Source organism: Nocardia sp. CS682 (genome assembly GCF_004634405.1).
Taxonomy (GTDB): Bacteria; Actinomycetota; Actinomycetes; order Mycobacteriales; family Mycobacteriaceae; genus Nocardia; species Nocardia ninae.
In genome coordinates this window covers 2,011,244-2,066,474 of record NZ_CP029710.1, presented here as the reverse complement: position 1 = coordinate 2,066,474, position 55,231 = coordinate 2,011,244, and the positions used below count along the sequence as shown (strand labels likewise).

Here is a 55,231-nt window from a genome sequence, read left to right as displayed (position 1 = left end):
AGCCCATATGAGCCAGGATCGACAGCGGCACACCATCTTTGCTACCGGTGGCGACGGCGAAGAACGGCGGCAGATTCCCCGGTGCGGCGAAGCGCCGGGACCGCGCCATCGAGCGCAGGCCACGCCACAGGGTGGGCGCGGCCAACTCAGCTGCTGCGGTTTCGTTGGTGAGCGCACCCTTGTCGATATCGGTACGCAGCACGTCCAGGAAGGCCGCGGTGCCGGGTGTGACGACCATCAGATTCGCCATGCGTCCGGCCGGATGCAGAGTCCAGTGCAGGGTGACCGGTTCGGGATGGCCGACGGTGTAGGCCGTGCCGATGCGGCCGCCGGGCAGCGTCAACGGCACGGGCTGCAACGGCGGTTCCTGGACCAGCTGTCCCGCCCGGACCACCGTGATCGCCCCGCTGATCTGCTGCATCCAGTGCACGGCCGCCGCGGTCGGCAACCCGTTCGGGCCTGTGAGCTCGAGCCCGTCCGAACTGCCGGCACCGGGCACGTCCACCGGCCAGGCGGTGTAGATGTCCTCGACGCGGTCGAGTTCGCGAGCGGCGCGGGCCGCCAGCAGGTTGCTCACCCCTGGACTCGCGCCGACTCCGACGATCGCGCAGACGCCTGCGGTGCGCGCGTCGGCGTCGTATTCGAGCATCTGCATCGTGGGTTCCCAGTCGTCGCAGATGTCGAGGTAGTGCGTCCCGGTGTCGATCGCCGCCCGCAGCACCGTCAGGCCGAAACGGTAATACGGGCCAACGGTATTGAGCACAACATCGACCTCGCCGAGTGCGTCGTAGAGCGCCGCGCGGTCGGTCACGTCGACCCGGCAGGCCCGCAGTTCGGTGCCTGAACCCGACGACCTGTCGACGACTTCTCGAGCCGCGACCACGTCGCGGTCGGCCACGATGATCTCCTGCACGCCGGGTAGGCCTGCCGCAGTCCGCACCGCCACCGACCCCATCGCTCCCGCGCCGCCCAATGCCAGAACCCGCATGCCCATCCTCCTTCGACTACGCAATATCGTTCATTGCGTCTACGATCGACGGTAACATGAACGATTATGCGACGAGGATGCTGCGCGAGACGCCCATCGGTCCGGTGCGGCGGCTCATCCTGATCGAGGCCGCGGGCGGCATCGCCTTCGCATCGGTCGCGCTGCCGCTCAGTGGGCCCGAGGTCGAGCTCCCGGACTGGATTCAGCTGCTCGGCTCAGGGCTGCTCATCGCGATGTGGTTCTTGACGCTGCACACCTGGCGCGGCCTGATAGCCCCGCGAGCATGGGCAGGCGCGACCGCGCTCCGGCAACAGATCTGCTGCGAGCGCCGCCTGCGCAGAGGTGCGGTGATCTACTCGGCGTTGCTGGTGCTGCTCACGCCGGTGCCGCCGACATGGACGCGATTCTGGTTCGTGACAACCGTGCTGACCGCCGTGGCGTCGGCACTCGCACTGACAGTTTCGATCACTACGAAATACCTGGGGGTGCAGCATGTTCCGCAACGTCGCTGATGACGTCGGCGTAGGCGCGGAAAAGCCGAGGCGGCGTGGACATCTCGGCCGCGAGCAGCAGCGCCCAGCACTCGGCGACCACGCCGCGGGCCTTGGTCCCGGCCCACGGTTGCGGCAGCAACTGCGGCGGCAGCAGCGGATCGGGTTCCGTCGCGCGCGTGAACTCGGCGGCCAGTTCGATGGTGACGGTCAGCAATTCGGTGTCGGACAACTCGGCAGCGCGCAACCGGCGCAGCGTGCGTTGCGCGAAATCCAGGAGTCGGCGCTGGCGCGCGGCGATCTCGTCCAGCGGCCACAGCCGGGCGGCGATGCGGCGCGGTGCCTCGGTCTGCCCCACGCGCAGGTCGGCCGTGGTGAAGGTACTGAGGTGGTCGGTGACGTCGAGCTCGGCGGCGAGCGCGTCCAGATGCGGCTCCCACGCGTTCGGGCTCACGTACAGCCCGCCCTGGATCGGTGCGCCGCCGAGCCGAACGATGCCGTCCCGCATGGCATCTCGGGCCGGCCGAGCGGTCTCGGGAATGGCGAAGGCGACCAGATGCCACCGCGCGTCCCACGCGGCCTCGCCGCGATCCTGCGCGAACATGTAGCGCACGAACTCCACGTCGGGCGCGAGCGCGCTCGCCGTCGCCGCGGTGGCATGCAGGATCGCCTTTCGTCCCCGCCCCTGCTGGGTGAACTGCCCGTCCGCGACCAGGCGGCGCACGCACAACCGGACCTGCTGGTCGGTCATGCCCAGTGCGTTCGCGACCGTGTACAGGGCACCGGCGTCGATGGTGGAGTCTTCGCGGACCATGCTTTCCACCAGGGTTCGCGTCGTCACCTCTACGCTGTGCGTCTCCACCATCCGCCCTCTCGATCCGGTCGATCCTGATGCGCTCAGCATACAAACGATGGTTTTCAGAACGAACAATTGGAGGGGATATGTCCTCGGAAAGGTCGCGTGCCCGGTTCGGCACACCGAGCGCCGAACCAGGCACGTCGCGCGTTGAGCCCGGTGCGCCCGGCGCTGGATCCGCGGCGTCGCGTGCCGAACCGGGTACCTCGCGCGTTCGACCCGGAACGTCGCGTGCCCAATCCGGCACATCGCGCGCGGAACTCGGCACATCGCGCGCTCGACGTATCTCGCGACGTCGCCGAATACTGTTGTCGCTCACCGTGGTCCTGGCGCTGATCGGGGCGGCCGGGGGCTGGGTCGTGTATCAGAACAGCTACGACCTGCGGGAACAACGCGTCACGATCCCGGGCAGCGCGCAGCCGCTGAACGGGGTGCTCGCGCTGCCCGAGGAGGGCGCGGCGCCGTTCGGGTTGGTGGTTTTCGTCCACGGCGACGGACCGATCGACGCGACGCACGACACGTTCTACCGGCCGATCTGGGAGGCGTTGGCGCGGGCGGGGTATGCATCACTGTCCTGGGACAAGCCAGGTGTGGCGGGAGCGCCCGGTGACTGGCTGAACCAGACGATGGCTGACCGGACCACCGAGACTCTCGACGCGATCGCCTGGGCCAGAACGCGTTCCGAGATCGATCCGGCGCGGGTCGGGCTGTGGGGTGCCAGCCAAGCGGGCTGGGTCCTGCCCGCGGTCGCCGCGCGAGATCCGGGCTTGCGGTTCATGATCGCCGTGTCGCCCGCCGTCAACTGGCTCCAACAGGGCCGCTACCACACGATCGCCAAGCTGACCGCTGAGCACGCCGGTCCGGCGCGCATCGACGCCGCGATCGCCGACAGCGAACGCACCCGCAAACTATTGCGCGAGGGCGCGACCTTCGAACAGGCCCGTGCGGCAGGCGCCGTCACCTCGGACATGACCGCACAGCGCTGGCGCTTCATCCAGCAGAACTACACCGCCGACGCCGCCGCCGATCTCGCCGCGGTCCGCATCCCCGTGCTGCTCACCCTGGCCGACTACGACATCAACGTCGACGTCGCCGACACCGAGGCCCGCTACCGCCAACTGATCCCCGCCGGTTTGCTGCGTATCGAGCACTACCGCAACGCGACGCACTCGCTGGTGCGCAAGGACATCGAAGACAGCACGATCAAGACGATCCTCTTTGCCGTCGCCGCACCCCGATCACTGTTCGCGACCAGCTTTCTGGACGATCAGCGCCGCTTCGTGCAGGACGTCGACCGAACCCGGTGATCACGAACCTGCTTGCCGCTCAGCGGCTTCGGCAGCCCCGGTGATATTGCGAACCATCCCCCCGAACACGATCTGATGGAACGGAGAGATCGCCTTCCAGTACGCATGCCCGGACAACCCGCGCGGTTCGAAGATGGCGCGCTGCCGATACATCGTCCCGCCACCGGCATCCGGCTCCGCCGACAGCTCCAGCCAGGCATCACCCGGGACCCGCATCTCGGCGCGCAGCCGAAGCAGCCGGGGTCGTTCGATGTGCTCGACGCGCCACCAGTCCAGCGCTTCCCCCGCCCGCAAACGGTGCGGATCGCGCCGCCCGCGCCGCAGTCCGGCACCGCCCGCCACCCGGTCGATCCATCCGCGCACCGACCAGGCCAGCGGGAACGAGTACCACCCGTGCTCACCGCCGATGGACTCGATGACCTGCCAGACGGTGGCGGGGTCGGCGTCGGTGTGGCGTTCGCGGACATCCTGGTACAGGGTGCCGCCGGACCAGTCCGGGTCGCTGGGCAGCGGGTCCGACGGTGCGCCCGGGGTGGCGGCGTCGGACCAGCGGGTCGGCACATCGAAGTCGCGGATCCGGGCCAGCGCGAGTTCCACCGCGCGCTCGAAACCGGTCAGGCCGTCCGGCGGGTCCGGGATGTGGTCGGCGATGTCGTGGTCGCCGCAGACGACCTCGTGCACCAGCGACTCGATCAATGGCACGGCGATCGCGCGCGGCACCGGGGTGACCAGGTTGACCCACTGGGCCGAGAGCCAGGGTGTCAACACCGGCACCGGCACCACCGCGCGTCGCGGCAGCTTGGCGATCACCGCGTATCTGCGGAGCATGTCGAGGTAGGTCAGGACGTCGGGTCCGCCGATGTCGAAGGACCGGTTCACCTCCGGGCCGAGGGCTCCGGCGTGGGTCAGGTAGTAGAGCACGTCGCGGATCGCGATCGGCTGGATGCGGTTGTGCACCCAGCGCGGCGTGATCATCGCGGGCAGCCGTTCGGACAGGTAGCGCAGCATTTCGAAGCTCGCCGACCCGGACCCGATGATCACCGCGGCCCGGAACTCGACGGTGGGCACGCCCGAGCCGAGCAGGATTTCACCGACCTCCGCCCGCGAGGACAGATGCGGTGACAGCTGCTCGCCCTGCGGAATGATGCCGCCGAGGTACACGATTCTGGACAGTCCAGCCGTGGCGGCCGCGCTCGCCACGATGCGTGCCGCCCGGCGATCGATGTCGACGAAGTCGCGCTGGGTCAACGAATGCACCAGGTAGTAGAGAATCTCCTGGTTCGCCAGGGCGGTGGCGACCGAGGCCGAATCGGTGACATCACCGGTGACGATCTCCACGTCGTCGTGCCACGGGGCCTCGTCGAGTTTGCCGGGTGTGCGCACCATCAGCCGCACCGAATGGCCCGCCGCCAAGAGCTCAGGGACCAGTCGTCCGCCGATGTAGCCGGTCGCGCCGAACACAACACATCTCATGGACAGCCTCCGAGTCGCGGTGCGAGGGATGGTCCGAGGCACGCCGGGTGCCGCACACCATGTCTACCGGACGTGGGTGACAGCGCGGGCGCGTCAGTCGGTGGGAGCTGCGGTTTCCTGCAATACGCGCCAGCTGTACCGGGGCGGGTTGCCCTCGGTGGTCAGCACCACGGTCGACCAGCGGTCGGCGTGCTTTCCGTCGCGATGATGGCGCTCCATGAAGCGGACCACCGTCACGTTTCCTTCGTTGAGCAGCACCTCCGCCTCGGAGATCTCGATATCGAGCCCGGGCGCGGAGTTGCGGGCGCGGCGCAGCCCCGACAGCAATTCGGAGCTACTCAGCCGGGTGCCGTCCATGGTCACCATGGAGAACGTGGCGTGCTGGGTCGCGGCGAAACGTTCCAGGACATCGGGCTCGGCGTCGGTTCCCAACCAGGTGGACAGCAGCGCGTGTACGGTCTCGACCTCGGCGATCGGATCCAGCGAATCGGAAGCGGACATGTCCGCAGAGTACTCGAGGAGCCCGGCCGATCAGTCCAACGACGCGGTTCGCACCTGTTGTCCGCGTTTGCCCGGCCGACGCAAGTGCGCCGTCGGCCGGTGACCTCGGTCGAGGGCGGCTCTCCACGATGTGCCCCGCATGGATAGAGGACATCTGAAAGATTTTGGGGCGCAGGGATAGCCGATCTTGTCCGGTAGTCGACGGGCGGCAATGCGGCTACCATGCGCTAATGCGATGGGGGCGGTTGGGCGACCGACTGCACCGTCAGGCGTTACTGCTTGCGGTGCTGGCGGCGGTCGTCTGCGGCCTCGGTATCGCGGTGCTCACCTGGTGGCTGCTCTGGCTGGCGATGGGCGCGGAGGCCGAGACGCCGAATCAGTTGGAGCTGACCAAGATCGCGTTGGCGGTGGTTGCCGGAGTCGGTGGCGCCGTCGCGCTCGTGGTTGCCTATCGGCGCCAGCGCGACCTCGAACGCGGACGCTTCGCCGAGCTGTTCGGCGCCGCCTCGCGGCAACTCGGCGATGCCGACGTGGCGGTGCGGATCGCCGGGGTCTACGCGATGGCCGGGGTCGCCGACGAGTTCCGTTCGCCGAGCAGGCGTCAGCAGTGCGTCGACGTCCTCTGCGGTTACCTCCGGCTGCCCTACGATCCGGTGGCCGGAGCGAACCATCTTGTGTCGCAAGCGGAAACGGTGGACGAGTCGGGTCTGAAGGTCGAACGCGTCTACCAGTTCCGGCAGAACGACCGGGAGGTGCGCCGCACCATCGTGCAGGTGATCGCCGCGCATCTGCAGCGGTCGGCCGAGATCTCCTGGTCGGACTGCGAGTTCACCTTCACCAACGCGGTCATCGAACGCGGCGACTTCCGGTACGCGGTCTTCCGGGGACGCAACATCTCCTTCGCCCGCGCGGTCTTCATCGGCCGCACCACGTTCGAGCACGCGCTCTTCGTCGGCCCGCACGTCACCTTCCGCGACGCGGTGTTCGAAGGCGGTCCCGTGCTGTTCGAGCACGCGCGGTTCGGCCCTGCTCGACCCGAGAAGGTCGAACGCGCTGGTTACGGCACCACCTTCGACGGCGCGATGTTCGACGGTTCGGTGTCGTTCGAGAACGCCGTCTTCACCGGCCCGCGCACGACGTTCAGTGGCATCCGCTGCACCGGCGCCCGAACCTCGTTCCAGGACACGAAGTTCCACGCCGACCTCACCTCGTTCGAACGCGCCGTCCTGGACGGGCAGCACCTCGCCTTCACCGGCGCGGATATCTCGAGCCCGCGAATCACCTTCGCGGGCGCTCAGTTCGAGGCGAACGCCGTGGCATTCGATGACACCCGCATCGGCGCTCCGGCTCGCATGCGCAACCGGGGTACCCGCGAAACCGACTTCAGCGGAGCCGAATTCCACGGCACGACCACGTTCGCGGGCACTACGTTCGCCGGACGCTCCGTCGATTTCACCGAGGGCGACTTCTTCGGCGACATCTCCTTCATCGATGCCCGCTTCACCGCCACCGAAGTCACCTTCGACCGGCCGAAGGCCTGGGTCGGCACCCACTTCGACTGGGACGACATCCCGACCCGCAAGCCGGCCAATATCAAACCCAACCCGTGGCCGCCGGAGCAGCCCGGCGAGTGAGGGTTGCGCGTAGGGAGCCTCCTGCGCGCACTTGATCAAGAAGTAGGGGCGGCGTCCGGGTGGACGCCGCCCCTAGATCTTTCAGCTCGGCCAGCCGCCGTACGGGACGGTGATCAATTCCATGAAGTGGCCGTTGGGATCCAGAAAGTAGACGCCGCGGCCGCCGTCATTGTGATTGATCTCGTTGACGCCCTGCTGACGCGGGTCGGCCCAATGGTCCAGTTTGTAGCGCTGGATCTTGGCGTAGGCCGCGTCGAATTCGGGCTCGGAGATCAGGAATGCGTAATGCTGGGGCTGAATTTCGGTGACATGCGGCGGCACATTCGCGAAATCGAAAGTGACCGAATTATCCAGTGGGAGCGGAATGAACGGGCCCCATTCGGCCCCGAGTTCCGCGCCCAGAATGTCTGCCCAGAATTCAGCGGTCACTCGGCTATCGAGGCAGCCGACAATGGTGTGATTGAACTGTACTGACAGTGGAATTTTCTCCTTGTGCGGTGACGGTCCCGACCCCGGGCTCGGTACAAGGCGGCCAACGGGAGCACCGTCACGGTCGAAGACGCTAGCAAACATCCCATGGATGTCGCCAGTATCGAGTGACCCAGACCATGTCTCGTTTCAGCGCGGCAGGCGTAGCGCGACGCGATAGCCGCGATCGCCGGTCGGGCCGGATTCGAAACTGCCGCCGAGGAGTTCGGCCCGCTCGGCCAGGCCGACCAATCCGTGCCGGGAGCTCGGCAGGGGCACCGCCGGCCTGGTCGGCTCGGTATTGCGGACCGTGACGCCGAAGTGGTCACCGTCGTGCCAGAGCTCGACGGTGGCGGTCGCGCCCGGTGCGTGCTTGCGGACGTTGGTGAGCGCCTCCTGCACCGTGCGATAGACGGTGCGCTGGCCAGGCGCGCTGAGCTCGTCGGGCAGATCGCCGCGCAGCTCGACCTGAATACCGCTGGCGTCGAGCAACTTTCGCAGATCCGCGAGCGTCGGCTGCGGTGTGAGCTCGGTGCTCTGGCCGCCGGCGGCGCGCAGCAGGGTGACCATGTGGCGCAGTTCGTCCAGTGTGTCGACGCTGAGCCTGCGGATGGTGCGCGCCGCCTCGGCCGCGTCGGCGTCGGTGGCCGCCACCTGGAGCGCGCCCGCGCGCACGGCGATCAAACTGACCTGATGGGCGACCACGTCGTGCATTTCGCGCCCGATCTGCGCGCGTTCCCGCGCCAGTACCGCCTGGGCGTGCAGTCGCCGTTCGTGGTCGCGCGCCTCCTCGATCTCGACCAATCGGGCGGACAGATCGCGGCGGGTCCGCACGAGTTGGCCGAGCAGCACCGGGGCACCCGCCCAGGCCAGCGCGTAGGCGAAGGCGGTGATGATGTCCCGCTGGCCGACGTACTCGCCGGGCGGCCACGGTATGGACACGGCAATCGAGGTGGCGAGTACGGACCCGAACAGCAGCGCGCGGTTGGTCGTGCGTTCGGCCAGCGAGTACAGCGCGATCGCGGGCGCGGCGAGAATGGCGAGCAGCAAGCTCGCGGGCAGCGTCAACGCGAAGACCACCAGGGGAAAGCGGCGGCGCAGCAGCAAGGCCGCGCAGGCGACAGCGGCCGCGACGAACTCGACGCGCGAGGTGACTTCGCCGTCGGCGAGGACGTCGGCCACCGCCACCGCGACCAGCGCGAGGTCGATCAGCCACGGCGGGGGCCGGTTCACGACAGGAGTCCCGCTCGTTGCGCGAGCAACGCCGCCTGCACGCGGCTGCTCACCCGCAACTTGGTGAAGATCGCGCTGACGTGATCCTTGATCGTGCCGACGCTCAGGTGGATCCGCTGACCGATCTCGGCGTTCGACAGCCCCTCGGCGATCAGCACGAGCACCGCGCGTTCCCGATCGGTGAGCCGTTCGACGCGCGCCGCGTCCGCGTCGATATCGGCGGCGGTGGCGGGTTCGGCGTTGCGCAACAACGCGGCCGAGACCTTCGGCGACAGCACGACCCCACCCGCGGCGAGGGTGCGGGTCAGCTGTGCCAATTGTTCGGGCTCGGTGTCTTTGAGGACGAAACCCGCTGCGCCGGAACGTAATGCGGACAGAATGTAGTCGTCGGTGTCGAAGGTCGTCAGCATCGCGACCGCCGGCGGGTCGGCCATGGCACGCAGCTGACGCAGCACCGTCAACCCGTCGACGTCGGGCATGCGGATGTCGAGCAATACGACATCCGGCCGCGCCGCCGTGACTGCCGCCACCGCCGCCGAGCCGGTCGCCGTCGCCACCACCTCGATGTCGGCGGCCGCATTCAGAATCAGCTCGAAACCGGACCGCACCAGCGCCTCGTCATCCACGACCACCACCCGAATCACCCGCCACACCTCCTCCGGTACCGCACCTGCCCGTGAGCCTAGATCCGGGCGCCGGGCACACCCGACCGGGAGGGGCTCGGGTAGCCGGTCGGCGGGTAGGTCCAGCCGGTCGGCGGGTGGCAGGGCCGTCGACCGGGGAGCTGGTCCGGACGCGTGCCGGATACTGAACGGGCGTGCGGTCCTCGACGCTGAAAGTCATGGAACACACCGTGATCCAGCAGACTCTGCTGCCTGCGCCGACTGGCCGGTCGGCCATGGGCCGCGGTGCGCGGTTGGTGGGGGTGGATCTCGCGCGGGGGCTGGCGGTGCTCGGGATGTATGCGGCGCACGTGGGGCCGGAGCCGGGGCGCGGTGGTGTCCTCGGGTTCGTCATGGAGGTGACGCACGGTCGGTCTTCGGCGTTGTTCGCGTTCTTGGCGGGGTTCTCGATTCTGCTGATCACCGGGCGCCGGGTGCCGAAGACGGGGCGGGCGGGCCGGCAGGCGCGGGTGAAGATACTGATCCGGGCGGTGATTCTGCTGGTGCTCGGTACCGTGCTGACCGCGTCGGGCACCAAGGTCGAGGTGATCCTGGCCTACTACGGGCTGTACTTCCTGCTGGCGCTGCCGCTGGCCCGGTTGCGCGCGGGCACGTTGGCGGTGCTGGCGGCGGTGAGCGCGCTGGTGCTCCCGCAGATTGTGGCAGTGGTGCTGGCCACGGACTCCGGCTGGACCGCCGCTGTCACCCGGTTCGATCCACTCGCCTGGGTGAGCGGGCGCGGTGACCCGAGCAGCAGCAATGACGGTGTGGTCGGGCTGCTGCTGACCGGCGGCTACCCGGCGCTCAGTTGGCTGCCGTTCGTCGTCGCGGGCATGGCAGTCGCTCGACTCGACCTGGCCGCCAAGGTGATTCGCGTTCGGCTCGCAGCCACCGGTCTCGGCTTGGCGACGCTCGGCTACGGCGGTTCCGCGGTGGCACTGCAAGTCGCGTCCGCGACAACGCCGCCGGGAATTATGCACGCGCCCTGGTGGTCCGACATGGCCGAGGATCCGGCAGGCTGGCGTTATCAGCTGAGCGCGATGCCGCACAGCGAAACCACCCTGTCGATCATCGGGAGCACCGGCGTTGCGCTCGCGGTGCTCATCGCCTGCCTGGCCGCGTGTGACGGGTCCCGCCGGTTCCTGCGGGTGGCCACGCCCTTGATCGCGGTCGGCAGCATGTCGTTGACCGCCTACGTATTCCACGTCGCCGCCATCGCCGCGCTCGGGTTCGAGGAGCTGCCCGCCGGTTCGCTCCCGGTGCTGCTCGGACTGAGTGCGATCATCATGATGTTCGCGTACTGCTGGTCCCGCTTCTTCCACCGCGGACCCCTGGAATGGTTGCTCTACCGCGCCACCAGGGTCGCCGAGCGGGTGCGATAGCTCGGCCCCTGTGCCTGGGACAGTGCGGACGGTAGCGTCGGCGGAATGAAGATTCGTGGGGCGGTCCTGGAGCGGATCGCGGCGCCCGTGCCGTTCGCCGAGTCGGCGCCGATCAGTGTGGGTGAGTTGGAGCTCGGCGAGCCGGCGGCGGGGGAGCTGCTGGTGCGGATCGAGGCGGCCGGGCTGTGCCATTCGGACCTGTCGGTGGTCGACGGTAATCGGGTGCGGCCGGTGCCGATGCTGCTCGGTCACGAGGCGGCGGGGCGGGTCGAGGCGATCGGTCCGGGCGGCAGCGATCTCGCGATCGGGCAGCGCGTGGTGATGACCTTCCTGCCGCGCTGCGGCGAATGCGCGGGGTGCGCGACCGACGGCCGGACGCCGTGCGTACCGGGCAGTGTCGCCAACAACGCTGGCGAACTGCTCGGCGGCGGGCGGCGGCTGAGCCGCGACGGTGCCGAGGTACACCATCATCTCGGGGTGTCCGCCTTCGCGACGCACGCGGTGGTGGACCGCAGGTCGGTGGTGCCGGTGGACGACGACGTGCCGCCCGAGGTGGCGGCCGTGCTCGGCTGTGCGGTGCTGACCGGCGGTGGCGCACTGTTGAATTCGGCGAAACCGGGGCCGGGGGACCGGATCATGGTGGTCGGGCTGGGTGGGGTCGGCATGGCGGCGGTGCTGGTCGCGCTGTCGTTGGCGGCCGACGGTCACGAGGTCATCGCGGTGGACACTGTTCCGGAAAAGCTGGCCCTGGCAAAGGAATTGGGTGCCACCGCGGCGTACACGCCTGCGCAGGTGGTCGAGTCGGGGGTGCAAGCGGAGATCGTGGTGGAGGCCGCGGGCAACATCCGGGCCTTCGAAACCGCCGTGGCCGCGACGGCTCCCGGCGGCACCACGGTGACCGTGGGTCTGCCCGCCCCGGACGCTCGGGCCAGCATCTCACCGCTGGGCCTTGTCGCGCAGGGGCGTTCGATCGTCGGGAGCTACTTGGGCTCGGCCGTCCCCGCCCGCGACATTCCGGCCTATGTCCGGATGTGGCGCGAAGGCCGCTTGCCCGTCGAACGTCTGGTGTCCGCGCACATCGGCCTCGACGAAATCAACCACGCCATGGACGAACTCGCCGCAGGTCATGCGCTGCGACAGGTCATCGTTTTCGACTGATGAGAACGCCGTTCGGTATGCGTCCACGGTGTCGATGAACCGACCGGCGAGTCGTCCACCATGACCACGCGGGGTGCTATAAAAAACGCCCTCCACCAGGTCTGGCGCCCCAGCGACCCGCTAGGTACGCTGAACTGACCAGAATAGTCAAAGTGGTCGAAACGGGTGATCAGATGGCACGAAAGCGGTCGGAGCGACCAGATGTCGCATGGCCTCTCGCCGACGCGAAGGCCAGGTTGTCCGAGTTGATCGACACGGTGGAACGGGAGGGACCGCAGGTGATCAGCAAGCATGGACGTGAAGTGGCCGTTGTCGTACCGATCGACGAATGGCGGCGCCGGAATGCGCGACAGGGCAGTCTGGCCGAGTTCTTCGCCGACTCCCCCCTACGCGACCCGGAGCTGGTCGTGACCCGGGACAGGACGGATCCGCAGCACCGCGACGTGACCCTGTGAGGGCCGTCGAGGACGAGCCGATGGGCTACCTCCTGGACACGAACGCCGTCTCGGAATGGATCAAGCCCCGCCCGGACCCCGGACTGATCGAATGGCTGCACGACGCCGACGAGGAACGAATGTTCCTGAGCGTCATCACGATCGGGGAGATCCGCCGCGGCGTCGATCGGATGTCCAACGGGCGGCGCAAGGCGCGCTTGACCACGTGGCTGTCCGACCAGGTCACCGACCGATTCGACGCGCGACTACTGCCGATCGACCTCGGTGTCGCGCAGGCGTGGGGTCGCATCCGCGCCAGAGCCGAAAGAGCCGGGCATCGGGTCGACGCCGTGGACGCGCTCATTGCGGCAACCGCGGAAGCACACGGACTCGCCGTCGTCACTCGCAACGAGAAGGACTTCCGTGGCACGGGAGTGCAGGTGTTGTGTCCATGGCGGGAATAGCTAGGTGCGGCTGAGGAATTCGGTCACCGTGGCGACGTAGTCCGCGGTTCGGCTGATCAGCAGGGAATGGCCACCCTCGGTGAAGGTGCGGAATTCACAGCCGGGGTGCAGGTCGCGTAAGCGTCCGGTGTGGGTGCCGGTGATCAGCGGATCGTCGTCCGCTCGGAAGATCAAGGTGGGCCCGGACCAAGCGGGACCGCGCATGAGCTCGTCCACCCCCTCGGCGAGCTCCAGCAACAGCCGATAGGAATTGGCGGCGCCCGCACTACCTGCCGCATCGGTGGCCGCCACCACCTGTTCGATCCAGAACTCGGCCTCATCGGAGTCCGCCCAGGTGTGGTGCAACGCGGTACGAATCGCTGCCTGCGTCTCCGGCCACGGTGTCGCCACGGTGGTTTCGACCCGCATCCGCAGCCGGTCCACATCCTCCGGCCCGTACAACCCGGTACTCGACAAGGTCAGCGACCGGACCCGATCCGGCGCCCGACGCGACAGGAGCTCTGCGAACATGCCACCCGCCGACTGCCCGACCACATGCGCCCGATCGACCCCCTCCGCATCGAGCACCGCGACCACGCCGTCGACCAGCTCGGCAACGGACCCGACACCCGAGGGGTAGTCGGGAGCGATGGTCCGCAACCGCGGAGTCAGTGCGCTCGCCACGTCGAGCCAGCTGATGCCGATTCCCGCGCCACCGCTGAGCAGCAGTACCGGATCCCCCGCGCCGCCGGTGTAGTACCGCCAATCATGCTGCCCGACACCGAGGTTCTTACTGTCGTGCGTCCGTAGGAAATCCGCTGCCCGCTGATGAATCGAAGTCACGCCCGCGACGGTAGGGCAGGGGTGCACCCCGTCGCAAACATGCGCATATAGCAATGTGAATCACAGAGGTCAGCGGACCGCCGCCGCGGCACGGTCGATAGGCTGACACCGACGAAAGCGGAAAGAGGAGGTGCGGTGACCACACGGGTCGGAGTGCTCGGAGCGCGCGGCAAAGTCGGACAGGCTATCTGTGCGGCCGTGGAAGCGGCGGCCGATCTGGAACTGGTCGCGGCCGTCGACAAGGACGATTCGCTCGACGCGTTCACCGCGGCGAACACCCAGGTTGTCGTCGACTTCACGCACCCGGACGTGGTGATGGCGAACCTGAAGTTCCTGGTGCAGCACGGCATCCACGCGGTAGTCGGCACCACCGGCTTCGACGCCGCCCGCCTCGACGAGGTGCGCGGCTGGCTGGCCGATCGCCCCGATACCGGCGTGCTGATCGCACCGAACTTCGCGATCGGCGCGGTGCTGTCCATGCGCTTCGCCGAACAAGCCGCCCGGTTCTTCGAATCGGTCGAGGTGATCGAGCTGCACCATCCGAACAAAGCCGACGCGCCGTCCGGCACCGCGTACCGCACCGCGGGCCTGATCGCCGCCGCCCGCGAGCAGGCAGGCGTCGGCCGCAGCCCCGACGCCACCAGCACCGAACTGGACGGCGCCCGCGGCGCCGACGTCGAGGGCATCCGGGTGCACTCGGTGCGCCTGGCCGGCCTGGTCGCCCACCAGGAGGTGCTGTTCGGCACGCAAGGGGAGACGCTCACCATCCGGCACGACTCCATCGACCGGTCGTCGTTCGCCCCCGGCGTCCTGCTCGGCGTCCGCGAGATCGCCAACCGCCCCGGCCTGACCGTCGGCCTCGACCCCTTCCTCGACCTGTGAACAAGTACGCGGCCCCCGCCGCAGGCGAGGTGCGCGCGTGAACGCCGCGGACTCCGCCACCGACGGCGGCGGACAGAACAGGGAAGTCGTCAAGGTCGTCGCGCTGCTCGCCGCGCTCGTCCTGGTGCTCGGCTTCTACTTCCTGCTCCTCGGCCGAATCTCGTTCAGCCTCATCGAGTCCGGTGATATCGCCGCGATCCTCATCGGCATCGGCGTGCTGATCCTGCCGTTCGTCGGCGTCTGGGTGGTCGTGGCCACCGTCCGCGCGGCCCTGGCCCACCAGCACCTGGCCCGCCGCATCCACGAGGAGGGCCGCGAACTGGACACCACCGACCTGCCCCGCCGCCCGTCCGGCCGGATCGAACGCGACGCCGCCGACGCGCTGTTCGCCCAGGTCAAAACCGAATGGGAAGCCGACCCCGACAACTGGCGCGTCTCCTATCGCCTGGCTCGTGCCTACGACTACGCGGGCGACCGCACTCGAGCCCGGGCCACCATGCGCCGCGCCGTCGCGCTGGAGAAACTCGAACGCGACCAAGGGCGGTAGATTCGCACCGCTCCTCAGCTCCCGTCCGCACGACCGCTCCCGCCCCTCGCGAAATTCGAGCGACGAGACGCTGCGTTCGGCGCATTAGCGGGTGTGGGCGCCAGCGGGTCCGGCGGAATTCGGCGCAACCCGCGGTACACCGATCGCCGAATTGTCCGGGTCAAGACCGGTGAACAGGTGAAATTTCTCTCACCCGAGGATGTTTCACGCAAGGCGTGCAACGGACGGCCGAGCCATCATGCGGGATTGCGAATACTTCGACCGCAATCCGCGCGCCACTCGACGCGCCGATTCGAGCAAAGATTGGCAGCCTGCCGCGGACCGGCCGCACCGACCGGCGCCCACCGGTGCACCGCATGGCGCGCACTAAGATCCTCGTGTGGCGCAGTTGCTGATCATCCATCACACGCCGTCCCCGTACATGCAGGCGATGTTCGAGGCGGTGGTGTCCGGCGCGACCGACCCGGAGATCGACGGCGTGACCGTCGTCCGTCGCGCGGCACTGTCCGTCACCGCGTCGGATGTGCTGGCAGCCAATGGTTTTCTGCTCGGCACCCCGGCGAATCTGGGCTACATGTCCGGCGCGCTGAAGCATGCGTTCGACACGTTCTACTACCCCTGCCTCGATTCCACCCGCGGCCGCCCGTTCGGTTGCTACCTGCACGGGAACGAGGGCACCGAAGGCGCTGAACGCGGCATCGAACGCGTCACCACGGGCCTCGGCTGGGAGCAGGCGGCCGCACCGGTTATCGTGTCCGGCGCGCCGAGCAAGGACGACATCCAACGCTGTTGGGAGCTGGGCGCGACCATTGCCGCACACGTGATGGGTACCTGACAGTTTTTGTCCCCGAAATAGCTGGCAGTGACAATCTCTGCCGAGGTCGAATGTGGAACGGCCCCGATTTCTGGTGTCTGACCATTCGGTGCTTCGGCCCGGCATACTGGCAGAACGTTGTTGCGGTGGGGATGTGACGAGTTTGCTCGGGAATGGAGATTTCAGGTGACGTTGGCCGAAGGGGGCAATAACGCACCGCGCCGGATCGGAGTGGTCGAAGACCACGAATCAGTAGCGATCGGACTGGCCGCAATGCTCGCGCCCGAACCCGATCTCGACCTGGTGCTGACCGCGGGCACGGTGCCGGAATTATTGGCCGCCGCTCAGGATCTACCGCAACTGGACCTGGTCGTCCTCGATCTGCGATTGGCCGATGGGTCGACACCCGAGGACAACGTGCGCGCACTGCGCGACCGTGGCATCGAGGTGCTGATCTTCACCGGCGCGGACAACGCGTTCCTCGTGCGCTCCGCCGCGCGGGCCGGTGTGCTCGGTGTGGTGCGCAAGTCCGAGGACGTGCAGACCGTGGTCGCGGCCGTGCGCCGCGCGGCGTCCGGTGAACAGGTGGTGACCACCGACTGGGCCGCCGCCATCGACGGCGACCCGCAGTTGTCCGACGTGGGCCTGAGCCCGCGTCAGGAAGAGGTACTCACGCTGTACGCGTCCGGCGAGAAAGCCTCTCGGGTCGCGCGATTGACCGGCCTGTCCGAACAGACGGTCAACGACTACCTCGGCCGCATCCGCCAGAAGTACGCCGACGCGGGACGCCCGGCGCCGACCAAGACCGACCTGTACAAGCGGGCAGTGGAGGACGGCTGGCTGCCCGTGCCTGAGCGGCATCCACGCGCATGAGCGCCGGCGAGGCACCATCGTGATCGCGTCCAGCATGCTGGACACCTCGAATGCTCCTGTGACACTCGACCGCATCGCGCCGAGTCGTTGGCGCAGGGGAGCGGCTCCGGTGCCGAAACGGAGCGCGTACGAGGGTGCGTCCGAACGAATTCTGCGCCGCTTCGGGCTGGCGATCGGCATCGCCGGGGTGATCGTCGCGGTGGTGGAACTGCCGGAGATCGCGGACCAGAGCCGGTTCATCGCGGGCGGCTGGACGATCCTGATGGTGGTGCTGGCGTTCGGGTTGTTCCCGGTGCTCGGCGCGGTATCGATCGCGTCGAGCAGGCAGCTCATCCAGCTGGTTTCGGGCGCGGCGGCGGTGAGCTTTCTCGCGGCGATGATCGTGATCCCGTTCGCCTATCCCGATCCGGCGCCGGCCACCGCCTCGGTGTGGCTGTATCGCGTGCTGGCACTCGGTGTGCTCGCGGCCGTGCTGGCGTGGCGGCCGCTGTTCGCGGTCGCCTACCTGGTGATCGGTGCGGCGCTGTCGGCGTTCGCCAAGTCGCTCGTGGTGACGGATGCGACGCCGGTGGTGACCTGGGCCGGCGACTTCGTGCGGGCGGCGGGCTTGTGCGCGCTGTTCCTGTGGTGCGCCATCTACGCCAAGGCGGCTGCGGACCGGGTGGACCGGGAATCGGCGATCGAGAGCAGGCGCGCCGCTGCCGTGGCAGGCGCCGCGGCGCGCGATCGCGAACGGGCCCGCTTCGCCGCGCTGATCCACGATGCGGTGCTGTCCACGCTGCTGGACGCGTCCCGGGCGGGCACCGACTCGCCGGTGCTGCGCAGGCAAGCCGAGCGAACGCTCGAACAACTCGATGAATGCCGAGTCGGCGAGGTGGAGCCGAATCGGCTCGACGCGCAGTCGGCCACCGGATTCCTGCGTTCGGCCGTGCACGAGGTCAATCCGGGGATCCGTTTCATCGCCCGGCGGTGGTCCGGTTTCGACGATCTCCGGCTGCCGGTGGACGCCGCGGGCACCATCGCCGCCGCGCTCACCGAGGCGGTGCGCAACAGTTTGCGCCACGCCACCGTGCCGGGCCGCGAGGTGCAGCGCACCGTCACGGTGACGATCAGCGCGGGCGGTATCCGGGTCGTATTCCGGGACGACGGTGCGGGTTTCGATCTCAGTCAGGTGCCCGCCGATCGCCTCGGCATCTCGGTGAGCATTCTCGGGCGGATGCGTCAGCTGGCCGGCGGCGCGGGCTTCGTGGAGTCGCAGCCGGGCGAGGGCACCACGGTGACATTGGTGTGGGGTAGCGATGGCTGATACGGATACCGAATTCGGGCTGCGCGATCTACTCGGCCTGCGGGATCCGGCAGCCGGGCTCTTCCTGCTCATCCTGCAGGCGACGATCGTGCTGTACATGGTGCGCAACTTCGGCGACACACCCCTGCTGGCCGCGGTGGCCGCCCTGGTGCTGCTGGCCGCGGCCGGGGTGCTGGTGCTGGTGGTGCCGATCGATCCGTTGCCGCTGCCCGCAACGATTTTCGTGGCCGCCTCCGGGCCGGTGGCGACCGCACTCACCTCGTTCGATGTCGAGAACGGGTGGTCGGAGCAGGTGTGGACGGCGTTCGCATCGTCCTACGTGCTCGCGGTGCTCGTGCTGCGCGGGCGGTTGGGCGCGGCGTGGCTCGGCGTCGGCGGTGTCGCGGCGGTGATCGCGACCGTCGGCGTGGTGAACGGGTTGCGCGGTGGCGTGGTCGCCGGATCGATCGTGCCGATCTCCACGGTGGCCGGTGTCTCGCTGTTCGCGGTGATCATGCGTCCTACCCAGCGGTCCCTGCGGCTGCTGCGCGAGGAGTCGACGATGCGCGCCGCCGCCGAGGCCACCATGGCCGCGGAGAACGGGGAGCGCGACCGTCAGCTGGCCCGCCTCGACAAGGTGGCCCGGCCCATCCTGGAGCGCATCGCGGACGGTGTCGAACTCACCGCGACCGAACGCGAACAGTGCAGGCTGCTCGAAGCCGAACTACGCGACGGACTACGCGCACCCCAACTCGTCACCGACGAGCTAAGCAGTGCCGCCCGCGGCGCCCGCTCGCGCGGCGTCGAGGTGGTCCTGCTCGACGACGGCGGCTTCGCCGGCGTCCCCCGCTGGGTCCGCCAACAGGTGATCGAAGCCGCGACAAAGGAATTGGACGCCGCCAACGCAGGCTCGGTCACCGTCCGCGTCCTCCCCATGGGCCGCCGCATCCTCGCCACCGTCCTCGCCAACGCCCCCGACCAAGACCGCCGTACCGAGATAGACGCAGCCGGCAGCATCAAGGTCTCCACCTAGGTCCGAACGGGACATGGTGGAGCGATCACATGCGGCCCCACCGCCACCGTGTCCCGGTGGGCGGCCATGTCCTGGCGAGGTCGCGCGCGAACGGGCCTGGCAGTCGCGCCCGGCTCGAACGAGGGCGACGGTCGACGTACTCGCGGCGTCTGGCTCGAACGGGACACGGTGGCGGCGAATGTCGAGTGATCGCTCCACCATGTCCCGCTGGGCGGAAGATTGTCGGACCCACGTGGCATTGTTCGGATCATGCGGAAGATTAGTGCGGGGGTCGCGCGGCGGGTGGCGCTGGCGGCGCAGGGGTTTGCGGCGCGGAAGCCGGTGCGCGCTACCCGGCGGTCGGTGCTCGGGGTTGTCGAGAAAACGCAACTGTTGCAGTTGGATTCGGTGTCGGCGGTGGTGCGGGCGCATTACGCGCCGGTGTTCAGCCGGATCGGGGCCTACGATCGGGCGCTGCTCGACGAGGCGGCGTGGAGTCACCACGCGCGGCGGCCGCGCCGGCTGGTCGAGTACTGGGCGCACGAGGCCGCGCTGATTCCGGTGGCGGACTGGCCGCTGATGGGGTGGCGGATGGCGCAGTTCGAGCACGGCCGCTGGTCGGGGATGCGCAAGGTGGTGGAGCGCAATCCCACACTGGGCAAAGACATTCTGGACGTGATCACCGAGGTCGGCGCCTGCACCGCCGGTGAGGTCGAGCGCCATCTCGAACTGGACAAGCCGCGCCCGAAAGGTTCCTGGTGGAACCTCAGCGACACCAAGATGATCTGCGAACAACTCTTCGCCGCCGGTGCGTTGTCGGTGGACAAGCGCGTCAGCTTCGCCAGGCACTACGACCTCACCGAACGCGTGATCCCACCGGATATCTTGGCGCGCAAGGTTTCCGAGGAAGACGCGGTGCGCGAACTGGTGCTCCGCGCGGCCACCGCACACGGCATCGGCACCGAAACCGACCTGCGCGACTACTACCGACTAAACCGCAAGCAAACCGAACCGGCCATCGCCGACCTGGTCGACGCGGGCGAACTGCTCCCGGTCGAGGTAGAAGGCTGGGACAAGCCGGCCTACCTGCGCGAAGGCACCCCCATCCCGCGCCGCGTCGAAGGGGCGGCCCTGCTGTGCCCGTTCGACCCGCTGATCTTCTTCCGCGCCCGCACCGAACGCCTCTTCGACTTCCACTACCGCATCGAGATCTACACCCCGGAACCCAAACGGGTGCACGGCTATTACGTCTTCCCGTTTCTCCTGAACGGCGAACTGGTCGGCCGCGTCGACCTGCGCGCCGAACGCGCGGCAGGCCGCCTCTCCGTCCCCGGTGCCTTCGCCGAACCCGGTTACGACACCCCCGCCACCGCGCACGCCCTCACCGAGGCCCTCCGCGACATGGCCGACTGGCTGGAACTCGATAAGGTCGTGATCGGCTCGCGCGGCAACCTCGCCCCGCTCCTTTAGCCGCTTCGGTGCGCCTATGCGTCAGATGTCCCGTTTAGGCCCATATCCACGCATCTGATCACGCAAAGCTCCCGAGACAGCGCTGGACAACCACGAGTTCAGCGACTGTCCGCTCTGCGCGGCCGCCTCCTCGGCCTTGGATTTCATCTGCTCCACCAGGCGCAGCGTGACCCGGCTGATGTCGCCGGTCATCTCCTCGAAGGTGGGGTGGTCGTCGGTGGACGGTTTCTTACGCAGGTCGACCTTGGCCTCGGTGCCGTCGAAGGACAGCTGCACGGTGCGATCGCCCAGTTCAGCGCTGAGTTCGGCGGCCAGGTCGGACAGCGCGGCAAGTAGCACCAGCCGGGCCGAACTCTCCGTCGCCGCGGCCAACGCCGCCGCAGTGGCCTGGGTCTTCTCGTCGCCGAGGGCGGCGGCCGCGATCAGGTCCTCGCGCAGGCGGGCGGTGTACTTGTTCAGATCCATGACATCAGCATGACGCCATATTTGATGTCACGCAAGGACGGGAGTGACATCATCGCCGCCCGGTGCGCCTCGGCCGGGACAACCGGCCGGTCCGTTCGGTGGCGACGGTGTCGAGGGCGTTCCCTCGACCGGGTAGCCTTTCTGACCATGACGAACGGTGAATCGGCGCCAAGCGCGCGCTGCGTGCGTGCGGCTCGGAGGCGGCAGCATGTCTAACCACGGAGGCCCCGCCGACCAGGCCCAGCTGCGTGCGTCCGGCACCGTAGGCGTCGCGATGGTGACCCCCTTCGGTACCGACGGCAAGCTCAACGTCGATGCCGGAGTAGCGCTTGCGGCCCGGCTGGTCGACCGCGGCGTCGATCTGCTCGCCATCTCCGGCACCACCGGCGAGTCACCGACCACCACCGAGCAGGAGAAGGCGGACCTGCTGCGCGCCGTCGTCGATGCCGTCGGCGACCGCGCCACCGTGATCGCGGGCGCGGGCACCTACGACACCGCCCACTCCATCGAACTGGCCCGCAACGCGCAGCGCGCGGGTGCGCACGGCCTGCTGGTGGTGACGCCGTACTACTCGCGCCCCTCGCAGGAGGGCCTGCTGGCGCACTTCACCGCGGTCGCCGACGCCACCGACCTGCCGGTCACCCTCTACGACATTCCGCCGCGCTCGGTGGTGCCGATCGCCACCGAGACCATCCGCCGGCTCGCCGAGCACCCGCGCATCGTCGCGGTGAAGGACGCCAAGGGCGACATCAATGCCGGCGCCGACCTGATCGCGAACACCGATCTGGCCTTCTACTCCGGCGACGACACCCTCAACCTGCCCTGGCTGTCGGTCGGCGCGGCCGGATTCATCAGCGTCATCGGCCATCTCGTGCCCGAGCGCCTGCGTGAACTGCACACCGCCTACACCGCAGGTGAGGTGGCGCGCGCCCGCGAGATCAACGCGAGCCTGGTGCCGCTGAACGCCGCGATGTTCCGGCTGGGCGGTGTCGCGATGAGCAAGGGCGGCCTGCGCCTGCTCGGCGTCGAAGCGGGCGAGCCGCGGTTGCCGCAGTTGATGCCTAATCCTGAACAACTCGAGTTCCTCGCTGCCGATCTACGGGCAGCCGGGGTGCTCGAATGAGAGAGCGGAGCAAGCGAATCACCACACAGCGGAGCGAACGAATCACCAGCGCGTGCGCCTCACGCATGACGGCAACGAGCGTCATCGAGGTGCCCATGAGGAAGCGCGGTGACCGAATCCTCGGCACCGCGACCCTGGTCCGGCCGGAACCTAGCCGCAGCGAGGTGCAGGCATGACAGAACCAGTGGCCCGTCGGCCCCGCCGTACCGCGACCCGCACCGCGGGTCCGCCGCCGCCTGCTCCGATCGAGCAGCCCGCGCGCACCGAAAAGCCTTCGGCACAGCCCGAAGCCGCGGCCCCCTCCACTGCCGCGGCACCGTCCACCGCTGGCGCGCAGCCGAGTACCGCTGCCCAGCCGGATGCCACGGTGCAATCAGAGGTCGTCGTCGTGCAGACCGAGGTAACCGCGCAAGCCGACCAGGTCGCGGCGCAGACCTCGCAGCCGAGGAAGGCGAACGCGGCGAAGAAGTCCGCACCGGCGAAGAAGTCGCCTGCCCGCGCCGAAGCGCCGCAGAACAACCAGCAGGCCCGGAAATCCGGCCGTGGCCGCCAGCAGTCCGGCCGGGGCCGCGCCGAACAGTCCGCGCCCCAACCGGATCCGCGCGCCGCCGCCCTGGCCCACGATCGCCTGGGCGCACCGCCGAAGCTCGCCAAGAACGGCCTGCGCGTCTTCGCCCTCGGCGGCATCGGCGAAATCGGCCGCAACATGACCGTTTTCGAGTACGGCGGCAAGCTGCTCATCGTCGACTGCGGCGTGCTGTTCCCCGAGGACCAGCAGCCCGGCGTCGACCTGATCCTGCCCGACTTCCGCCCCATCGAGCACCGGATCAACGACGTCGTCGCCGTGGTGCTCACACACGGCCACGAGGACCACATCGGCGCGGTGCCGTTCCTGCTGCGGCTGCGCTCCGACATCCCGGTCGTCGGCTCCAAGTTCACCCTCGCGCTGGTCGCGGCGAAGTGCCGCGAGCACCGCCAGCAGCCGAAGCTGATCGAGGTCATCGAGGGTCAGCACACCACGCACGGCCCGTTCGACTGCGAGTACTTCGCCGTCAACCACTCGATCCCGGACGCACTCGCCGTCGCCATCCGCACCCCGGCAGGCGTCGTGCTGCACACCGGCGACATCAAGCTCGACCAGTTGCCGCTGGACGGTCGCCTCACCGACCTGGCCGGTTTCTCCCGGCTCGGCGACGAGGGTGTCGACCTGTTCCTGGTGGACTCGACCAATGCCGAGGTTCCCGGCTTCGTCACGCCGGAACGCGAGATCGGCGGCGTGCTCGACACGGTGATCGGCAAGGCGCGCAACCGCGTGATCGTCGCCTCCTTCGCCAGCCACGTGCATCGCATCCAGCAGGTGGTCGATGTCGCGCAGAAGTACGGCAGGCGGATCTGCTTCGTCGGCCGCTCGATGGTGCGCAATATGCAGATCGCGCAGGACCTCGGCTATCTGACGGTGCCGGAGAGTGTGGTCGTCGACCTCGATCAGGCCGCGACGCTGCCCGGCGACCGGCTGGTGCTGATCTCGACCGGTTCGCAGGGCGAGCCGCTCTCGGCGCTGTCCAGGATGGCCCGCGGCGATCACCGCCAGATCAACATCCGCGAGGACGATCTGGTGGTGCTGGCCTCCTCGCTCATCCCCGGCAACGAGAACTCGGTGTTCGCGGTGGTGAACGGCCTGGCCAGGCTCGGCGCCACGGTGATCACCCAGCAGAACGCCAAGGTGCACGTCTCCGGGCACGCCTCCGCCGGTGAGCTGCTGTACCTGTACAACGCGGTGCGGCCCACCAACGCGATGCCGGTGCACGGCGAATGGCGGCACCTGCGCGCCAACGCCGCGCTCGCCATCGCGACCGGGGTGCCCGAGGACCGGGTCATGCTCGCCGAGGACGGCGTCGTGGTGGACCTGGTCGACGGGATCGCCTCGATCGTCGGGCGGGTGCCGGTCGGGCACGTGTACGTCGACGGCCTCTCCGTCGGCGACGTCGGCGAGTCGACGCTGTCGGACCGCCTGGTGCTCGGCGAGGGCGGGTTCATCTCGATCACCGTCGCGATCGACGAGACCACCGGCAAGGCCGTCAGTGCGCCGGAGGTCAGCGGGCGCGGGTTCTCCGACGATCCCGGCGCGCTCACCGACGCGGCCGAACTGGTCGAGGCGGAGCTGCTGCGGCTGGCTACCGAGGGTGTCACCGACATTCATCGGATCGCGCAGAGCGTGCGGCGCGTCGTCGGCCGCTGGGTCGCCGACACCTACCGTCGTCGCCCGATGATCGTGCCGACTGTGATCGGCGTCTGATCCTGGGATAGCGAAAGCGCCGGATGCCTCGGCATCCGGCGCTTTTCGGCTGTGCTGGTCGACTCGTGGCAGGAGTGCTGGTTGATCCTTGGCCGAAGCGCTGGTTCACCCGCGCGGAGCGCTGGTGAACCAGCGTCAGGCGGACCGACTCACTCCTGGCAGGCCGCGGATTCGATCTTCGCGCTCTTGACGATGTTGCACGCGAAGGTGTGGTCGACCTTCCACTCGCCGCCCTCGGAGACGAAGGAGACGAACGCGTCGTCGACCGGGGTGCCGTTGATGGTGACCTTGGCGTCGGCCTTGAGCTTGCCGTCCGCCGGCTCGCCGACCTTGGTGATCTCGACCTGGACGCCCTGCTTCTTGGCGGCGTCGACGAGGTTGGCGACCAGGTAGGGATCCTGCTCAGCGGCCTGGATCCAGCTGATCTTTTCCTGGTTCGGCACGTTGGGATCGAACGCCTTGGTCAGGCGGTCGTTCAGCTGCTGCGTCGACGGCTTGGCCAGCACCGGCGAGGACGGAGTGGTCGGCGCGGAGCCGGTCTCCTTCTCACCCTTGTCGCTGCCGCCCTGGAGCTCACCGGCTTCCTTGGCGGCATCGGCGGTGGTGCTCGGCGTGGCGGATTCCTTGTCGCCGGAAGCGCAGGCGGTGAGAGTGGCAGCGGCGGCGGTCAGCACGATGGCCACGGCGGTCCGGAAGGTGCGGTGTTTCACGATGTTTCCCCTGAATCGATGCGCGGACGTCAGCCGTGGTTGGATGTGCAGTTCCAGTGCACGATGTAGGCGTCGGAGTTGTTGAGAGACAACGCCTTACTCTGCGCACGACCACGGGAGGCGGCATAGGCCCAGCTGTAGTTGCCGGTGCGGTTGGAGTAGGACACTGCGCCACAGCCATTGGCGAACCAGACCACCGTCTCGCAGTCGCTCGCCCCGCAGCTGCGGACCGCCCGCGCCTGCGCGGACGAGGAATCCGGGTAGTCGTAGGAGTAGCCGATCAGCCCGGTGGACGTGGACAGCGCGATCGCGCCGTAGTTGTACGCCTTGGCTTGAGCGGTAGGCGCGCTGATAGCCAGCGCACAACTAGCGGCGGCCACAACGGCCGCACCAGTAACAAACTTCTTCACAGGGAATTTGCCCTTCTTGTTCATGAGGTCCACGACCCGATGGACCGAGTGACAAGGTACATAGCGAACACTCATTGCGCTACCCAAGAATTCGGGGCCTCGTTTCTGGGGGATGCTGAAACCCCGTGCGAATCAGGTGCGCCGAGGTCGCTGTGCGCGCCTCGGTGGGTATGTTCAGGGTGTGAGCATCGCGCAGCGGGAACGTCAGCAGCTCGTCGAGACGATGACGGCCGTCGGGCCGGAGGCGCCGACCCTCTGCGGCACCTGGACGGTGCGAGACCTGGCCGCGCACTTGGTGGTTCGCGAGCGACGGTTCGACGCCTCGCCGGGCATCATGCTGAAGCCGCTGGCCGGGTATCTCGAAGGCGTGCAGGCGAAGGTGGCGAGCCGGCCGTTCCCCGAGCTGCTGGAGCAGGTCCGGACCGGGCCGCCGTGGTGGTCGCCGCTGCGCCCGCTCGACGCGCTGGTGAACCTGACCGAGATGTTCGTCCACCACGAAGACGTGCGCCGTGGCACGCCCGGCTGGGCGCCGCGTGAGCTCTCGCAGGCCGACGAGGACAAGTATTGGTCCCTGGTCAGCCGGATGGCGCGGCGGTCCTACCGTAAATCGCCGGTGACGGTGGTGCTGGCGACGCCGGACGGCGAACGGGCGGTTGTTCGTTCACAGCCGGGCGGCGAGGTGACGTTGAAAGGTAAGCCGTCGGAGCTGCTGTTGCACTCGTTCGGCCGCGACGAGGTCATCATCGAGAGTAACGGCGAACCCGAGGATATTCGCAGGGTATTGGGGTTGGATCGTTCCGTCTGACCCTCGCTGAGCAGTCGTATCGGCCGAAATCTGAGCTTCCGCCAGCCCGAGATCCAGTGCACACGGTCGATCCCAGCCGCACGGACCATTCCGCAGACAATTGCTCAGTCGCAGCGCTTCCCATCGCAGTCTGCAGTCTGTGCGGAGCTCGGCGGGCCGCGGGAAGCATGCACGATCTGCTCTGCGACACGCGGAAGCGGCTCTGAGCGGGGGATTGCTCACGCCGCCCTGGATCGGCGGCGACCTGGGCATCCGCACAGTTCGGCACTCCTGAGACCTGCGATACCAGTGTTGCGGATGGTCTGGAAGGGGCGTTTGCGGCTAGCCTAGGTCCATGGCAGGTAAGTCCCGCAGCACCACGACGAATACTCGGGCGCGGGCGGGATCGGCGCGGGGGCGGACCACGGCGGCTCGTTCCCGTTCGGCAACACCCCGCACCACCGCGACCCCACGCACCCGCCGCCCACCCGCGCGCAGGCCGGTGCAGCGCCGGTCGAACACCGCGCCGCTCGCGGTCGTGAGCCGCGGGATCAGCAGCGGCTGGAACATGCTGGCGCGCGGCCTCGGCGCCACCACCCGAACCCTGAGCAAGGCCGGCGAGATCGAGCACGGCCACCGCCGCGACGGCATCGCGCTGGCACTGATCGCGTTGAGCGCGGTGATCGCGGCCGCGGTCTGGCTGTCGGCGGGTGGTCCGGTGGGGCATTGGATCGGCGAAGCCATCCGCGCGGTGGCCGGATCCGCCTCGGCCGGGCTGCCGTTCGTGGCGACCGGAATCGCGGTCATCCTCATGCGCACCGAGGCGCACCCGGAGATCCGGCCGCGGCTGGTGCTCGGTGGTCTGCTGGTCGGCCTGCCGTTCCTCGGACTGTGGCACGTCATCGCCGGTGCGCCGACCGACCCGCACGGGCGTTCGCGCGCAGCGGGTTTCGTCGGTTTCGTGGTGGGCGGTCCGCTCACCGACGGGCTCACCGCCTGGCTGTCGGTGCCGATCCTGTTGCTGGCCATCATTTTCGGCGTACTGCTGCTGACCGGCACCACGGTGCGCGAGGTCCCCGCCAGGCTGCGCGAGTACTTCGGCACGGGCAGCGGCGGTGACGAATACGGCGCGTACGAAGGCGAATACGGCGAGTACGACCCGGCGAAGTACGACGCGGACGGGTTCCCGCTGCACTCGGCCAAGCCGAAGCGCAAGGGCCGCACCCCGGTGGAGAACTACCCTCCTGACGAGTTCGGCGATCCCGATGCGGTGACCGAGGTGCTCGGCGAGCCGCCGCTGCGCGATGCCAAGCCGATCGCCGCCGAAGAGCCGGTGGCCAAGCCGAAACCGAAGAAGCAGCGCCCGGTCAAGGTCGAGGACCAGACACCGCCACCCCCCAAGCAGCTCGAGTTCGTCGCCGACCGCGAGGTGGAGGGCGACTACGTCCTGCCGCCGATGTCACTGCTGACCGACGGCGATCCGCCCAAGAAGCGCAGTGCCGCCAACGAATCGATGATCGAGGCGATCACCGAGGTGCTGGTGCAGTTCAAGATCGACGCCGCCGTCACCGGTTTCGTGCGCGGCCCGACGGTCACCCGCTACGAGGTGGAGCTCGGGCCCGGTGTGAAGGTCGAGAAGATCACCGCGCTGGCCCGCAATATCGCCTATGCCGTTGCCACGGAGAATGTTCGGCTGCTCGCCCCGATCCCCGGCAAGTCGGCGGTCGGTATCGAGGTGCCCAACTCCGATCGCGAGCTGGTCCGGCTCGCCGATGTACTGAAGGCGCCCTCGACCCGAAACGACCACCATCCGTTGGTGATCGGGCTCGGCAAAAACATCGAGGGCGACTACCTGGCGGCGAACCTCGCCAAGATGCCGCACCTGCTGGTCGCCGGTTCCACCGGTTCGGGTAAGTCGAGTTTCGTGAACTCGATGCTGGTCTCGCTGCTGCACCGGGCGACACCGGACGAGGTCAGGATGATCCTGATCGACCCCAAGATGGTGGAACTCACGCCCTACGAGGGCATTCCACATCTGATCACGCCCATCATCACCCAGCCGAAGAAGGCGGCCGCCGCGCTGTCCTGGCTGGTGGAGGAGATGGAACAGCGCTACCAGGACATGCAGGCCAACAAGGTGCGCCACATCGACGACTTCAACAAGAAGGTGAAGTCCGGGGCGATCACCGCGCCGCTCGGCAGCGAACGGGTGTACCGGCCCTACCCGTACATCCTCGCCATCGTCGACGAGCTGGCCGATCTGATGATGACCGCGCCGCGCGACGTCGAGGATGCGATCGTGCGGATCACCCAAAAGGCCCGCGCCGCAGGCATTCACCTGGTGCTCGCGACCCAGCGGCCGTCCGTCGACGTGGTCACCGGCTTGATCAAGACCAACGTGCCGTCCCGATTGGCCTTCGCCACCTCGTCGCTGACCGACTCACGGGTCATCCTGGACCAGCCCGGCGCCGAGAAGCTGATCGGCATGGGCGACGGCCTGTTCCTGCCGATGGGCGCGAACAAGCCGACCCGCCTACAGGGCGCGTTCATCAGCGACGAAGAGATCCACGCCGTCGTCGACTTCGCCAAGAACCAGGCCGAGCCCGAATACCAGGAGGGCGTCACCGCCGCCAAGGCGGGCGAGAAGAAGGACGTCGACCCCGACATCGGCGACGACCTCGACGTGTTCATCCAGGCAGTGGAACTGGTCGTCACCTCTCAGTTCGGCTCCACCTCGATGCTTCAGCGCAAGCTGCGCGTCGGCTTCGCCAAGGCAGGCCGCCTCATGGACCTCATGGAAACCCGCGGCGTCGTCGGCCCCAGCGAGGGCTCCAAGGCCCGCGATGTCCTCATCAAACCCGATGAGCTGGAGGGTCTGCTGTGGACGATCCGCGGTGGTGAGGGCGAACCCGCACCGGAAGAGTCCGACTGACCGTTGCGGGCGACAGCGCCGGCCGTCTCGCGCGAGTTGATCAGCGCTGCCGAGTGATTCGGGGCGGCGTCGCGGTGGGGGACGACCTTACTGTTCGGGGTGGCGGGCACCGACCATGCGCAGGGCTAGATCGACGTAGTAGTCGCCGAGGTCCTCGGGGGTCCAGGCGCCGTCGTCGCGGTACCAGCGGGCGAGGTCGATGCCGAGGGACAGGATGGCGACCGCTGCCATATGTGGGTTCGGGTTGTCGAAAAAGCCTTCGGCGACGCCGTTTTCGATCAGGGTGCGGACCTCGGCGTCGATGATGTGGCGGATGTCCTTGATTTCGCGCTGATGCTCGGGGCTTAGTGCGGCGAGTTCGTAGTTGATGATGCGGGCGACGGTGTGGGCGCGGGCGTGGTGGATCGCGAAGTCGCGCACCAGGGCGATGAGTTGTTCGCGGGGGTTCGTCGACGAAGCGAGCGCCGCTCTGATGCGCGCCAGCGTGTCCAGGTGGCCGGTGCGCGAAATTTGGTACAGCAGTTCTTCTTTGGAGCGATGGTGCACGTAGATCGCCGCCGTGCTCAAGCCGGCGATCGAGGTGATGTCGCGGGTCGTGGAGCCGTGGAAGCCGCGTTCGGCGAAGGCGACCACGGCGGCATCCAGCAGCCGCGCCCGAGTTTCGTCCGCGCGTGAGCGGTCCTCTGATTCGACCACGTGACAAGTCTCCCATCCGTTCGGACCGTCACCTGCCAGGCAGCCTGGCAGGTGCTGCGCCCTGACCCGAAGCCGAAGGACAGGGCGCAGCGGGTTCAGACCGCCAGCACGAGCTTGCCGGTGTTCGCGCCGGTGAACAGCATGTTCAGCGTCTCGCCGAAGCGGGCAAGCCCGCCTTCGACCACATGTTCGCGGCTCTTGATCCGCCCTTCGGCCAGCCACTGCGCCAGCTGCGCACCGGCTTCGGGGTAACGGTCGGCGTAGTCGAAGACCACGAACCCGGCCATGGTGGCCCGGAAAACCAGCAGCGACATGTAGCGCGACGGGCCCGGCGGCGGCTTCTGCTCGTTGTAGGCCGAGATCGCACCGCACAGCACGACGCGCGCACCACGGTGCAGGTTGGCCAGTGCGGCATCGAGGATCTCGCCGCCGACATTGTCGAAGTAGATGTCGATGCCGTCCGGGGCTACTTCGCGCAGCTGCCGCAGCACGTTGCCCGCGCGGTAGTCGATGGCCGCGTCGAAACCCAGCTCCTCGGTGAGCATCCGGCATTTCTCCGGCCCGCCCGCGATACCGATCACGGTGGCGCCCTTGGCTTTCGCGATCTGTCCGGCCACACTCCCGACCGCACCCGCGGCCGCCGACACCAGCACGATGTCGCCCGCGCGCAGTTTCCCGACGTCGAGCAGGCCGAAATACGCTGTCATGCCGGGTATTCCGAGCACGCCGAGCCAGGTCGGGCCGGACGCGGCGTTCAGATCGACCCGCTGCACGCCGCGGCCGTTGCTGATGGCGTACTCGGTGACACCGAAGGTGCCGCTGACCGTGTCGCCGACCGCGAAGTCCGGGTGCGTCGACTCCACGACCGTGGCGATATCGAGCGATCGCATCACCTCCCCGATACCCACCGGCGGCAGATACGAGCGGACATCGTTGAGCCAGCCCCGCATTGCCGGATCAAGGGAGATGAAGTTGACCTGGACCAAAATCTCGCCCGGTCCGAGGTCGGGCAGTTCGGTGGTCGTCAGGTTCCAGGTGTCCGCGGTGGGCAGCCCGGTCGGCCGTTCGGCCAAGCGGACCTGCTGGGTTTTCGTCATGGCGAACTCCTTCTGGAAGTAGTCGAATTCATCTGTGGCTCAGCCTTTCCGGCCCCAGGACGGATCCCGGCGGCGCAGTTCCCGCTGCGCGATGGTGCGCTTGTGCACCTCGTCCGGGCCGTCGGCCAGGCGCAGCGTCCGCACATGCGCGTACATGCTGGCCAGCGGAAAGTCGTCGGAGACGCCACCGCCGCCGTGCACCTGGATGGCCCGGTCGATCACCTTCAGCGCCATCTGCGGCGCCGCGACCTTGATGGCGGCGATCTCGGTGCGCGCGTTCTTGTTGCCGACCGTGTCCATCAGATACGCGGTCTTCAGAATCAGCAGCCGGGTCATCTCGATCTCGATGCGCGACTCCGCGATCCAGTCCTGGATATTGGCCCGGTTGGCCACGGGCTCCCCGAAGGTCGTACGGGCTTGTGCTCGATCGATCATCAGGTCGAGAGCCCGCTCCGCCATGCCGACGGCGCGCATGCAGTGATGGATGCGACCGGGGCCCAGCCGGGCCTGGCTGATCATGAACCCGTCGCCCTCGCCGGCCAGCAACGCGGTGCGCGGCACCCGGACGTTGTCGAATACCACCTCCGCGTGGCCTTCTCGATCCTGATAGCCGAACACCGACAGCCCACGCACCACGGTGACGCCGGGCGAATCGAGCGGGACCACCATCATGCTCTGCTGGCGATGCACCGGCGCGTCGACGTCGGTCTTGCCCATGACGATGAGCACCCGGCAATTCTTGTGCAGCGCATTGGAGGTCCACCACTTGCGACCGTTGAGCACGTAGTCGTCCCCGTCGCGGTCCATCCGCAACTGGATATTGGTGGCATCCGAACTCGCAACCGCGGGTTCGGTCATGGCGAAGGCCGACCGGATCTCGCCGGCGAGCAGCGGCGCCAGCCACTCTCGCTTGTGCTCCTCGGTGCCGAACAACGTCAGCACCTCCATGTTCCCGGTGTCGGGTGCACTGCAGTTGGTCGCTTCCGGCGCCAGATGCGCACTCCGGCCCATGATCTCGGCCAGCGGCGCGTATTCGGAGTTGGTCAGGCCGGGACCCCACTCGGCATGCGGGTGGAAGAGGTTCCACAGGCCGCGCTTCTTGGCCTCGGTCTTGAGTTCCTCCAGGATCGGCGGATGGTAGTGCGGGTCACCGGATTCCGTCATCTGCGCGTGGAAGATCGGTTCCGCGGGATAGATCTGCTCGTCCATGAAGGCCAGCAGATCGTCGCGAATTCGGCGGGCCCGGTCCGAGAGCTCGAACATCTCTACTCCTGATCGTCGTTCGTCATGCGGGTTCTCGTCACGGCACCAGAATCGCGACGCTCTCGGCCACGCAGGCCGGTTTGCTCGCACCCTCGATCTCGACGGTCACCGAGCTCACCGCCTGGTACCCGAGCTTCGCCGCGGTGAGCGAGACCAACTCGACGCCTGCCCGCAATCGCGAGCCGACCGGAACCGGCGTAGGAAACCGAACCTTGTTGGTGCCGTAGTTGATCCCCATCGACAGGCCGTCGACACGGTAGATCTCACCGGCCAGCATCGGCAGCAGCGACAACGTGAGAAACCCGTGCGCCACCGTCGTGCCGAAGGGTCCGGCGGCCGCCTTCACTGGGTCCACGTGGATCCACTGGTGGTCTCCGGTCGCATCCGCGAAACGATCGATCTGCGCCTGGGTGACGGTGTGCCACTCGCTGTAACCGAGATGGGTGCCGACCGCTGTCGCCAGGTCGTCCAAACCATCGAATGTCCGCATTGCCTTGGCTCCTTCGGCGATTCAGTTCTTGGGGCCGCCGGCCACATAGATCACCTGGCCGGAGACGAATCCCGCGCCCTCGCTGGTGAGGAACGAGATGGTGTGCGCGATATCCTCGGGCTGCCCGGCGCGGGCCACCGGAATCGTCGCCACCACCGCCTTTTTGAAATCCTCGAAGGGGACGCCCATCCGCGCTGCGGTGGCCGCGGTCATATCGGTCTCGATGAAACCCGGAGCGACGGCGTTCGCGGTGACACCGAACTTGCCCAGCTCGAACGCCAGCGTCTTGGTGAAGCCCTGCAAACCGGCCTTGGCCGCAGCGTAATTGGCCTGACCGCGGTTACCGAGCGCGGAGGTGCTGGACAGGCTGACGATGCGGCCCCACTTCTGCTCGATCATGTGCCGCTGCACCGCGCGCGTCATCAGGAACGAACCCCGCAGGTGCACGTTCATGACCGTGTCCCAGTCGTCGACGGACATCTTGAACAGCAGGTTGTCGCGCAGCACACCCGCGTTGTTGACCAGCACGTTCGGCGCGCCGAGCTCGGCGGCGACGCGTTCCACGGCCTGCTCCACTGCGGCCTCGTCGGATACATCCGCCCCGATCGCGAGAGCCCGCCCACCGGCCTTCTCGATCTCGGCTACGACTGCGCCGCAAGCAGTTTCATCCAGATCCAGCACGGCCACCGCCATCCCGTCGGCGGCCAGTCGACGCGCGACAGCCGCGCCGATACCGCGCGCGGCGCCGGTGACAATCGCGATCCGCTGTCCATTGCTCATGTGTTGTTCTCCTCGCCAGTGATTGTCAGTGCCTATCGAAAGCCCGCGCCGCCGCCGATCGGTCTGCCGACGCCGTCGACGACCACCGGTTGCCCGGTCATCCAGCTCGCCTCGTCGGAGAGCAAGACCGCCACCGAAGTCCTCGGGTACGCCAGCCGTTCGAGCGGGAAACCCGACTTACTAAGCGCTTGTTAACCTCATGCCACCATGCGTGACGCAGGCCTCGAAGGTCAAGAGGTGTGCGGTCGAACTCGAGATGTGACTCGCGACACATGAGGAGTGCACTAGTGCTCCCACCAGGCATTACGAAGAATCTGGGTAGGTAAGCGTGGTGCGCACGGGAGGACTCGAACCTCCAACCCCCTGGTTCGTAACCAGGTGCTCTGTCCATTGAGCTACGAGCGCGGGCCCGCGGGTGCGGGCTGGTTCCCTCGGCGAGATTCGAACTCGCACCTCCCGGAATCTAGGTCCGGTGCCTCTACCGATTGGGCTACGAGGGATCGGGTTTCGTATCCGTGAGTGGAGTCGAACCACCGACCTGCACCTTCGGAGGGTGCCGCTCTTCCACTGAGCTACACGGATGTGAAACACGGGTGGCAGCAGGAGGATTCGAACCTCCGGTGGTGAATACACCTGATTTACAGTCAGGCCCCTTCGGCCGCTCGGGCATGCTGCCGTGTCAGTCGTCGCTGTGTAGTTGTGTACTGAAACACGAAAAAGGGGTCACCCCTTGGCGATTGCCGCGGAGTGACCCCTTTTCACGGGTCTGTGAAAGACACGGGTCAGGGGCCGCTCCGTACGGTCAGCCGTCGATAGGCGACCGTCGATAGCACGGCGTAGGCGTGCGACTGCCAGGCACCGCTGCGCGACCACTGTCGCTGCTGGGTCCCGGTCATGTCTTCGCCTTCCTGGGTCGTGTGCGTTCTGTGGTACCGACGTTAACATCCGAATTTGGGCTTGGGAACCGGTTTTCGGGTCAGAAGGTGCGGTTGGACTCGCGGGCGATCGTGAACCCGGCGCCGGTGGTGTCGTTCGTGCAGGTCACCCCGTTCTCGGCGGAGTCACAGGTGAACGCGCCGACGGTGAGTACCCCGCCGTACGGCAGCACCCGGCCGCCGCCGCGGCTGCCGCCGTCGATCGGCGCGCCGACGAACACACCCTGGTTCAGGCAGCGTGCGCCGGAGCGCTTGCCGACCGTCAGCGTGCTGCCCTGCGGATTCTTGCTCCAGCATTCTTTGAACTCCGCGGGCGCCGGTGTGGTGGGTCCCTGGCAGCCGACCTGAGCGTTGTCGTCGATCGGCTGATCGAGGATCGCGCAGAGGAACGATCCGCTCGGCGATTGGAAGTAGTACCCCATCTGCTGCCGATACTGGGCCGGGTCGACCGGCCCGGACGCCGGGGCACGGGTGGCGGAAGTCGGCGCGGCGGTCGCCGTGGTGGTCGGCGCGGCGGACGAGCTCGCCACGGGCGAACTCGGCGCGGCCGAACTGGCGGTCGGTGTCCCCGATTCCTTGTCGTCGTTTCCACACCCGGCCAGCAACGCCAGCGCGACGGCGCACGGCACCACAGCGATACGAGCTCCTCGGATTTGCATGACGGCATTCTGTACCGCGTCGCCCGGCTTTCGAACGGGACGCGCCGGGCCGCGTCCCACCCGGAGCGATCTCATCGCCCCAGGTGGGGAGGTCCGCGATCAGTGCTTGCGGGCCTGCAAGGTGAAGCTGAGCGGTAGCCGCTCCTGATGCTCGGTGAGGTGCCATTCGCCGCCGGCGCCGAGGGTCATCTGCCCGGGCAGGGCATGCCACGGCACACTGCGATGTTCGGTGAGCCCGGTGATCGAGAGTCCGGCGTTCAGCACGGCGGTCACCAGTTCGCCGATCCCGTGGTTCCACTCGTGGGTGGTGGTCTGCTGGAACTCGGCGTCGGTCTCGACATAGGTGCCGCCGTCGGAAAACACCATCGGCTCCGGCGTTTCGAAGTACGGGTAGCCGACGACCAGCCGGTCCGTGTGGGTTTCGTCGATCGTGGCCAGCATCGGATGGGTATCTCGGATGAACAGCCGTCCGCCGGGCCGCAGCAGTCCGGCGACAGTGTGCGCCCAGCGGTCGATGCTCGGAAGCCAGCACAGCGCACCGATTCCGGTGTACACGAGGTCGAATTGCGCACCGCCGAGCGCGGTTACCGCATCGAAGACGTCGGATTCGACGAAATCGATACGGGCCCCGGTCTTTTCGGCGAGTTCCCGAGCCTGCGCGAGGGACGCGGGGGAGAAGTCGAGTCCGGTCATGGTGGCACCGAGCCGGGCCAGCGAGAGCGTGTCGGTGCCGATGTGGCATTGCAGGTGCACCGCGCGCAGCCCGCCGATGTCGCCGAGCAGCGGCCGATCGAACCGAACCACCTCGCTCAGAAAGTTCGGTTCGGCGAGGAACCGGTCCACCGCGTAATCGCGCGACGCGGCGTGGACCGGTGCGCGCTCGTCCCAGTTGGCTTTGTTGAGGAGCAGGTAGTCGTCGGTCACAGTCGCCACTGTGGCATGGCGCCCGCGGCGAGTGCATGTGAAATTATGGTCAGCAATCACCCCGCAAGCCGACCGGAACGGACAAATCGGGCATTATGAACGTCATGACCCTCGCTACTGATCGACACGCAGCATGCAGGTAACCGCACTCGAGTGGGTGGTCACCATCGTGGTGATCCTCGCCCTGTTCGTCTTCGACTTCTTCGCGCACGTGCGCACCCCGCACGAGCCGACCTTCCGGGAATCCGGCTTCTGGTCCGCCGTCTACATCGGGCTCGCCCTGGCCTTCGGCGGTTTCGTCGCCTGGCAGTGGGGTTCGACGTTCGCGGGGGAGTACTACGCGGGTTTCGTCACCGAGAAGGCGCTCTCGGTGGACAACCTGTTCATCTTCCTGATCATCATGTCCACCTTCGCGGTGCCGCGGATCTATCAGCAGAAGGCGTTGCTCATCGGCATCGTGATCGCGCTGGTGATGCGCGGTGTGTTCATTGCCGTCGGTGCGGCCGCGATCAGCGCGTTCAGCTGGGTGTTCTATCTGTTCGGCCTGTTCCTCATCTACACCGCGGCCAAGCTGATCAAGGAGAGCGGCCACGAGGTCGAGCACGAGGAAAAGCGCGACAGCCGGGTCGTCGCGCTGGCCAAACGGGTACTGCCGACCACCGAGAGCTACGACGGCGACAAGCTGATCACCCGCGTCGACGGACGTCGCGCGGTGACCCCGCTGTTTCTCACCCTGCTGGCGATCGGCTTCGCCGACCTGCTGTTCGCCCTGGACTCGATCCCGGCGATCTACGGTCTGACGAGCGAGCCTTACCTGGTATTCACCGCAAACGCGTTCGCGCTCATGGGTTTACGGCAGTTGTACTTCCTGATCGGCGGACTCCTCGATCGTCTGGTGTATCTGTCCTACGGTCTGTCGGCCATCCTGGCGTTCATCGGCGTCAAGCTGGTGCTGCACGCGTTGCACGAGAACACGCTGCCGTTCATCAACGGCGGCGAGCACGTCAGCGTGCCGGAGATCTCCACCACGGTGTCGCTGGGAGTCATTCTCGGCATCTTGGTCATCGCGACGGTCGCCAGCCTGGCGCGCACCCGCGCGGACGCGGCGCGGCGCTGACGTTCAGAACACCCGGTTGCTGTCCGGGGCGATCTCGAACCCGTGCCCGTCTTCGTCGTTGCTGCAGATGACGCTGAAAGTCTCGGCCCGACAGGTGAATCCGTGCGCGCTCAAGGTCGCTCCGGCGGGGAGCACCGGCCCGACGCCAGGGCCCGCACCGGGTACGACCTCGGGGCCGGTGTAGAAACCCTGGTTCACGCACAGATATCCGGCGTCCTCGCCGACCGCGACCGCGGCGGCGGCCGGATCGGTGCTCCAGCATTTCTGCATGTGCGGCGGCGCGGGGCCGGTCGCGCCCTGACATCCCGCGGTGCGCCGGGGCTGACCGACTGGCTGATCGAGGATGCCGCAGGTGATGTGCCGGTCCGGCGTCTGGAAGTAATAGCCGTCGACGGCTCGGTACATCGCCGGGTCGGCCACTCCGGGCCGGGTCAGCGGACGAGCCGAGGAAGAGGTTGCTGGGTCCGTTTTGTCCGGTACGCCCAGGTACGCGTACAACAGGCCCGCGGTGGCAGCCGTCGACGCGAAAACCGCTACGTAAGTGCGCATGGCGCGAGTCTGCCGTGTGGAACAGGCGGTATGTCCGTATCACGCTCGGTGTGTCGCCGCAAGTTAGCTGACTTCGCCTAACGATCCGCCCTGGTTGTCCGATTCCCCGCCCACCGAATGGTGAGCGGGGAATCGGTAGGTGATCGATTCAGGACGAGAAAGCGCCCAGCACCGGAAGCCATTCGACGACGCGTACGTCATCGATCAGCTTCTCCCGCGCGAACGGGTCCGCGGCGAGCAGCGCGTTCAGCGCAGCGGCATCCTCGGCCCGGAACAGGATCAGTGCACCGGACCCGTCCGGGTACGGCCCGCTGGTCAGCAGGTTGCCCGCGTCGAGCTGGCCGGCCAGCCAGGCGCGATGCGCGGGGCGATGGGTGTCCCGGTCCGGGACCGTGGCCGCGGAGTAGGTGTAGTGAACGGCGAAGATCGGCACGGGCGGATCGCTTCCTATACGTCGGATGTCAGAGCGTGAGCAGCATCCGAGTATTGCCGAGGGTGTTGGGCTTGACGTAGCTGAGGTCGAGGAACTCCGCGACACCGGTGTCGTAGGACCGGCACATCTCCGCGTACACCTCGGCCGTCACCGGCGTGCCGTCTATCTCCGCGAACCCGTGCCTGGCGAAGAAATCCACCTCGAAGGTCAGCACGAACACCCGCCGCAGTTCCAGCTCGCGCGCCACCGTGATCAGCTGCTCCACGATGAGCCTGCCCACCCCGCTGCCCTTGACATCCGGGTGCACCGCGACCGTGCGCACCTCGCCGAGGTCGGCCCACAGCACATGCAGCGCGCCACAGCCGACGACGCGACCGTCGAGCTCGGCCACCCAGAACTCCTGCACCGCTTCGTACAGCGTGACCAGGTTCTTTTCCAGCAGTATCCGACCGGCGTAGACATCGACGAGGCGTTTGATCTCGGGCACGTCGGAGGTTCGCGCGCGTCGGACAACCAGTGCGGAATTCTGCGCGCCTAGAGGCACGGCCTGATGTGCGTCGCTGGTCGAACCACCTAGTGGTCCCCGAGAGTTCATGGGGTGCAGAGTAGTCGGGCGGGTTACCGATAGGCTGAACGTGTGCCGCACATCCAGTCCTCCCGCTCACCGCATCACGCCGGGCAGCGGGTTCGGCATGACGCGCGCCGGGCAGGCGCCGGTCATGGACGTTGTCTGGAGTGTTTATCGTGAGCGGGCGCACCATCGCGCAGCCGCTCGCGTTCCTACCGGAGCTGAGCGTCGGCGAGGTGCGGCGATGAGTGCGCAACCCGAGGAGATCGAGCGACGCTGGGCCGCGTCCGAGCCGATCCCGTCGAGCATGGTGACGCCGCACGCCGAACCCGTGGTGCCGCTGATGAATATCGCGAACATCCTGACCATGCTGCGGATCGCGCTGGTCCCGCTGTTCGTGGTGGCACTGTTCGTGGGCGACGGGCACGAGACCTTCTGGCGGCTCGTCGCGGCCGCGCTGTTCGGCATCGCCGCAATCACAGACCGGTTCGACGGGCAACTGGCGCGCAAATACGGTCTGGTCACCGATTTCGGCAAGCTCGCCGACCCCATCGCGGACAAGGCGTTGATCGGTTCCGCGGTGATCGGGTTGTCCGTACTCGGCGATCTGGCCTGGTGGATCACCCTGGTCATCTGCGGCCGCGAGATCGGCGTGACCCTGCTGCGCCTGGCCGTGGTGCGCCGGGGCGTGATCCCCGCCGGTCGGGGCGGCAAACTCAAGACCCTCATGCAGTCGATCGCGATCGCGGTCCTGCTGCTGCCGCTGGGCGGCTGGCTTCTCGGGGCGGGCATGGTGCTGATGTATGTGGCCGTCGCGCTGACCGTGATCACCGGCCTGGACTACGTCGGCCAGGCGATGCGGGTGTGGTTCGCGGGCGGGCCGGGCCGAACGCGCGGCGCATGAGCCAGGCATCCTCGGTACCGACCGATCCGTTGATCGCGAACGGGCAAGTCGCCGACCTGGTTCGGGCGCTGCGCACGGCGGGTCAGACCGTCGCGACCGCCGAATCGCTCACCGCCGGGCTGTTGTCCGCGACCATCGCGGGTGTCCCGGGCGCCAGCGCGGTGCTGCGCGGTGGCATCGTGGTGTACGCCACAGACCTGAAACACAGCCTCGGCGGCGTCAGCGACGAAGTACTGGAGACCGAAGGTCCGGTCGCCGCGAGCACCGCCGAACAACTCGCGGTGGGCGCCCGCACGCGATGCGGGGCAGACTGGGGAGTGGCACTGACCGGTGTGGCCGGCCCTGATTCGCAGGACGGACATCCGGTCGGCACCGTCTTCCTCGGACTCGCCGGTCCGGGGCACACCGAGGTGATGCGGTTGAAACTCCTCGGGGACCGGTGGACGATCAGGATCGGCGCGACGCACATCGCCGTGCGGGAACTGCTGCGATGTGTACGCCGACCGGACGCGGGTACGAGCAGGCAAGGTGAGTGATTTGCGTCGGGCGGGAACCAACCGGGCCTCGTCCGACGTTGTGCCAGAAAGAACGGCGTGCGTGGCACTCGTGAGTGTCATGCGGGTCCCCTGACAGGGAGCGAAGGAGAACGAGATGACGCTGCTGCGAGAGGCCATCGGGGACAGTCTGCGGCGTGCTCGTCTCGCCCAGAGCCGGACCCTGCGCGAGGTGTCCACCTCCGCGCGCGTGAGCCTGGGCTATCTCTCCGAGGTCGAGCGGGGCCGCAAAGAAGCCTCCAGTGAGTTGCTGGCCGCCATCTGCGCGGCCCTCGATGTGCCGCTGTCCCGGGTGCTGTGGGATGTGAGCACGATCATGGCGGGTGCCGACGGCCTGCCGACCCGTACCCCGGCGGACGCCGCCGCGGCACCGCTGCCGGTCGAGGCGGAAGAGTCCACCGCCGCCGAAGCCGCACCGGCCGCCGCACCAGCCGCAGCCGCAGAGCCCGCGCTTGCACCAGCGAGTGCCAGCCTGTCGGTGGCCGGCTCGGGCGTGCGTCCGCTCCCGCTCGCCATGGACACCAGAATCGTCATTCCCGCACCCAAGGCCGACATGCTGGTCCTGGTGAAGGGCGTGTGACACCCAGCGACAGGTGGCCGCCGCGGCAACGCTGCGGACCGGCGCCGAAAGCGGATAGATTCTCACTAGGCGTCGGTTGGGCCGGGTATACCCGGCGCGACGGCCGCATGGTGGAGGATAGGCATATATCGAGTGCGTGACGGTCGCGCACCGGAGCCGCGTCGAGGGCGCGGCACGTCAGATGGAGGCGGGATCAATCGATGGCTAATCCGTTCGTCAAGGCCTGGAAATACCTGATGGCCCTCTTCGATTCGAAGATCGAGGAGCACGCGGATCCGAAGGTCCAGATTCAGCAGGCTATCGAGGAAGCTCAGCGCCAGCATCAGGCCCTCTCGCAGCAGGCCGCGTCGGTCATCGGCAACCAGCGCCAGCTGGAGATGAAACTGAACCGGCAGCTCGACGAGGTCGAGAAGCTCAACGCCAACGCACGCCAGGCGGTCACGCTCGCCGACCAGGCCAGCGCCGCGGGCGACACCGAGAAGGCGATCCAGTACACCAACGCCGCCGAGGCGTTCGCTGCCCAGCTGGTCACCGCCGAGCAGTCGGTGGAGGACCTGAAGGTGCTGCACGACCAGTCGCTGCAGGCGGCCACCCAGGCCAAGAAGGCCGTCGAGCAGAACGCGATGCTGTTGCAGCAGAAGGTCGCCGAGCGCACCAAGCTGCTCAGCCAGCTGGAGCAGGCCAAGATGCAGGAGCAGGTCTCCGCGTCGCTGCAGCAGATGGACTCGACGCTGTCGGCGCCCGGCACCACGCCGAGCCTGGACGCGGTGCGCGAGAAGATCGAGCGCCGCTACGCCAACGCCCTCGGCTCCGCCGAGCTCGCGCAGAACACGGTGCAGGGCCGCATGCTGGAGGTACAGCAGGCCAGCATCCAGATGGCCGGGCACAGCAAGCTCGAGCAGATCCGCGCGTCGATGCGCGGCGATCAGCTGCCCGCGGGTGGCGCGGCCCAGCCTGCCGTCAATCCCGCACCGGCGCAGGCGAACCCGGCCCAGCCGCAGATGAACAAGGGCCAGGCCGCACAGCAGTAACGTTCGGACGCTCGGCAAGGACTTTGTCGGTGGTCACTGGAACACTGGCGAACACAGCACGCGCACCCGGCGGGCCGGCCGTCGGCCGCGCCGGGACCGTGCTGGTCCGATCCGCGCTACCAGTGGGAGAGATGGCATGACTCGGGACAAGGCGCTTCCGGGCCGCAAGCGCGACGCGGCGATCATCCGGGCGCAGGCCGCGCTCGCTCCGCAACCGGGTAGCCTGCCCGACAGTCTGCGCGAGGTCGGCGAGAACGCCCTTGTCGCGGTGCGCCGCTGGGCCGATCCGCGCGAACGTGAACTGCGCCGTCGCCGCCGCGCCCGCCGCCGCAGCTTCCAACTCGGCACCGCCTCCGGTCTCACCACCGCGGGAGCTGTTGGGCTGGTGGTCATTTCCGCACCCGCCTGGATCGTCGTCGTGCTCGGCGGCGGCGCGGTCGCGCTGGTCACCGGCACCGCACTGAGCGCCCGCCGCTACCTGCGACTGCGCAAGTCGCCGCTGCCGCAGCCCACCTTCGTCCCGCGCAAGCAGCCACCGCTGTGGTCGCGGGCGCGCGGACCCATCGCCAAACTGGTCCGCGCCGAACGCGCTCTGCACGGACTCGGCACCCAGATCGCCCGCGGCAACCGGTTGCCCGACGACGAACTCACCGACATGCTCGAAACCGCAGCCTCCGGCTCCGCCGCCCTGCACGCCCTCGCCGCCGACGTGACCGCCATGGAACAAGCCCTCGGCGCCATGGGCCGCGCCGATTCCCCCGCCTCGGTAGCCCTCACCGGCAACCTGCAATTCGCCCTCGACCGCCTCGACACCGGCGTCACCGAGTACGAACAGGTAGTCGCCGCCGCAGGCCGCATCCTCGCAGTCCCCGAAAGCGCGGTCATGCGCCACAATTTCGACACCATCGTCGCCGACCTGCGCCACGCCGCCGACCGCCTGGACGGCTGGGCCCAAGCCCTCACCGAAGTCGCCGACCAGCAGGTGCCGATCTCCCGCCCCGGTCAACTCTGAGCGCTGCGCTGCAGACCGAGGCGTCCACTTCAGCTACTTTCGGCCGGCCAGCACCCTATCCACCTCGGGATCGCCGAGTTCGCTGAGCCAACTCAGCAAGTCCGGGTCGGCGGCCGGGTTCGCCGCGACCCGTGCGCGCAATTGCGGCCAGCGTTGGGCGATTTCGTACAGTGCCGCCGGTGCGGTCAGTGGGTCTGCGGCGCGGGCACCGTCCGGCCGGGCGTCGAGCGCGGAGTTGCCCGCGACGTACTCGGTGTAGCTGGACTGCGGGTTCGGTGCCGCGTACCCGACGGGACTGGTCGGCGCGTTTGCTGCGGCGCGGGGGGCCTGCGGGCGGGATGGGGTGTGCCCGGTGTGGCTTCGCTGCGTGCTCGGTGTGATGGTGCCCGGGGTCGTCGGTGCCGGAACATCATAATCCGTTGTCGCCGAAGCACTTCCGGCCGGACCGTTTCCGAAGATCAGCGTCTCGAGGCAGTTTCGCGCGGCGTTGACCAGGCGCCGTTCATGATGACCGGCGGGTGCGCGAAGCACCCCTCCGCCCTGATTGCGGACCCAGATGCCGAACTGCCTCGCCGTTGAGAACAAGTACGCGGACACACCAAGTAGCACGAGGCCGAGGACAAAGCCGGCCACACCGGAGGTGGCCGGCGCGCTGAACAGCGACAGCAACGCGACCAGCAACGACCCGGCCCCGAAGACTAGATGCCGGGTGGACACCGCCTCACCGACGGCGATCTCGCTCACTTTGCCGAGCGGTGTGGCCTGCTCCAGACTGCCGCGCGGAATCACCGCGAAAATGGTGTTCGGCCTGTGCACCACGACCCGGCGATCGGTCACCACCAACCCGACCTTCAAATGACTCAAAATCAAGTGCGGGCTGAACTGGGTCGACAGCCGCAGCGTTTCGCCGGGCATGAGCCTGATCGAGGTCTGGTCGTGCATGGTGTTTCCGTTCGGCGGTGCGGTTCGGGACGGGTTCGCGACGCACCACTACGTCCGGTGCTGGAGCCACTGGGTAGTCGACGTCGCGCAGGCCAGCAGGAGGGTGAGGACTGGGAAGACGAGTAGTCCCAGGGATATTCCGCCTGCGATCGCGGCTAGGGGGTCGACGTTGTCTGCGCCCATATCTCGGTACAGCACTGCGTTGCGGGCGCGGATTGCGAAGAACGACAGGACGCCGAGCACGATTACGGTCAGGCAGCCGAGGGTGATCAGTGCGCGGCCGGCGAAGCGGCGGCGCAGCAGGAAGACGGCTCCTATACCGAGCAGGGCGGCGGCGATTACTTGTGCGATGCCGGAAACGACGAGGTACTCGCTGTACCAACCGGTGTAGCTCAGGGTTTTCGGTCCGCCGCGGTCGGCGTCGAGTGCGGCCACGGAAATCAGATTGCTCGATCCGCCGATCAGGTGGGGGACGGTGCCGAGCAGCGCAAGAATCGCTGCGGTCTTGGCGGTTCCGTTCAGCGGTGTGGCCGTGGCCCGCGGCGCCGGGTACGGGGGGCCGAGGTACTGGGCAGCCAAGAATGCCGGGGGGCCGGCCTGTGTTAGCAGGGCCGGACGCCGCGCGCCCGAATACTTCGGCGGGCGAGGGAGCGACGACGGATCGATCATCCCGTCATCGTCGCGTCTCGGTGGCCATCCGGGTATCCACCGAATAGCTGACAGGGCAGCGCATCCCGCAACCCCGGACGGTCGCGGGATGCTTACCTGGGAGGTAGGCACCCGTTTCCTCCCGGGCCGGGGATATCCGCCGCGGCACCCGCAGCGCGTCCGACACCCGCCGTCGGCGAATGGTGCGCTACCAGCCCGGATTCAGCGCAGTTGGTCTCGGCGGCGCATTTCTTCGGCCCTGGCGCGCAGCGCGGCGTTCACCAGTTCACGGCCCTCGGCCACCAGGTCGAGCACCTCCCAGGAGGCTTTACGGGCGGCACCGCCGACGATGCCGGCGATCGCACCACCGTGGCGGCGTGCGGCGGCGGCGAGTTCTTGGGCGAGTTCATTTTCCATCAGGCACCGACCGTTACGTGAGATCGAGTGAATAAGTGTGTGCCGAACAACAGGTGTGCATAGGTCGACCATCCCTTCCTGACTGCCGCTATCCGGAACGCTCCGCGCAAGATCAGAGTACAACCGTACACTGACCGAGGTCACGGCCGGGAGAGCGCAAAATCGAAGCCTCCGCGAAGCGTAAACCGTGCTCGGTCCGCCTGGTACCCGAGAGGTCGCGCACGACGATGTCCGCGGGGGTGTCCAGCGCCCGCTCGCCGACGCCGACGACGCAATGCGGTCCGGCCGCGATTCCGGCCGCCACCCCGGTGACGCTGTCCTCGAAGATCACGCAGTGCTCGATCTGCCGACCGAGTTGCCGCGCCGCCAGCAGATATCCCTCCGGGGCCGGCTTGCCCGCTCGGACGTCGGCGGCCGTGACGGTGACGGACGGCAGGGAGATTCCGGCCGCACCCAACCGCGCCGCGAGGAGAGCGGCCGAGGCCGATGTGACGATGGCGCAGTCCGCGGTCATCGCCGCCACCAGTTCGCGCGCGCCGGGCAGCGGTTCGGTGTCGGTCGCCTCGGAGATCTCGATGTCCTCGATCCTGGCCAGCCCGGCCGCCCGCGCGTCCTCGGGAAGGAACAGGCGCACCGTTTCCATCGAACGTCGACCGTGAATACCGGGCAGTACCACCGCGGGATCGAGGCCGTACTCCCGCGCCCAGCGCGTCCACGCGCGCTCGCCGCTGTCGACCGAATCGACGAGCACGCCATCACAATCGAAAAGCACTGCGGTACAAGCCACATCAGTGGGCAACGGGTCGCTCCTGTTCAATCGTCATCGTTTCCAGCACCCGATGGCCCGGTGCGCCGCGCACCCAGGTGAGCAGGGCGACTACACCGACGGCCGCGACGAGCGCGGGTCCGGCCAGCGGGATCAGGCGTTGCGCGGAGCTGGCTGCCGCATACCCGGCCCCTGCTTCCGCCGCTGCCCACACTACGGCCGCCCCCGCGCTGTAGGGCGCGATGCGGTGGTACGGCAACCCCGCCGCACCCGCCAGGTGTGGTGCCAACGTGCGGATCACCGGCAGGAATCGACCGAGCGCGACCGCTTGGCTACCACGCCGAGCCATCGCCTGTTCGGTCCGTCGCCACGCCGCCTCCGGGATGCGGCGCCCGAGCCGATTCGTCCGCAGTCGATCGCCGAGCAGGCGTCCGGTCCGATGCCCGAGCGCATCGCCTGCCACGACGGCGAGGGTGGCTACGCCGAGCAGCACCACTGGGTCGAGCTGTCCGGTGCTCGCCAGGGCCCCGGCGGTCAACATGAGCGTGAGGGTCGGTACGAAAGCGCCTATCAAGAGTATTGATTCGGCGAGCACGGCGGCCACCACGACGCCGTAGGCTGCTACGGCAGGGACCTGGTGCAGCAGTTCCGCGAGAACCGTCATGGTGTGCGCCTTCGTATTCCGCTGTCGATGAGGCCGGCGGTGACCGAGTCGCGGGATGCCTCGGCGGCTACGGGAGTTTGGAGGCGCCAGACGTCAGCGGGCGGCAAGTTTCCCCAAACGTGCTCGCGCCCACTGCTGTATCGGTCGCGGTAGTGGTGCAGTACGTCGTCGACGAGACGGTGTCGGGTCGCCTCGGCGCGGGAGGCCAGTATCGATCGAGCCATGCGGGTGCCGCGGTAGGCGAAGAAGGTCAGCGTCCCGCCGGGGTGCAAGAGCTCGAAGTATCGGTTCATGATTCGTTCGACTTCGGCGGGTGTGAAGTTGGTGAACGGCAGTCCGGAGACGATCACGTCGTAGCGGCATCCGGTGTCGAGCTGCTCGACGAAGCTTTCGTGGAGGTGCACGCGCCGTGCCGTGCCCGCCGGCCCCGGGCAGCCGTGCACCAACTCCCGGAGGTGTTGAGCGAAATGGGGATTGGGCTCCACCACGTCCAACCGGCTGCCCGGCCCGATCAACGGGAGCAGCGCGCGGGTCACCGATCCGGTGCCCGCACCGGCCTCCAACACCGCCAGCGGTCGCCAGGCCTGCGCGCGCACCGGTTCGGTGAGCGCGGCGGCGAGACGGCGGCTGCTCGGCGCGATCGCCCCGGTGGTGCGCAGATCGCGGACGGCCTCGCGCAGGAACATCCACCCCGAGGACCCCCGACGGTGCGAAATAGTATGGCTCTGCATGGTTTTCGACGCTATGCAGCACCTGACCTCCGCAAATCCGCCGTTGTGCGACGCCGAACCCCGACGAAAGTAGGGGGTCGGTCCGGCCGATAGGCGGAGGTAACCGACCGGTATCCAGCTCTACGGTGGGGGAGTGGAGACAGACATACCGACTCGTTGGCCTTGGTGGGCCGAGGCGGCGCTGACCGGCTCGGTCACCGCGCTGTCGGTGCAGGACGCCGCCGTCTCCGTGGGCGGGCGGTGGCTGGAACTGCCGGTTCTCGTGGCGTTGCTGGCCGGTCTGTCCGTCGCGGGTCGCCACCGGTGGCCGCTGGCGACGATGGTGGTCGCCGTGTTCGCCGCGGGTGGCTGGGGGCTGATCCTGCCGTTGCTGGTGATCGCCTTCCAGCTCGCGGCGCTCGGGCGGCTGCGTCCGGCGATAGGCGCGGTGGTGTGCGCGTTGGTCGCGAACCTGCTGGTCCGGCCCACCCTCGACCTCTGGCAGCCGCGCGGTTTCGGCCCTGCCCTGCTGTTGGCGCTCGTGGTGGCCCTCGGCCTGTGGGTGCGCAGCCGCAGGCGGCTCGTCGACGCGCTCGCCCATCAGGTCGAGCATCTGCGCATCGAGCGGGAACTGCGCGAGGAGGCCGCCCGGCTGGCCGAACGCTCGGCGATCGCCGCGGAGATGCACGACGTGCTCGCCCACCGGCTCAGCCTGCTCGCCCTGCACAGCGGTGTGCTGGCCAGCCGTACCGACACCTTGCCCGCCCCGGTGGTCGAACGGCTCGGCCTGCTGCGCAGCACCTCGACCGCCGCGCTGAACGAGCTCCGCGAAGTCCTCGGCGCCCTGCACGAGACCGGTTCCGCACCGGAACTCGCACCCACGCTGCAAGAGCTGGACGATCTGGTCGACCAGGCGCGCGCAGCGGGGCAGGAGGTCGAGTCGAGCACCGTGGGCGACCCGGAACAGGCCCCGCTCGCGCACCGGCTCGCCGTGTACCGCATCGTGCGGGAAGCGCTCAGCAACGCCCGCAAGCACGCGGGTGACGCCGCAGTCGTCCTCCGGGTCGTCTACACCGCCCCGGCGACTACTGTCGAGGTCATCAATACTGCTGGGGCACAAGGGTATCCAGCAGTCTCCTCCGGCTTCGGGCTGATCGGTCTGCGGGAACGCGTTGCCGCCCTCGGCGGGGAGTTCGAGGCAGGCCCTGCGGGCGCGGGCGCTTGGCGCGTCGCGGCAACCCTGCCCCGCCCCACACAGAACGGAACCGCCCAGTGATCCGAGCCATGATCGTCGACGACGACGCCCTCGTCCGCCTCGGTCTGTCCGACCTGCTCGGCACCGATCCCGGGATCGAGGTGGTCGCGCAGGCCGCCGAGGGTCTCCAGGCGATCGAGCAGGCGACCGCGCACCGAATCGATGTCGCCCTGATGGACGTGCGCATGCCCCGGATGGACGGCATCACCGCGATCACCCGGCTGCGCGCCCTGCCGCATCCGCCGAAGATCATCACCCTGACCACCTTCGACCTCGACGAATACGTCTACAACGCGCTCGCCGCGGGGGCCGACGGATTTCTGCTCAAGGACACCGACCCCGCCGAGATCCTGCGCGCGGTCCACCTGGTCGCGGCGGGTTCGGCGATGCTGCACCCGGCGGCCGCCCGGCGGCTCATCGACCGCTACCACCACACCGCTCGGCCACGCATCGCCGCGGCCCAGCAGCGCATCGACCGGCTGACCCCACGAGAGCGCGAGGTACTCGCCCTGCTCGCCGAAGGGGCGACCAACGCCGACATCGCGGCGACCCTCGGCATGCGCGAGAGCACGGTGAAGGCACACGTCAGTCGTATTCTCACCGCCCTCGAAGTCACCAACCGGGTCCAGGCGGCACTGTTCGCCCGCGACATATCCGCCGGTTGAGGGCCGATTTCACGATCGAGGTGTTTGGTCCAGTGCACGCCGGGTAGTTGCCTTCATGTAGCTGATCGGCCGGATTCCACCTCAGGAATCGGGAACATTCACTACAAGGGCAGGAGCAGACTGATGCTTGATATTGCCTACCGAAAATCCGCGATCGACCAGGACACGCAACGGCTGGATGTCAGCAGATATCTGGCCTGGGGCAACGTCGATGATCCGGTCCGACGCTCGCGGCAATCGCAGCGAATCGCCGAGGATCTCGACCAGTCCGATCAAAAGGCAAGTGCCTGAATCAATTCCATCGAATGCACGCGGAGGAATCACATCATGACCGGAATGCTGGAAGAACTCATCGGAAGCGCTGTGTACGACCCGGAAGGCGACAAGATCGGCAAGGTCAAGCGGATCTACGTCGACAACACCTCCGGCGCACCGACCTGGGTCTCGGTGACCACGGGGATGTTCAGCGGCGATTCGCTGGTCCCGCTGGCGGGCGCCGAGCTGCGGCACGACCCGGAAGCACTGCAGGTGCGCGTCGACAAGGAGGAGGTGAAGACCGCGCCGCATCTCGAGCACGACGGTCTGATCAGCCCCGAAGCCGAGCGCGAACTGTTCGACCACTACCACATCGACCCGAACCGGGCCGGCATGGATCTGGGCGGCAAGCAGCAGATGCGCGGCGGCCGCCGCCCCGACGACAAGGGGATGGTGCGCTCCGAGGAGCGCCTGGCCGTCAACAAGCAGAACGAAGAGGTCGGCCGCGCACGACTGCACAAGTACGTGGTGACCGAGGAGCAGACCGTCACCGTGCCGACCACGCACGAAGAGGTCCGGATCGAGCGCGAGCCGATCACCGACCGCGCGCAGATGGGCCGCGCCGACATCGGCGAGCAGGAGGCCGAGGTCACGCTGCACGAGGAGCGGGTGACGGTGCAGAAGGAAGCCGTGCCGGTCGAGCGGGTCCGCCTCGCCGTCGACGAGGTGCAGGACGAGCAGACCATCTCCGAAACGGTACGCAAGGAGCGGATCGAGACCGAGGGTGTGGAGAACGATCGCCGCAACCCGGGTCGTAGGTGAGCGTCAGTTCGCCGATAGCTATCGCTGGGTGAGGATCGGGGTGAACCTGATCCTCACCCAGATATCTGCTGGTTGTTGGCCGGAGGCAAGGGGGGCAACAGTATTCAGCGACCTGGCTGCAAGCGCCGGAATCGGTGCGCGGCGGTCGCGACGTCGCGGTACCGGATGATCCGCTGAGTCGAATACGCTGGGTTGCTCGACCTTTCACTGAAACTGGCCGGATGCAGCGCCGGATCGTGCCGGAGGATGCGCAGCTCGAGCTCGACGGTTTCCGGAGCGAGAGCGGCGCCGAACTGTTCGGCGAGGTTCAGTCGTAAGCAGCGCAGGCGATCGAGTGCGTCGACCTGGCGGCCCGCACGGTAGAGAGCCAGCGCGTGCAGCCGGGCCAGTGGCTCGTGCAGCGGCTGCTCGCCCGCCAAAATGCCCATCTCCCTGAGACATTCGAGCCCGGAGCCGAGCCGCAGCGCGGCATCCAGCCCGGCAACGGTCAATTCCAGCCGCCACTCGTCCAGCCTGCTCGCCTCCACCGCCGCGTACGGCGCCCACAGCAGGTCGGCCAGCGCGGGCCCACGCCACAGCCGCAGCGCCTCGTCGGCGGCCGCACCGACCTCGGCGTACCGACCGGCCCGCCGCGCGGCGTGCAGCCGATCCGCGATGGATTCGGCGGCCAGCAGATCACCGGCGGCCATTGTCGTGCGATAACCCGCCGGGGTGCGCAACACCGTCGCGCCGTGCTCTCCCAGTGCCGTCCGCAACCGCGACACGACGACCCGCAGCCGTTCGACCGGTCGCGAGATCTCCCCGTCACCCCACAGGTCGGCGGCGAGTCGCCGGTCGGGCACCGGAATCCCACCCGCGAGCGCCAGCCGGACCAGCACCGCCCGCTCCAGCGGACGGTCCACCCCGATCGTGCGCGCACCGTCGGTGACCCACGCCGACCCGAGCACGCGGACCTGCGCGTGTCCCGCGTCGGGGATAAGGGCGGGAGTGGTGATGCGCTGTGCCGCAGTCATTCTCGCGCTCCCCTCCGATGCGCGAGAGCCGGACCCATGAGGGTGATCCCGTAATGCGCGAATTCGGCTTCGACCTCCGCGCCCGAGGGGCGACGAAAGCCGGTGGGCGGCAGTGCCAGCTCGGTGGCCGTGGTGCCGAACGCCCGATGCACCTTCTCGACACCGGCGGGTGTGTAGTGGTGCAGCACCCGCGCCGTTGCTGTGTGCACCGCGAAACCATGGGGGATGCCGCGTGGCAACCACACAGAGGTGCCGGGTTCGGCGTGGATGCGCGCCAATCCACGGTGCACGGTGAGCTCCCCTTCCAGCACGAAGCACAGTTCGTCCTCGCGCGAATGCAGATGGACCGGCGGCTCGTCACCTTTCGCCACCACGACCTCCGCCAGCGACAGCACCCCACCCGTGGTCTCGGCGAGTTGATGCCAGATCACCAGACACCCGAACGCCCATTCCGCGATCGGCTGGTGATGCCCGAGCTCGTGACGGTGTTGTTCCGGCAAGGTACGGCTCCTCGATTGGTGACCCCCGATGTGTTCCATGGTCGATCCGCTCGCCCGAGAACGGAAACACCGATCCGCTGTCGGATCTACAATCCAGACTTGTGGATGTGGAATTCCGGCACCTACGTGCGTTCCACGTACTGGCCACCGAGCTGAACTTCACCAGGGCGGCGGCTCGTCTGCACCTGAGCCAGCAGGCGCTGAGCAACCAGATCAAGCAGCTCGAAACGCGCATCGGCGCAACGCTTTTCCAACGCAACAGTCGTCAGGTGACGCTCACCGACGCCGGTCGGACGCTGCTGGCCAGGGTGCCCGACATCCTGGACACCCTCGGCGCGGCGATCGCCGATACCCGCGACACCGAGTCCGGGCAGCGCACCGAGTTGATCATCGGCATCCGGGTGGCGACCGGCCTGGACATCACGCCGCGGGTGCTGCGCGCCTTCGCGGCGGATTATCCGCACGTCGCGCTGACCGTCGGCAAGGTCGAATTCGACGATCCGAGTGCCGGCGTGCTGGCCGGGACCTCGGATGTCGGGCTGATCTGGCTGCCTGCGCCGGACGGCCTGGACGCGACGCCGCTGCTGGCCGAGGAGCGGATCGCCCTGCTGCCCGCCGACCATCCGCTCGCCGCGGGCACCTCGGTCCTGCCCGCGGACCTGGCCGTCCAGCCGTTCGCGTGGTGGATCGACAACCGGGATCTCGCGTCGCGCGACTTCATGACGCTGGCCGAGTACCGCGACGGCCCGCCGCTCATCGGCGCCGAGGTGACCACGCTGGAGGATCTGCTGGCCGCGGTGGGCAGCGGCCAGGCGGTCGCGGTCTCGGTCGCCTCGGTGTCCCGGTTCTTCCCGTGGTCGGGTGTCGTCGCCCGGCCACTGCTCGATGTGGCGCCCGCGGTGCTGGCCGTCGCTTGTCGCGCGGGCGACGATCGGCCGCTGGTGACGGCGTTCGTCCGGATCGCGCGGAAGGTGGCCGCCGAGCTGGTCGCCGAGGGCGCGACGATCGAAACGCCCTGATCGCCGGGGTGCTACCTGCGGCTGGTCGGTAGTCAGGGTGAACCCTGATCTTCACCCGGATATCGGTGTTGACCTGGTGATTTATCGTCACGCAGCTGCCAGAGTGGAACATGTCGGATCGTCGGAGAGCGGTTCGCAGAGACCCTCGGAGGCTGGCACATGTTGTGGAAGATCATCGGTATCGTCGCGGTCGTCTGGATCGCGCTGGCCATCATCGGTGCGTTGATCAAGGGGCTGTTCCCGATCCTGGTGATCAGCGCCATCGTGTTCGGGCTGTACCTGCTGTACAAGGCGGTGTCGGGCTCGGACAACTCCTCGGTCAGCAAGCTGTAGCTCCCGCCCGCTGACGGCTTCTGCGCGCCGGGAAGCGCTGCGAAGCCGGGTGGGCGGTAGTCGGACGGATCCAGGTGTGGCCGGGATGCCACCAGGAGGCGCGAGCGAAGTCGCGAACCCGTCCGGCCAGGGGCCGTGCGCTCCCCGATGAGGGGAAAGCGCGCGGCCCCTTATCTTTTACAACTGGCGGCAACTGATCTCGTTCGAACATGGGTAACTCGTCGGGCACCGGCCAACCTAGCCGGTTACCGACCCTCGGCCGCCAATGCCACAGTCGCGGCACTCTAGTCTGGCCTCAAAACACGGAGAGGCGGAACAGTGCAGGAGCTTGCCGAGGATTGGCACCGCGGACTCGTCATCGTCGCGCACCCCGACGACATCGAATACGGTGCGGCTGCGGCAGTGGCGCGCTGGACGGGGCAGGGCAAGGACATTCGCTATGCCCTGGTCACCAGCGGCGAGGCCGGGATCGCCGGACTGCCGCCCGCGGAATCCGGGCCGCTGCGCGAGGCCGAGGAGATCGCTGCCGCCAAAGCCGTTGGCGTGCACCAGGTGGAGTTCCTCGGCTACCCGGACGGACGGGTCGAGGAGTCCCTGCAACTACGTCGCGACCTGGCTGCCGCGATCCGCCGTCACCAACCAGAACTGGTGGTGCTGTTCAACTTCGGCGACACCTGGGCTCCCGGGTTCGCCAACAGTGCCGATCATCGTGCCGTCGGCCGCGCGGCCTTGGACGCCATCTCCGACGCCGGTAACGAGTGGATCTTCCCGGAGCTCACCGATGCGCCGTGGTCGGCGCGCCGGGCAGCGGTGATGGGCCCCAAGGCAACTCACGCCGTCGACGTCACCGCGCACATCGAGCAGGCCGAGGCGTCGCTGGCCGAGCACCGCCGCTATCTGGAGGCGCTCAGTGCCGAACCGGTGGCGGACCAAGTTCGCGCCATCGTCGACCGGGCAACCGGCCCGATCGAAGGCTTCCCCGCCGAGCGTGCGGTCGGCTTCGAGCTCTACAACTTCGGCGGCTGACTCGGCGCCGATGGTGCGGGTGAACCGGCGCCGGCGGCCTCGGAACCTATTTCACATCGTCTCGATCTCGGTCGAACGGATGTTGGGCAGCGGCAACGCGTTCGATGACGGGACGCCAGGATGCGAGGGGCGCGACGGTGAGGCCGACCACCTTGCCCGCGTCATCGGCGCGCCGCAGCGCGAGGGCGGCATCGAAGTCCGGGTCGGCCCGGAACTCGGTGATCTCCGCGGCGTTCATCGGGCCGCCCTGCGCCAGCAGGGTGCGTTGACTGGAGGGGGACAGGCCAGCGGTGTGCGCCGAATCCGTCGCCGCCAGATAGCGTTTCGCGACCACATGCAACTCGACCAGCCGCGCGACGCGATCGCCGAGCAGTGCGCGGATCGCCTCCGCGCCGTGTCGGCCGTGGCCCGCGTCGTCGCCGGGCACCAACTGGTGGCCGATGTCGTGCACCAGCCCGGCGACCTGTAACTCCGCATCCAGCGGATACCGCTGCCGCAGCAGTTCCGCGCATTGCCGGTCGTGGTCGAGGATGTCGACCGGATCGCCGCTGCGGTCCGGCATGTCCCAGACGTCCGCGCCGTTCGCCAGCAGCACCATCAATTCGTCCACCGTGGACACTCGCACGATCGCTCCAACTCTCGGGCACCTATTGGTCTAGACCATAACGCGGCTCACCTCGGAGGTCACGTGAAGTTCCGCTGTCGAGCAGGTGAAGACGCGGCACGTAGCTGCTGTCGAGCCGTAACGGCGTGTGGCAGGCTATGCGGATGCGAGTAGCCGTAGTTGCGGGACCCGATCCGGGGCATGCCTTTCCCGCCATCGCGTTGTGCTTGCGTTTCCTGGCCGCCGGTGACGAGCCGGTGCTGTTCACCGGCCCGCGCTGGTTCGACGCCGCCCGCGATGCCGGTATCGGCGTGCGCCGGTTGAAGGGGCTCGCCCCGCGCCCGGCCGACGACGACACCGACGCCGGCCAGCGCATCCACCAGCGCGCCGCGCACATCTCCACCGAGATCCTGCCCGACCTCGGCGCCATGCTGCCCGAACTGGTCGTCTCCGACGTGCTCACCGCGGGCGGTGGGATGGCCGCCGAACGGCTCGGCGTGCCCTGGGTCGAGCTGTCCCCGCAC

Annotated in this window: 62 protein-coding genes and 4 tRNA genes (2 of these 66 cut by a window edge); 32 read left to right on the top strand and 34 right to left on the bottom strand. The window is 68.1% G+C overall.

All coding sequences use genetic code 11. From position 1 onward, the window contains the following. A protein-coding gene (locus DMB37_RS09150; RefSeq protein ID WP_135232327.1) for a saccharopine dehydrogenase family protein crosses the window boundary here: on the bottom strand, window positions 1-988 show its 5' portion. Its footprint begins 215 nt before the window's first position; only the first 988 of its 1,203 coding nucleotides appear in the window; the start codon lies at window positions 986-988; its stop codon lies off the left edge, out of view. Between the two features lie 56 nt (window positions 989-1,044). On the opposite strand from DMB37_RS09150, the gene DMB37_RS09145 reads away from it, so the two are divergent. After that, window positions 1,045-1,500 (top strand): hypothetical protein, encoded by a 456-nt coding sequence (locus tag DMB37_RS09145; RefSeq protein ID WP_135232326.1) that lies wholly within the window; start codon window positions 1,045-1,047, stop codon window positions 1,498-1,500. Here the strand turns inward: DMB37_RS09145 and DMB37_RS09140 are convergent. Further along, window positions 1,457-2,344 (bottom strand): PaaX family transcriptional regulator C-terminal domain-containing protein, encoded by an 888-nt coding sequence (locus DMB37_RS09140; protein ID WP_135232325.1) that lies wholly within the window; start codon window positions 2,342-2,344, stop codon window positions 1,457-1,459. The genes DMB37_RS09145 and DMB37_RS09140 overlap by 44 nt on opposite strands. A gap of 293 nt (window positions 2,345-2,637) precedes the next feature. Here DMB37_RS09140 and DMB37_RS09135 point away from each other — a divergent pair, with 293 nt between their 5' ends. Next, complete coding sequence (locus DMB37_RS09135; protein ID WP_206055326.1) at window positions 2,638-3,642, top strand: S9 family peptidase; 1,005 nt, start codon at window positions 2,638-2,640, stop codon at window positions 3,640-3,642. On the opposite strand, the gene DMB37_RS09130 is transcribed toward DMB37_RS09135, so the two are convergent. Both DMB37_RS09130 and DMB37_RS09125 read right to left on the bottom strand, forming a co-directional pair. Further along, on the bottom strand, window positions 3,643-5,115 hold the full coding sequence (locus DMB37_RS09130; protein ID WP_135232323.1) for an SDR family oxidoreductase: 1,473 nt from the start codon (window positions 5,113-5,115) through the stop codon (window positions 3,643-3,645). A gap of 93 nt (window positions 5,116-5,208) precedes the next feature. Continuing rightward, window positions 5,209-5,616: a hypothetical protein gene (locus tag DMB37_RS09125; protein ID WP_107658265.1), complete on the bottom strand. Its 408-nt coding sequence runs from the start codon at window positions 5,614-5,616 to the stop codon at window positions 5,209-5,211. A gap of 230 nt (window positions 5,617-5,846) precedes the next feature. Between DMB37_RS09125 and DMB37_RS09120 the strand changes: the two genes are divergently transcribed. Further along, window positions 5,847-7,250: a pentapeptide repeat-containing protein gene (locus DMB37_RS09120; protein ID WP_240772313.1), complete on the top strand. Its 1,404-nt coding sequence runs from the start codon at window positions 5,847-5,849 to the stop codon at window positions 7,248-7,250. 81 nt (window positions 7,251-7,331) lie between these two features. Here DMB37_RS09120 and DMB37_RS09115 read toward each other — a convergent pair whose 3' ends face one another. The 3 genes from DMB37_RS09115 to DMB37_RS09105 all read right to left on the bottom strand — a co-directional run bounded on the left by DMB37_RS09115 (window position 7,332) and on the right by DMB37_RS09105 (window position 9,595). Beyond that, window positions 7,332-7,727: a VOC family protein gene (locus tag DMB37_RS09115; RefSeq protein WP_135237447.1), complete on the bottom strand. Its 396-nt coding sequence runs from the start codon at window positions 7,725-7,727 to the stop codon at window positions 7,332-7,334. A 141-nt stretch (window positions 7,728-7,868) separates the two neighbouring features. Continuing rightward, window positions 7,869-8,951, bottom strand: coding sequence for a sensor histidine kinase (locus DMB37_RS09110; RefSeq protein ID WP_135232322.1), 1,083 nt, complete (start codon window positions 8,949-8,951; stop codon window positions 7,869-7,871). Further along, the gene (locus tag DMB37_RS09105) at window positions 8,948-9,595 is read right to left on the bottom strand and encodes a response regulator transcription factor (RefSeq protein WP_206055219.1); all 648 of its coding nucleotides are present in this window, start codon (window positions 9,593-9,595) and stop codon (window positions 8,948-8,950) included. The genes DMB37_RS09110 and DMB37_RS09105 overlap by 4 nt, the downstream gene beginning before the upstream one ends. 197 nt (window positions 9,596-9,792) lie before the next feature. On the opposite strand from DMB37_RS09105, the gene DMB37_RS09100 reads away from it, so the two are divergent. The 4 genes from DMB37_RS09100 (at window position 9,793) to DMB37_RS09085 (ending at window position 13,051) form a co-directional block, all read left to right on the top strand. Next, complete coding sequence (locus tag DMB37_RS09100) at window positions 9,793-10,995, top strand: DUF418 domain-containing protein (protein WP_135232320.1); 1,203 nt, start codon at window positions 9,793-9,795, stop codon at window positions 10,993-10,995. 45 nt (window positions 10,996-11,040) lie between these two features. Continuing rightward, window positions 11,041-12,153 (top strand): alcohol dehydrogenase catalytic domain-containing protein, encoded by a 1,113-nt coding sequence (locus DMB37_RS09095; RefSeq protein ID WP_135232319.1) that lies wholly within the window; start codon window positions 11,041-11,043, stop codon window positions 12,151-12,153. A 173-nt stretch (window positions 12,154-12,326) separates the two neighbouring features. After that, a complete protein-coding gene (locus DMB37_RS09090; RefSeq protein ID WP_135232318.1) occupies window positions 12,327-12,608 on the top strand; it encodes a type II toxin-antitoxin system Phd/YefM family antitoxin in 282 nt (93 codons plus the stop codon). Then, window positions 12,605-13,051 carry a type II toxin-antitoxin system VapC family toxin gene (locus DMB37_RS09085; RefSeq protein ID WP_240772311.1) on the top strand — a complete coding sequence of 149 codons (447 nt, stop codon included), beginning with the start codon at window positions 12,605-12,607 and terminating at the stop codon, window positions 13,049-13,051. The genes DMB37_RS09090 and DMB37_RS09085 overlap by 4 nt, the downstream gene beginning before the upstream one ends. Here DMB37_RS09085 and DMB37_RS09080 read toward each other — a convergent pair whose 3' ends face one another. Next, window positions 13,052-13,873, bottom strand: a complete 822-nt coding sequence (locus DMB37_RS09080; protein ID WP_167768786.1) for an alpha/beta fold hydrolase — start codon at window positions 13,871-13,873, stop codon at window positions 13,052-13,054. 135 nt (window positions 13,874-14,008) lie between these two features. On the opposite strand from DMB37_RS09080, the gene dapB reads away from it, so the two are divergent. From dapB to DMB37_RS09045, 7 genes are all read left to right on the top strand, one after another. Beyond that, window positions 14,009-14,755, top strand: coding sequence for a 4-hydroxy-tetrahydrodipicolinate reductase (gene dapB, locus DMB37_RS09075; protein WP_135232316.1), 747 nt, complete (start codon window positions 14,009-14,011; stop codon window positions 14,753-14,755). A 37-nt stretch (window positions 14,756-14,792) separates the two neighbouring features. Further along, window positions 14,793-15,302: a hypothetical protein gene (locus tag DMB37_RS09070; RefSeq protein WP_135232315.1), complete on the top strand. Its 510-nt coding sequence runs from the start codon at window positions 14,793-14,795 to the stop codon at window positions 15,300-15,302. A 379-nt stretch (window positions 15,303-15,681) separates the two neighbouring features. Next, window positions 15,682-16,137 carry a flavodoxin family protein gene (locus DMB37_RS09065; RefSeq protein ID WP_167768785.1) on the top strand — a complete coding sequence of 152 codons (456 nt, stop codon included), beginning with the start codon at window positions 15,682-15,684 and terminating at the stop codon, window positions 16,135-16,137. A gap of 165 nt (window positions 16,138-16,302) precedes the next feature. Next, entirely contained in the window at window positions 16,303-16,989 is a 687-nt protein-coding gene (locus DMB37_RS09060; protein ID WP_107658256.1) for a response regulator, read from the top strand. Between the two features lie 109 nt (window positions 16,990-17,098). After that, the gene (locus DMB37_RS09055; RefSeq protein ID WP_240772310.1) at window positions 17,099-18,295 is read left to right on the top strand and encodes a sensor histidine kinase; all 1,197 of its coding nucleotides are present in this window, start codon (window positions 17,099-17,101) and stop codon (window positions 18,293-18,295) included. Beyond that, a complete protein-coding gene (locus DMB37_RS09050) occupies window positions 18,288-19,307 on the top strand; it encodes a hypothetical protein (protein WP_135232313.1) in 1,020 nt (339 codons plus the stop codon). Before DMB37_RS09055 ends, DMB37_RS09050 begins: the two co-directional genes overlap by 8 nt. A gap of 249 nt (window positions 19,308-19,556) precedes the next feature. Next, entirely contained in the window at window positions 19,557-20,756 is a 1,200-nt protein-coding gene (locus tag DMB37_RS09045; protein ID WP_135232312.1) for a winged helix-turn-helix domain-containing protein, read from the top strand. 21 nt (window positions 20,757-20,777) lie between these two features. On the opposite strand, the gene DMB37_RS09040 is transcribed toward DMB37_RS09045, so the two are convergent. Then, the gene (locus DMB37_RS09040) at window positions 20,778-21,221 is read right to left on the bottom strand and encodes a hypothetical protein (RefSeq protein ID WP_107658252.1); all 444 of its coding nucleotides are present in this window, start codon (window positions 21,219-21,221) and stop codon (window positions 20,778-20,780) included. Window positions 21,222-21,429: 208 nt separating this feature from the next. Here DMB37_RS09040 and dapA point away from each other — a divergent pair, with 208 nt between their 5' ends. Both dapA and DMB37_RS09030 read left to right on the top strand, forming a co-directional pair. Further along, window positions 21,430-22,344, top strand: coding sequence for a 4-hydroxy-tetrahydrodipicolinate synthase (gene dapA / locus DMB37_RS09035; RefSeq protein WP_135232311.1), 915 nt, complete (start codon window positions 21,430-21,432; stop codon window positions 22,342-22,344). A 172-nt stretch (window positions 22,345-22,516) separates the two neighbouring features. Then, window positions 22,517-24,640 carry a ribonuclease J gene (locus DMB37_RS09030; RefSeq protein ID WP_135232310.1) on the top strand — a complete coding sequence of 708 codons (2,124 nt, stop codon included), beginning with the start codon at window positions 22,517-22,519 and terminating at the stop codon, window positions 24,638-24,640. Between the two features lie 149 nt (window positions 24,641-24,789). Here the strand turns inward: DMB37_RS09030 and DMB37_RS09025 are convergent, their stop codons facing one another. Both DMB37_RS09025 and DMB37_RS09020 read right to left on the bottom strand, forming a co-directional pair. Next, window positions 24,790-25,350: a hypothetical protein gene (locus DMB37_RS09025; protein ID WP_107658250.1), complete on the bottom strand. Its 561-nt coding sequence runs from the start codon at window positions 25,348-25,350 to the stop codon at window positions 24,790-24,792. Window positions 25,351-25,379: 29 nt separating this feature from the next. Further along, window positions 25,380-25,730 carry a DUF4189 domain-containing protein gene (locus DMB37_RS09020; RefSeq protein WP_167768784.1) on the bottom strand — a complete coding sequence of 117 codons (351 nt, stop codon included), beginning with the start codon at window positions 25,728-25,730 and terminating at the stop codon, window positions 25,380-25,382. A 211-nt stretch (window positions 25,731-25,941) separates the two neighbouring features. Between DMB37_RS09020 and DMB37_RS09015 the strand changes: the two genes are divergently transcribed. Both DMB37_RS09015 and DMB37_RS09010 read left to right on the top strand, forming a co-directional pair. Continuing rightward, the gene (locus tag DMB37_RS09015) at window positions 25,942-26,565 is read left to right on the top strand and encodes a TIGR03085 family metal-binding protein (protein WP_135232309.1); all 624 of its coding nucleotides are present in this window, start codon (window positions 25,942-25,944) and stop codon (window positions 26,563-26,565) included. A gap of 334 nt (window positions 26,566-26,899) precedes the next feature. Further along, a complete protein-coding gene (locus DMB37_RS09010; protein WP_135232308.1) occupies window positions 26,900-29,476 on the top strand; it encodes a DNA translocase FtsK in 2,577 nt (858 codons plus the stop codon). A gap of 87 nt (window positions 29,477-29,563) precedes the next feature. On the opposite strand, the gene DMB37_RS09005 is transcribed toward DMB37_RS09010, so the two are convergent. From DMB37_RS09005 to DMB37_RS08955, 11 genes are all read right to left on the bottom strand, one after another. Continuing rightward, window positions 29,564-30,172 (bottom strand): TetR/AcrR family transcriptional regulator, encoded by a 609-nt coding sequence (locus DMB37_RS09005; RefSeq protein WP_135232307.1) that lies wholly within the window; start codon window positions 30,170-30,172, stop codon window positions 29,564-29,566. Window positions 30,173-30,267: 95 nt separating this feature from the next. Then, window positions 30,268-31,269, bottom strand: coding sequence for an NADP-dependent oxidoreductase (locus DMB37_RS09000; RefSeq protein WP_135232306.1), 1,002 nt, complete (start codon window positions 31,267-31,269; stop codon window positions 30,268-30,270). Window positions 31,270-31,308: 39 nt separating this feature from the next. Beyond that, window positions 31,309-32,532, bottom strand: a complete 1,224-nt coding sequence (locus tag DMB37_RS08995) for an acyl-CoA dehydrogenase family protein (RefSeq protein ID WP_135232305.1) — start codon at window positions 32,530-32,532, stop codon at window positions 31,309-31,311. A 37-nt stretch (window positions 32,533-32,569) separates the two neighbouring features. Next, on the bottom strand, window positions 32,570-33,022 hold the full coding sequence (locus DMB37_RS08990) for a MaoC family dehydratase (RefSeq protein ID WP_135232304.1): 453 nt from the start codon (window positions 33,020-33,022) through the stop codon (window positions 32,570-32,572). 21 nt (window positions 33,023-33,043) lie between these two features. Continuing rightward, window positions 33,044-33,802 carry a 3-oxoacyl-ACP reductase FabG gene (gene fabG, locus DMB37_RS08985; protein ID WP_135232303.1) on the bottom strand — a complete coding sequence of 253 codons (759 nt, stop codon included), beginning with the start codon at window positions 33,800-33,802 and terminating at the stop codon, window positions 33,044-33,046. A gap of 329 nt (window positions 33,803-34,131) precedes the next feature. Further along, window positions 34,132-34,207, bottom strand: a tRNA-Arg gene (locus tag DMB37_RS08980). A gap of 18 nt (window positions 34,208-34,225) precedes the next feature. After that, window positions 34,226-34,302, bottom strand: a tRNA-Leu gene (locus DMB37_RS08975). A gap of 10 nt (window positions 34,303-34,312) precedes the next feature. Then, window positions 34,313-34,384: transfer RNA gene (locus DMB37_RS08970), tRNA-Arg, on the bottom strand. A 12-nt stretch (window positions 34,385-34,396) separates the two neighbouring features. After that, window positions 34,397-34,478, bottom strand: a tRNA-Tyr gene (locus tag DMB37_RS08965). Between the two features lie 300 nt (window positions 34,479-34,778). Next, window positions 34,779-35,396, bottom strand: a complete 618-nt coding sequence (locus DMB37_RS08960) for a hypothetical protein (RefSeq protein WP_135232302.1) — start codon at window positions 35,394-35,396, stop codon at window positions 34,779-34,781. Window positions 35,397-35,495: 99 nt separating this feature from the next. Then, entirely contained in the window at window positions 35,496-36,320 is an 825-nt protein-coding gene (locus DMB37_RS08955) for a bifunctional 2-polyprenyl-6-hydroxyphenol methylase/3-demethylubiquinol 3-O-methyltransferase UbiG (protein WP_135232301.1), read from the bottom strand. 133 nt (window positions 36,321-36,453) lie between these two features. On the opposite strand from DMB37_RS08955, the gene DMB37_RS08950 reads away from it, so the two are divergent. Continuing rightward, on the top strand, window positions 36,454-37,437 hold the full coding sequence (locus DMB37_RS08950; RefSeq protein WP_135232300.1) for a TerC family protein: 984 nt from the start codon (window positions 36,454-36,456) through the stop codon (window positions 37,435-37,437). Window positions 37,438-37,440: 3 nt separating this feature from the next. Here the strand turns inward: DMB37_RS08950 and DMB37_RS08945 are convergent, their stop codons facing one another. From DMB37_RS08945 to DMB37_RS08935, 3 genes are all read right to left on the bottom strand, one after another. Further along, window positions 37,441-37,986: a hypothetical protein gene (locus DMB37_RS08945; protein WP_135232299.1), complete on the bottom strand. Its 546-nt coding sequence runs from the start codon at window positions 37,984-37,986 to the stop codon at window positions 37,441-37,443. A gap of 148 nt (window positions 37,987-38,134) precedes the next feature. After that, a complete protein-coding gene (locus DMB37_RS08940) occupies window positions 38,135-38,419 on the bottom strand; it encodes a YciI family protein (protein WP_135232298.1) in 285 nt (94 codons plus the stop codon). 28 nt (window positions 38,420-38,447) lie between these two features. After that, entirely contained in the window at window positions 38,448-39,014 is a 567-nt protein-coding gene (locus DMB37_RS08935) for an amino-acid N-acetyltransferase (RefSeq protein WP_206055218.1), read from the bottom strand. A gap of 217 nt (window positions 39,015-39,231) precedes the next feature. On the opposite strand from DMB37_RS08935, the gene pgsA reads away from it, so the two are divergent. The 5 genes from pgsA (at window position 39,232) to DMB37_RS08910 (ending at window position 43,068) form a co-directional block, all read left to right on the top strand. Further along, a complete protein-coding gene (pgsA, locus tag DMB37_RS08930; RefSeq protein WP_135232297.1) occupies window positions 39,232-39,891 on the top strand; it encodes a CDP-diacylglycerol--glycerol-3-phosphate 3-phosphatidyltransferase in 660 nt (219 codons plus the stop codon). Then, the gene (locus DMB37_RS08925) at window positions 39,888-40,427 is read left to right on the top strand and encodes a CinA family protein (protein ID WP_135232296.1); all 540 of its coding nucleotides are present in this window, start codon (window positions 39,888-39,890) and stop codon (window positions 40,425-40,427) included. Before pgsA ends, DMB37_RS08925 begins: the two co-directional genes overlap by 4 nt. Window positions 40,428-40,542: 115 nt before the next feature. Next, window positions 40,543-41,025: a helix-turn-helix domain-containing protein gene (locus DMB37_RS08920; RefSeq protein WP_135232295.1), complete on the top strand. Its 483-nt coding sequence runs from the start codon at window positions 40,543-40,545 to the stop codon at window positions 41,023-41,025. A 200-nt stretch (window positions 41,026-41,225) separates the two neighbouring features. Beyond that, entirely contained in the window at window positions 41,226-42,056 is an 831-nt protein-coding gene (gene pspA, locus DMB37_RS08915; RefSeq protein WP_107658210.1) for a phage shock protein PspA, read from the top strand. A 136-nt stretch (window positions 42,057-42,192) separates the two neighbouring features. After that, window positions 42,193-43,068 (top strand): hypothetical protein, encoded by an 876-nt coding sequence (locus DMB37_RS08910; RefSeq protein ID WP_135232294.1) that lies wholly within the window; start codon window positions 42,193-42,195, stop codon window positions 43,066-43,068. 33 nt (window positions 43,069-43,101) lie between these two features. Here the strand turns inward: DMB37_RS08910 and DMB37_RS08905 are convergent, their stop codons facing one another. The 6 genes from DMB37_RS08905 to DMB37_RS08880 all read right to left on the bottom strand — a co-directional run bounded on the left by DMB37_RS08905 (window position 43,102) and on the right by DMB37_RS08880 (window position 47,236). Further along, complete coding sequence (locus tag DMB37_RS08905) at window positions 43,102-44,010, bottom strand: hypothetical protein (protein WP_135232293.1); 909 nt, start codon at window positions 44,008-44,010, stop codon at window positions 43,102-43,104. Window positions 44,011-44,058: 48 nt separating this feature from the next. Continuing rightward, entirely contained in the window at window positions 44,059-44,679 is a 621-nt protein-coding gene (locus DMB37_RS08900; protein WP_135232292.1) for a hypothetical protein, read from the bottom strand. 201 nt (window positions 44,680-44,880) lie between these two features. Continuing rightward, window positions 44,881-45,075 carry a hypothetical protein gene (locus DMB37_RS08895; protein WP_135232291.1) on the bottom strand — a complete coding sequence of 65 codons (195 nt, stop codon included), beginning with the start codon at window positions 45,073-45,075 and terminating at the stop codon, window positions 44,881-44,883. A 112-nt stretch (window positions 45,076-45,187) separates the two neighbouring features. Beyond that, a complete protein-coding gene (locus DMB37_RS08890; protein ID WP_255508394.1) occupies window positions 45,188-45,847 on the bottom strand; it encodes an HAD-IA family hydrolase in 660 nt (219 codons plus the stop codon). Window positions 45,848-45,863: 16 nt separating this feature from the next. Continuing rightward, window positions 45,864-46,505: a DedA family protein gene (locus DMB37_RS08885; protein WP_135232289.1), complete on the bottom strand. Its 642-nt coding sequence runs from the start codon at window positions 46,503-46,505 to the stop codon at window positions 45,864-45,866. Next, entirely contained in the window at window positions 46,502-47,236 is a 735-nt protein-coding gene (locus tag DMB37_RS08880) for a class I SAM-dependent methyltransferase (RefSeq protein WP_135232288.1), read from the bottom strand. Before DMB37_RS08880 ends, DMB37_RS08885 begins: the two co-directional genes overlap by 4 nt. Before the next feature lie 133 nt (window positions 47,237-47,369). On the opposite strand from DMB37_RS08880, the gene DMB37_RS08875 reads away from it, so the two are divergent. The 4 genes from DMB37_RS08875 (at window position 47,370) to DMB37_RS08865 (ending at window position 50,212) form a co-directional block, all read left to right on the top strand. Beyond that, entirely contained in the window at window positions 47,370-48,491 is a 1,122-nt protein-coding gene (locus tag DMB37_RS08875) for a sensor histidine kinase (protein ID WP_135232287.1), read from the top strand. Further along, a complete protein-coding gene (locus tag DMB37_RS08870) occupies window positions 48,488-49,135 on the top strand; it encodes a response regulator transcription factor (protein ID WP_135232286.1) in 648 nt (215 codons plus the stop codon). Before DMB37_RS08875 ends, DMB37_RS08870 begins: the two co-directional genes overlap by 4 nt. 123 nt (window positions 49,136-49,258) lie before the next feature. Further along, window positions 49,259-49,426, top strand: a complete 168-nt coding sequence (locus tag DMB37_RS40435; RefSeq protein WP_159080611.1) for a hypothetical protein — start codon at window positions 49,259-49,261, stop codon at window positions 49,424-49,426. 36 nt (window positions 49,427-49,462) lie between these two features. Further along, window positions 49,463-50,212: a DUF2382 domain-containing protein gene (locus DMB37_RS08865; RefSeq protein ID WP_135232285.1), complete on the top strand. Its 750-nt coding sequence runs from the start codon at window positions 49,463-49,465 to the stop codon at window positions 50,210-50,212. 104 nt (window positions 50,213-50,316) lie between these two features. Here DMB37_RS08865 and DMB37_RS08860 read toward each other — a convergent pair whose 3' ends face one another. Both DMB37_RS08860 and DMB37_RS08855 read right to left on the bottom strand, forming a co-directional pair. Then, entirely contained in the window at window positions 50,317-51,225 is a 909-nt protein-coding gene (locus DMB37_RS08860; RefSeq protein ID WP_135232284.1) for an AfsR/SARP family transcriptional regulator, read from the bottom strand. Beyond that, on the bottom strand, window positions 51,222-51,725 hold the full coding sequence (locus DMB37_RS08855; protein ID WP_167768783.1) for a cupin domain-containing protein: 504 nt from the start codon (window positions 51,723-51,725) through the stop codon (window positions 51,222-51,224). The genes DMB37_RS08860 and DMB37_RS08855 overlap by 4 nt, the downstream gene beginning before the upstream one ends. Window positions 51,726-51,826: 101 nt before the next feature. Between DMB37_RS08855 and DMB37_RS08850 the strand changes: the two genes are divergently transcribed. The 3 genes from DMB37_RS08850 (at window position 51,827) to DMB37_RS08845 (ending at window position 54,103) form a co-directional block, all read left to right on the top strand. Next, window positions 51,827-52,744 (top strand): LysR family transcriptional regulator, encoded by a 918-nt coding sequence (locus tag DMB37_RS08850; RefSeq protein ID WP_135232282.1) that lies wholly within the window; start codon window positions 51,827-51,829, stop codon window positions 52,742-52,744. Window positions 52,745-52,903: 159 nt separating this feature from the next. Continuing rightward, the gene (locus DMB37_RS40430) at window positions 52,904-53,077 is read left to right on the top strand and encodes a hypothetical protein (protein ID WP_167768782.1); all 174 of its coding nucleotides are present in this window, start codon (window positions 52,904-52,906) and stop codon (window positions 53,075-53,077) included. Window positions 53,078-53,395: 318 nt separating this feature from the next. Next, window positions 53,396-54,103 (top strand): PIG-L deacetylase family protein, encoded by a 708-nt coding sequence (locus DMB37_RS08845; protein ID WP_135232281.1) that lies wholly within the window; start codon window positions 53,396-53,398, stop codon window positions 54,101-54,103. A gap of 46 nt (window positions 54,104-54,149) precedes the next feature. On the opposite strand, the gene DMB37_RS08840 is transcribed toward DMB37_RS08845, so the two are convergent. Next, window positions 54,150-54,728: an HD domain-containing protein gene (locus DMB37_RS08840; RefSeq protein ID WP_135232280.1), complete on the bottom strand. Its 579-nt coding sequence runs from the start codon at window positions 54,726-54,728 to the stop codon at window positions 54,150-54,152. A 143-nt stretch (window positions 54,729-54,871) separates the two neighbouring features. Here DMB37_RS08840 and DMB37_RS08835 point away from each other — a divergent pair, with 143 nt between their 5' ends. After that, a protein-coding gene (locus DMB37_RS08835; RefSeq protein WP_135232279.1) for a glycosyltransferase crosses the window boundary here: on the top strand, window positions 54,872-55,231 show its 5' end (the start). It continues 804 nt past the right edge of the window; the window shows 360 of its 1,164 coding nt (coding positions 1-360); its start codon is at window positions 54,872-54,874; its stop codon lies beyond the right edge, outside the window.

Coding starts and splice junctions, on each gene's coding strand:
- DMB37_RS08885 (WP_135232289.1), bottom strand. CDS start 46,505: ATGACGGTTCTCGCGGAACTGCTGCACCAGGTCCCTGCCGTAGCAGCC.
- DMB37_RS09050 (WP_135232313.1), top strand. CDS start 18,288: ATGGCTGATACGGATACCGAATTCGGGCTGCGCGATCTACTCGGCCTG.
- pspA (WP_107658210.1), top strand. CDS start 41,226: ATGGCTAATCCGTTCGTCAAGGCCTGGAAATACCTGATGGCCCTCTTC.
- DMB37_RS08960 (WP_135232302.1), bottom strand. CDS start 35,396: ATGCAAATCCGAGGAGCTCGTATCGCTGTGGTGCCGTGCGCCGTCGCG.
- DMB37_RS09140 (WP_135232325.1), bottom strand. CDS start 2,344: ATGGTGGAGACGCACAGCGTAGAGGTGACGACGCGAACCCTGGTGGAA.
- DMB37_RS08860 (WP_135232284.1), bottom strand. CDS start 51,225: ATGACTGCGGCACAGCGCATCACCACTCCCGCCCTTATCCCCGACGCG.
- DMB37_RS09045 (WP_135232312.1), top strand. CDS start 19,557: ATGCGGAAGATTAGTGCGGGGGTCGCGCGGCGGGTGGCGCTGGCGGCG.
- DMB37_RS40435 (WP_159080611.1), top strand. CDS start 49,259: ATGCTTGATATTGCCTACCGAAAATCCGCGATCGACCAGGACACGCAA.
- DMB37_RS09120 (WP_240772313.1), top strand. CDS start 5,847: ATGCGATGGGGGCGGTTGGGCGACCGACTGCACCGTCAGGCGTTACTG.
- pgsA (WP_135232297.1), top strand. CDS start 39,232: ATGAGTGCGCAACCCGAGGAGATCGAGCGACGCTGGGCCGCGTCCGAG.
- DMB37_RS09090 (WP_135232318.1), top strand. CDS start 12,327: ATGGCACGAAAGCGGTCGGAGCGACCAGATGTCGCATGGCCTCTCGCC.
- fabG (WP_135232303.1), bottom strand. CDS start 33,802: ATGAGCAATGGACAGCGGATCGCGATTGTCACCGGCGCCGCGCGCGGT.
- DMB37_RS09100 (WP_135232320.1), top strand. CDS start 9,793: ATGGAACACACCGTGATCCAGCAGACTCTGCTGCCTGCGCCGACTGGC.
- DMB37_RS09030 (WP_135232310.1), top strand. CDS start 22,517: ATGACAGAACCAGTGGCCCGTCGGCCCCGCCGTACCGCGACCCGCACC.
- DMB37_RS09000 (WP_135232306.1), bottom strand. CDS start 31,269: ATGACGAAAACCCAGCAGGTCCGCTTGGCCGAACGGCCGACCGGGCTG.
- DMB37_RS09125 (WP_107658265.1), bottom strand. CDS start 5,616: ATGTCCGCTTCCGATTCGCTGGATCCGATCGCCGAGGTCGAGACCGTA.
- DMB37_RS09130 (WP_135232323.1), bottom strand. CDS start 5,115: ATGAGATGTGTTGTGTTCGGCGCGACCGGCTACATCGGCGGACGACTG.
- DMB37_RS08905 (WP_135232293.1), bottom strand. CDS start 44,010: ATGCACGACCAGACCTCGATCAGGCTCATGCCCGGCGAAACGCTGCGG.
- DMB37_RS08990 (WP_135232304.1), bottom strand. CDS start 33,022: ATGCGGACATTCGATGGTTTGGACGACCTGGCGACAGCGGTCGGCACC.
- DMB37_RS08920 (WP_135232295.1), top strand. CDS start 40,543: ATGACGCTGCTGCGAGAGGCCATCGGGGACAGTCTGCGGCGTGCTCGT.
- DMB37_RS09145 (WP_135232326.1), top strand. CDS start 1,045: ATGAACGATTATGCGACGAGGATGCTGCGCGAGACGCCCATCGGTCCG.
- dapA (WP_135232311.1), top strand. CDS start 21,430: ATGTCTAACCACGGAGGCCCCGCCGACCAGGCCCAGCTGCGTGCGTCC.
- DMB37_RS40430 (WP_167768782.1), top strand. CDS start 52,904: ATGTTGTGGAAGATCATCGGTATCGTCGCGGTCGTCTGGATCGCGCTG.
- DMB37_RS08900 (WP_135232292.1), bottom strand. CDS start 44,679: ATGATCGATCCGTCGTCGCTCCCTCGCCCGCCGAAGTATTCGGGCGCG.
- DMB37_RS09040 (WP_107658252.1), bottom strand. CDS start 21,221: ATGGATCTGAACAAGTACACCGCCCGCCTGCGCGAGGACCTGATCGCG.
- DMB37_RS08950 (WP_135232300.1), top strand. CDS start 36,454: ATGCAGGTAACCGCACTCGAGTGGGTGGTCACCATCGTGGTGATCCTC.
- DMB37_RS09095 (WP_135232319.1), top strand. CDS start 11,041: ATGAAGATTCGTGGGGCGGTCCTGGAGCGGATCGCGGCGCCCGTGCCG.
- DMB37_RS08880 (WP_135232288.1), bottom strand. CDS start 47,236: ATGCAGAGCCATACTATTTCGCACCGTCGGGGGTCCTCGGGGTGGATG.
- DMB37_RS08935 (WP_206055218.1), bottom strand. CDS start 39,014: ATGAACTCTCGGGGACCACTAGGTGGTTCGACCAGCGACGCACATCAG.
- DMB37_RS08925 (WP_135232296.1), top strand. CDS start 39,888: ATGAGCCAGGCATCCTCGGTACCGACCGATCCGTTGATCGCGAACGGG.
- DMB37_RS08895 (WP_135232291.1), bottom strand. CDS start 45,075: ATGGAAAATGAACTCGCCCAAGAACTCGCCGCCGCCGCACGCCGCCAC.
- DMB37_RS08865 (WP_135232285.1), top strand. CDS start 49,463: ATGACCGGAATGCTGGAAGAACTCATCGGAAGCGCTGTGTACGACCCG.
- DMB37_RS08910 (WP_135232294.1), top strand. CDS start 42,193: ATGACTCGGGACAAGGCGCTTCCGGGCCGCAAGCGCGACGCGGCGATC.
- DMB37_RS09010 (WP_135232308.1), top strand. CDS start 26,900: ATGGCAGGTAAGTCCCGCAGCACCACGACGAATACTCGGGCGCGGGCG.
- DMB37_RS08945 (WP_135232299.1), bottom strand. CDS start 37,986: ATGCGCACTTACGTAGCGGTTTTCGCGTCGACGGCTGCCACCGCGGGC.
- DMB37_RS08995 (WP_135232305.1), bottom strand. CDS start 32,532: ATGTTCGAGCTCTCGGACCGGGCCCGCCGAATTCGCGACGATCTGCTG.